The organism is Mycoplasma sp. 1781 (genome assembly GCF_053851675.1).
Window position 1 is genome coordinate 1 of record NZ_JBSQBC010000005.1, and the last position, 57638, is coordinate 57638.

The 57638-nt window shown below is 26.4% G+C and carries 49 protein-coding genes and 9 tRNA genes; 30 read left to right on the forward strand and 28 right to left on the reverse strand.

The genetic code is table 4. The features are described from left to right. Positions 1-774: 774 nt before the first annotated feature. Complete coding sequence (locus tag ACWXVP_RS01135) at positions 775-3744, reverse strand: AAA domain-containing protein (RefSeq protein WP_456012684.1); 2970 nt, start codon at positions 3742-3744, stop codon at positions 775-777. 574 nt (positions 3745-4318) lie between these two features. On the opposite strand from ACWXVP_RS01135, the gene ACWXVP_RS01140 reads away from it, so the two are divergent. From ACWXVP_RS01140 to ACWXVP_RS01150, 3 genes are read left to right on the forward strand one after another with little or no spacing between them, the layout of a single operon-like run. Further along, the gene (locus ACWXVP_RS01140; protein ID WP_456012686.1) at positions 4319-4675 is read left to right on the forward strand and encodes a hypothetical protein; all 357 of its coding nucleotides are present in this window, start codon (positions 4319-4321) and stop codon (positions 4673-4675) included. Then, positions 4638-5921, forward strand: coding sequence for a site-specific DNA-methyltransferase (locus ACWXVP_RS01145; protein WP_456012688.1), 1284 nt, complete (start codon positions 4638-4640; stop codon positions 5919-5921). The genes ACWXVP_RS01140 and ACWXVP_RS01145 overlap by 38 nt, the downstream gene beginning before the upstream one ends. Continuing rightward, positions 5908-8250, forward strand: coding sequence for a DEAD/DEAH box helicase family protein (locus ACWXVP_RS01150; RefSeq protein WP_456012690.1), 2343 nt, complete (start codon positions 5908-5910; stop codon positions 8248-8250). The genes ACWXVP_RS01145 and ACWXVP_RS01150 overlap by 14 nt, the downstream gene beginning before the upstream one ends. 250 nt (positions 8251-8500) lie before the next feature. Here ACWXVP_RS01150 and ACWXVP_RS01155 read toward each other — a convergent pair whose 3' ends face one another. The 3 genes from ACWXVP_RS01155 to ACWXVP_RS01165 all read right to left on the reverse strand — a co-directional run bounded on the left by ACWXVP_RS01155 (position 8501) and on the right by ACWXVP_RS01165 (position 9358). Further along, complete coding sequence (locus tag ACWXVP_RS01155; protein WP_456012692.1) at positions 8501-9100, reverse strand: FMN-dependent NADH-azoreductase; 600 nt, start codon at positions 9098-9100, stop codon at positions 8501-8503. 107 nt (positions 9101-9207) lie between these two features. Continuing rightward, positions 9208-9281, reverse strand: a tRNA-Gly gene (locus ACWXVP_RS01160). A gap of 3 nt (positions 9282-9284) precedes the next feature. Then, positions 9285-9358: transfer RNA gene (locus tag ACWXVP_RS01165), tRNA-Gly, on the reverse strand. A gap of 283 nt (positions 9359-9641) precedes the next feature. On the opposite strand from ACWXVP_RS01165, the gene ACWXVP_RS01170 reads away from it, so the two are divergent. Genes ACWXVP_RS01170 through ACWXVP_RS01190 form a run of 5 tightly spaced genes read left to right on the forward strand, consistent with a single transcriptional unit; the run spans position 9642 to position 14419 of the window. Continuing rightward, on the forward strand, positions 9642-10445 hold the full coding sequence (locus ACWXVP_RS01170; protein WP_444705127.1) for an energy-coupling factor transporter ATPase: 804 nt from the start codon (positions 9642-9644) through the stop codon (positions 10443-10445). Further along, the gene (locus ACWXVP_RS01175; RefSeq protein WP_438340828.1) at positions 10430-11446 is read left to right on the forward strand and encodes an ATP-binding cassette domain-containing protein; all 1017 of its coding nucleotides are present in this window, start codon (positions 10430-10432) and stop codon (positions 11444-11446) included. The genes ACWXVP_RS01170 and ACWXVP_RS01175 overlap by 16 nt, the downstream gene beginning before the upstream one ends. Positions 11447-11461: 15 nt before the next feature. Then, on the forward strand, positions 11462-12412 hold the full coding sequence (locus ACWXVP_RS01180) for an energy-coupling factor transporter transmembrane component T family protein (RefSeq protein ID WP_456012694.1): 951 nt from the start codon (positions 11462-11464) through the stop codon (positions 12410-12412). Position 12413: 1 nt separating this feature from the next. Continuing rightward, positions 12414-14126 carry an NAD-dependent DNA ligase LigA gene (gene ligA, locus ACWXVP_RS01185; protein WP_456012696.1) on the forward strand — a complete coding sequence of 571 codons (1713 nt, stop codon included), beginning with the start codon at positions 12414-12416 and terminating at the stop codon, positions 14124-14126. Next, positions 14096-14419: a BRCT domain-containing protein gene (locus ACWXVP_RS01190; RefSeq protein ID WP_456012698.1), complete on the forward strand. Its 324-nt coding sequence runs from the start codon at positions 14096-14098 to the stop codon at positions 14417-14419. Before ligA ends, ACWXVP_RS01190 begins: the two co-directional genes overlap by 31 nt. Here the strand turns inward: ACWXVP_RS01190 and ACWXVP_RS01195 are convergent. From ACWXVP_RS01195 to ACWXVP_RS01210, 4 genes are all read right to left on the reverse strand, one after another. Beyond that, the gene (locus ACWXVP_RS01195; protein WP_456012736.1) at positions 14405-15139 is read right to left on the reverse strand and encodes an MAG0480 family ComEC-like protein; all 735 of its coding nucleotides are present in this window, start codon (positions 15137-15139) and stop codon (positions 14405-14407) included. The two genes, ACWXVP_RS01190 and ACWXVP_RS01195, sit on opposite strands and share 15 nt — an antisense overlap. Continuing rightward, positions 15070-15456 carry a hypothetical protein gene (locus ACWXVP_RS01200; RefSeq protein WP_456012700.1) on the reverse strand — a complete coding sequence of 129 codons (387 nt, stop codon included), beginning with the start codon at positions 15454-15456 and terminating at the stop codon, positions 15070-15072. The genes ACWXVP_RS01195 and ACWXVP_RS01200 overlap by 70 nt, the downstream gene beginning before the upstream one ends. Before the next feature lie 230 nt (positions 15457-15686). After that, positions 15687-16202: an MAG0490 family ComEA-like DNA-binding protein gene (locus ACWXVP_RS01205; protein WP_444705131.1), complete on the reverse strand. Its 516-nt coding sequence runs from the start codon at positions 16200-16202 to the stop codon at positions 15687-15689. A 572-nt stretch (positions 16203-16774) separates the two neighbouring features. After that, positions 16775-17509, reverse strand: a complete 735-nt coding sequence (locus tag ACWXVP_RS01210) for a YebC/PmpR family DNA-binding transcriptional regulator (protein WP_438340833.1) — start codon at positions 17507-17509, stop codon at positions 16775-16777. Between the two features lie 96 nt (positions 17510-17605). Here ACWXVP_RS01210 and holA point away from each other — a divergent pair, with 96 nt between their 5' ends. The 6 genes from holA (at position 17606) to ACWXVP_RS01240 (ending at position 22965) form a co-directional block, all read left to right on the forward strand. Beyond that, positions 17606-18589, forward strand: a complete 984-nt coding sequence (holA, locus tag ACWXVP_RS01215; protein WP_456012702.1) for a DNA polymerase III subunit delta — start codon at positions 17606-17608, stop codon at positions 18587-18589. Then, the gene (locus ACWXVP_RS01220; protein ID WP_456012704.1) at positions 18589-20097 is read left to right on the forward strand and encodes an alpha-amylase family glycosyl hydrolase; all 1509 of its coding nucleotides are present in this window, start codon (positions 18589-18591) and stop codon (positions 20095-20097) included. The genes holA and ACWXVP_RS01220 overlap by 1 nt, the downstream gene beginning before the upstream one ends. Positions 20098-20160: 63 nt before the next feature. Then, on the forward strand, positions 20161-20682 hold the full coding sequence (locus tag ACWXVP_RS01225) for an MHJ_0274 family protein (RefSeq protein WP_444705134.1): 522 nt from the start codon (positions 20161-20163) through the stop codon (positions 20680-20682). Next, positions 20669-21532, forward strand: coding sequence for a CDP-diacylglycerol--glycerol-3-phosphate 3-phosphatidyltransferase (pgsA, locus tag ACWXVP_RS01230; RefSeq protein ID WP_456012706.1), 864 nt, complete (start codon positions 20669-20671; stop codon positions 21530-21532). Before ACWXVP_RS01225 ends, pgsA begins: the two co-directional genes overlap by 14 nt. A 208-nt stretch (positions 21533-21740) precedes the next feature. Further along, on the forward strand, positions 21741-21893 hold the full coding sequence (gene rpmG, locus ACWXVP_RS01235; protein ID WP_438340838.1) for a 50S ribosomal protein L33: 153 nt from the start codon (positions 21741-21743) through the stop codon (positions 21891-21893). Positions 21894-21912: 19 nt separating this feature from the next. Beyond that, the gene (locus tag ACWXVP_RS01240) at positions 21913-22965 is read left to right on the forward strand and encodes an aminopeptidase P family protein (protein ID WP_456012708.1); all 1053 of its coding nucleotides are present in this window, start codon (positions 21913-21915) and stop codon (positions 22963-22965) included. 74 nt (positions 22966-23039) lie between these two features. Here ACWXVP_RS01240 and ACWXVP_RS01245 read toward each other — a convergent pair whose 3' ends face one another. The 7 genes from ACWXVP_RS01245 to ACWXVP_RS01275 all read right to left on the reverse strand — a co-directional run bounded on the left by ACWXVP_RS01245 (position 23040) and on the right by ACWXVP_RS01275 (position 32103). Then, positions 23040-23819, reverse strand: a complete 780-nt coding sequence (locus ACWXVP_RS01245; protein ID WP_456012710.1) for a hypothetical protein — start codon at positions 23817-23819, stop codon at positions 23040-23042. A 1315-nt stretch (positions 23820-25134) separates the two neighbouring features. Beyond that, positions 25135-25980: a deoxyribonuclease IV gene (locus ACWXVP_RS01250; protein ID WP_456012712.1), complete on the reverse strand. Its 846-nt coding sequence runs from the start codon at positions 25978-25980 to the stop codon at positions 25135-25137. Positions 25981-25993: 13 nt separating this feature from the next. Beyond that, entirely contained in the window at positions 25994-27535 is a 1542-nt protein-coding gene (locus ACWXVP_RS01255; protein WP_438340842.1) for an RNA polymerase sigma factor, read from the reverse strand. Next, a complete protein-coding gene (gene dnaG / locus ACWXVP_RS01260; protein ID WP_456012714.1) occupies positions 27525-29459 on the reverse strand; it encodes a DNA primase in 1935 nt (644 codons plus the stop codon). Before dnaG ends, ACWXVP_RS01255 begins: the two co-directional genes overlap by 11 nt. A gap of 15 nt (positions 29460-29474) precedes the next feature. Continuing rightward, on the reverse strand, positions 29475-30848 hold the full coding sequence (locus tag ACWXVP_RS01265; RefSeq protein WP_456012715.1) for a glycine--tRNA ligase: 1374 nt from the start codon (positions 30846-30848) through the stop codon (positions 29475-29477). A 675-nt stretch (positions 30849-31523) separates the two neighbouring features. Further along, the gene (locus ACWXVP_RS01270) at positions 31524-31760 is read right to left on the reverse strand and encodes a hypothetical protein (protein WP_456012716.1); all 237 of its coding nucleotides are present in this window, start codon (positions 31758-31760) and stop codon (positions 31524-31526) included. After that, positions 31753-32103: a hypothetical protein gene (locus tag ACWXVP_RS01275; RefSeq protein WP_456012718.1), complete on the reverse strand. Its 351-nt coding sequence runs from the start codon at positions 32101-32103 to the stop codon at positions 31753-31755. The genes ACWXVP_RS01270 and ACWXVP_RS01275 overlap by 8 nt, the downstream gene beginning before the upstream one ends. A gap of 368 nt (positions 32104-32471) precedes the next feature. Between ACWXVP_RS01275 and ACWXVP_RS01280 the strand changes: the two genes are divergently transcribed. From ACWXVP_RS01280 to ACWXVP_RS01320, 9 genes are all read left to right on the forward strand, one after another. Further along, positions 32472-33134 carry a 16S rRNA (uracil(1498)-N(3))-methyltransferase gene (locus tag ACWXVP_RS01280; RefSeq protein ID WP_438340846.1) on the forward strand — a complete coding sequence of 221 codons (663 nt, stop codon included), beginning with the start codon at positions 32472-32474 and terminating at the stop codon, positions 33132-33134. A gap of 108 nt (positions 33135-33242) precedes the next feature. Beyond that, complete coding sequence (gene rplM, locus ACWXVP_RS01285) at positions 33243-33677, forward strand: 50S ribosomal protein L13 (protein ID WP_438340847.1); 435 nt, start codon at positions 33243-33245, stop codon at positions 33675-33677. Further along, positions 33677-34075, forward strand: a complete 399-nt coding sequence (gene rpsI, locus ACWXVP_RS01290) for a 30S ribosomal protein S9 (RefSeq protein ID WP_438340848.1) — start codon at positions 33677-33679, stop codon at positions 34073-34075. The genes rplM and rpsI overlap by 1 nt, the downstream gene beginning before the upstream one ends. Positions 34076-34118: 43 nt before the next feature. After that, positions 34119-34195 (forward strand) — tRNA-Ile (locus ACWXVP_RS01295). Positions 34196-34335: 140 nt separating this feature from the next. Then, positions 34336-34602, forward strand: a complete 267-nt coding sequence (gene rpsO, locus ACWXVP_RS01300) for a 30S ribosomal protein S15 (protein ID WP_438340849.1) — start codon at positions 34336-34338, stop codon at positions 34600-34602. A 238-nt stretch (positions 34603-34840) separates the two neighbouring features. Next, on the forward strand, positions 34841-35278 hold the full coding sequence (gene msrB / locus ACWXVP_RS01305) for a peptide-methionine (R)-S-oxide reductase MsrB (RefSeq protein WP_438340850.1): 438 nt from the start codon (positions 34841-34843) through the stop codon (positions 35276-35278). A gap of 161 nt (positions 35279-35439) precedes the next feature. Further along, entirely contained in the window at positions 35440-35967 is a 528-nt protein-coding gene (locus ACWXVP_RS01310) for a TrmH family RNA methyltransferase (RefSeq protein WP_438340851.1), read from the forward strand. A 12-nt stretch (positions 35968-35979) separates the two neighbouring features. Then, positions 35980-36822: a ribosome biogenesis GTPase YlqF gene (gene ylqF, locus ACWXVP_RS01315; RefSeq protein WP_444705141.1), complete on the forward strand. Its 843-nt coding sequence runs from the start codon at positions 35980-35982 to the stop codon at positions 36820-36822. Continuing rightward, complete coding sequence (locus ACWXVP_RS01320; RefSeq protein WP_456012720.1) at positions 36806-38968, forward strand: SGNH/GDSL hydrolase family protein; 2163 nt, start codon at positions 36806-36808, stop codon at positions 38966-38968. The genes ylqF and ACWXVP_RS01320 overlap by 17 nt, the downstream gene beginning before the upstream one ends. 126 nt (positions 38969-39094) lie before the next feature. Here the strand turns inward: ACWXVP_RS01320 and ACWXVP_RS01325 are convergent, their stop codons facing one another. The 10 genes from ACWXVP_RS01325 to ACWXVP_RS01370 all read right to left on the reverse strand — a co-directional run bounded on the left by ACWXVP_RS01325 (position 39095) and on the right by ACWXVP_RS01370 (position 50553). Then, positions 39095-39301, reverse strand: a complete 207-nt coding sequence (locus tag ACWXVP_RS01325; protein ID WP_456012722.1) for a hypothetical protein — start codon at positions 39299-39301, stop codon at positions 39095-39097. Positions 39302-39768: 467 nt separating this feature from the next. Further along, entirely contained in the window at positions 39769-41094 is a 1326-nt protein-coding gene (ffh, locus tag ACWXVP_RS01330) for a signal recognition particle protein (protein WP_438340855.1), read from the reverse strand. A gap of 1159 nt (positions 41095-42253) precedes the next feature. Beyond that, positions 42254-42532 carry a hypothetical protein gene (locus tag ACWXVP_RS01335; protein ID WP_456012723.1) on the reverse strand — a complete coding sequence of 93 codons (279 nt, stop codon included), beginning with the start codon at positions 42530-42532 and terminating at the stop codon, positions 42254-42256. Further along, entirely contained in the window at positions 42533-42835 is a 303-nt protein-coding gene (locus ACWXVP_RS01340; RefSeq protein WP_456012725.1) for a hypothetical protein, read from the reverse strand. A 707-nt stretch (positions 42836-43542) separates the two neighbouring features. Continuing rightward, a complete protein-coding gene (locus ACWXVP_RS01345; RefSeq protein ID WP_456012727.1) occupies positions 43543-45243 on the reverse strand; it encodes a hypothetical protein in 1701 nt (566 codons plus the stop codon). 47 nt (positions 45244-45290) lie between these two features. Continuing rightward, a complete protein-coding gene (locus ACWXVP_RS01350) occupies positions 45291-46673 on the reverse strand; it encodes a hypothetical protein (protein WP_456012729.1) in 1383 nt (460 codons plus the stop codon). Between the two features lie 266 nt (positions 46674-46939). Then, the gene (gene ftsZ / locus ACWXVP_RS01355; protein WP_455966233.1) at positions 46940-48073 is read right to left on the reverse strand and encodes a cell division protein FtsZ; all 1134 of its coding nucleotides are present in this window, start codon (positions 48071-48073) and stop codon (positions 46940-46942) included. A gap of 66 nt (positions 48074-48139) precedes the next feature. After that, the gene (locus ACWXVP_RS01360) at positions 48140-49201 is read right to left on the reverse strand and encodes a hypothetical protein (RefSeq protein ID WP_456012731.1); all 1062 of its coding nucleotides are present in this window, start codon (positions 49199-49201) and stop codon (positions 48140-48142) included. Between the two features lie 3 nt (positions 49202-49204). Further along, a complete protein-coding gene (gene rsmH / locus ACWXVP_RS01365) occupies positions 49205-50119 on the reverse strand; it encodes a 16S rRNA (cytosine(1402)-N(4))-methyltransferase RsmH (protein ID WP_438340912.1) in 915 nt (304 codons plus the stop codon). Next, positions 50113-50553: a division/cell wall cluster transcriptional repressor MraZ gene (locus ACWXVP_RS01370; RefSeq protein WP_438340860.1), complete on the reverse strand. Its 441-nt coding sequence runs from the start codon at positions 50551-50553 to the stop codon at positions 50113-50115. Before ACWXVP_RS01370 ends, rsmH begins: the two co-directional genes overlap by 7 nt. Positions 50554-50724: 171 nt before the next feature. On the opposite strand from ACWXVP_RS01370, the gene ACWXVP_RS01375 reads away from it, so the two are divergent. From ACWXVP_RS01375 to ACWXVP_RS01390, 4 genes are all read left to right on the forward strand, one after another. Next, positions 50725-50800 (forward strand) — tRNA-Thr (locus ACWXVP_RS01375). Between the two features lie 108 nt (positions 50801-50908). After that, positions 50909-50983, forward strand: a tRNA-Asn gene (locus ACWXVP_RS01380). A 4-nt stretch (positions 50984-50987) separates the two neighbouring features. Continuing rightward, a tRNA-Glu gene (locus ACWXVP_RS01385) sits at positions 50988-51063 on the forward strand. A 3-nt stretch (positions 51064-51066) separates the two neighbouring features. Next, a tRNA-Val gene (locus ACWXVP_RS01390) sits at positions 51067-51142 on the forward strand. A gap of 404 nt (positions 51143-51546) precedes the next feature. Here ACWXVP_RS01390 and ACWXVP_RS01395 read toward each other — a convergent pair. After that, positions 51547-51630 (reverse strand) — tRNA-Leu (locus ACWXVP_RS01395). Between the two features lie 5 nt (positions 51631-51635). Continuing rightward, positions 51636-51711: transfer RNA gene (locus tag ACWXVP_RS01400), tRNA-Thr, on the reverse strand. 348 nt (positions 51712-52059) lie between these two features. Here ACWXVP_RS01400 and truB point away from each other — a divergent pair. Genes truB through ACWXVP_RS01415 form a run of 3 tightly spaced genes read left to right on the forward strand, consistent with a single transcriptional unit; the run spans position 52060 to position 54629 of the window. Then, positions 52060-52911, forward strand: coding sequence for a tRNA pseudouridine(55) synthase TruB (gene truB / locus ACWXVP_RS01405; protein ID WP_444705150.1), 852 nt, complete (start codon positions 52060-52062; stop codon positions 52909-52911). Positions 52912-52920: 9 nt separating this feature from the next. After that, positions 52921-53727, forward strand: coding sequence for a YcsE-related riboflavin metabolism phosphatase (locus tag ACWXVP_RS01410; RefSeq protein ID WP_455994175.1), 807 nt, complete (start codon positions 52921-52923; stop codon positions 53725-53727). Between the two features lie 53 nt (positions 53728-53780). Continuing rightward, a complete protein-coding gene (locus tag ACWXVP_RS01415) occupies positions 53781-54629 on the forward strand; it encodes an FAD synthase (RefSeq protein ID WP_456012733.1) in 849 nt (282 codons plus the stop codon). A 316-nt stretch (positions 54630-54945) separates the two neighbouring features. Here the strand turns inward: ACWXVP_RS01415 and ACWXVP_RS01420 are convergent, their stop codons facing one another. After that, on the reverse strand, positions 54946-57582 hold the full coding sequence (locus ACWXVP_RS01420; protein WP_456012734.1) for a DEAD/DEAH box helicase family protein: 2637 nt from the start codon (positions 57580-57582) through the stop codon (positions 54946-54948). Between the last annotated feature and the right edge of the window lie 56 nt (positions 57583-57638).

Below are 57638 nucleotides of genomic sequence, written 5' to 3' on the forward strand. Positions count from 1 at the left end.
TTCCTTATATTTTATTAATTTTAATAAATCAAATTTTTTATTTTTTTTTTTTTTTTTTTTTTTTTGTTTTGGCAAAATTTCATGATTGATGCTCTAATTATTACCAAAATTTTAGACAAAGCCAAGGCATTTATAAAGGCGCTTTTTACTACTTAGTATTATTCTAATTTACGACCTTGATCTAATAAAAATATATTTATTACAAAAATGTCTCTAATATAAATCAAAATTATTTAATCCATTTTTATTTTCCCAATTTTAAGATTAAAAAATCATAAATCCACCTTAAATTAAAATAGATTTATGATTTTTATTTAATTTTTTAATTGCATTTTTTAAAGTCATCATTTGAATTTCGAATACTATGTTTTTAAGCAAATTATCAATTAATTCATCACCATTCACTTGCTTGTATACAAATCGTTTTTATTTTCTATCGAGTCTGTTAAAGGTTTTTCTACTTTTTGGTTATTATTTTTTGTAAAAATTTTTAGCTTTCCCTTTGTTGCTTCTATTACATTTAATTTAATTTTTTTAATTAGTGCTTCAACATTGCTAAAACTAAATTGATTAGTTGGGCTTTTATTAGAGGTGTTTGACTATCTTTTGTATATTTGTAAATCATTCCTTTTGGGCTCTTTATAAAAATTAAAAATAACTAGATTCTTTTTTACAATATCCTTATATTAAAAACCTAGGAAAAATATCGGTTCTTAAATAACTTGATTTGGCATTTAAAACATATATAAATAAACTTAATATTCATATAATTTTTTATTGCTCATTTACAATTTCTAGGTGTTTTAAGCAAGCTTTAATTACATCACTATTGAGTGATTCATATACTTCCTTGTCGCCAATTATATAAAGCTCCTCTTTTGCGCGTGTTACTGCTACGTTCATAATATTTGGATTGTTGCTGCCAACAGCTCATTGAGCAGAATTTATACTATCTTTATCGCAACCTAGCACTAAAAAAACAATTTTAGCTTCTTTTCCTTGGAAAGTATGTACTGTTCCTATATTACTTTTATTAATTAAATCATTGAGATTTCTCTTAAGTTCATTTACTATTGCTTTAAAAGGAGAAATAATAAAGACATCTTTTAAATTTGCATCACGGTTTTTTATTTTAAATAAATATTTTTTTAAAACTTGACATTGTTCTTTTACATAATGTTTGTTTATGGCTTTTCCCTTAACATGAAGTCAAAATCCATTGTAGCTTTTTTGTTTACCGTTTTCTTTTCCTTGGACCATATTTCCTTCATAGGAAATTTCGTTTGAAATATCAAACATTGGACTTAGACATCTTCTATGTACTCAAAGAGGTATGCCAATCCAATCTCCGTTTCTCTTATAAAATCCATATTTGCTATGATTATCAACAATTTCTTGCACCGAGCTATTAAGACCATAAGGCAATTTATATTTTTCTTTTATTCATTTTAAAGTATTTTGGTCTAATACTGAAACTGGTTCAATTTGCGATGGATCACCAACAGCAATAATATTCTTCGTTCTAAAAATTGCACCTACCGCCGCTTGTGGAACGGCTTGGCCCGCCTCATCTATAAACAAAAATCCCATTGATTCTTTTGGAAAATTCTTATACATTGTCCTTATGCTTGCAAAGGTTGAACTAATTGCGGGTACAGCCATATTAATTCAATTTCATGCTTCCACTAAACACTCGCATTTATCAATAGTTTTTCCTTTGATTTTATTATTTCATATTTTGACAGCGCTTTTTAAAGCCTCCCTGTTTTCATATAAAAATTGTCTTCTGACTTTTAGCGCCAAAATAAACAATTTTGATTGTTTGATTCTAAAATTCTTGTTAAATCATGGGTTACTTTTTTGAAATACATTGTTGTCATTAATTGCATTAAATTTATTAATTTTCTTATTGATAAAAAAATCTTCGATTTTATTTTTTTGATCTAGCATTCTGTTGATACTATCGATTTTTTTGCCTATGTTATTCTTTTTAGATTCGAGAGATAATAGTGAGTCGCATATTTTAATGCGTTGGTTTAAATAGGAGTTTAATTTTTCATTAAATTCTTTGTATTTCTTTGTTTTAAATAATTTGCTTATTCAGCTTGGTTTTTGCAGTTTTAAATTTTCGATAGATTTGTTTATATTTTTTAATTCATTTTGGTTATTATTTATTAAGTTTATTATCTCTTTTTGGCTTTCATTAATTGCGTTTTTAATTGATTCTATATTAAGATTTCTATTTTCAAATTTATCGCTAGGTTTATCCTTCATGAAATCGTCAATTAAAGCTTGTATTTCTAATTCTATTTTAGCTAAAAGGTTTATGTGCATTTGTATATCATTTTGTGCTTTTTTAATGTCATTATATAAATTTAAAAAATCTTGATATACATTTGAATTGTTATTTTCTTGCTGGTATATTTCTTTTATGATATTTTCGACAGCTTTTATTATTTCTATAATATTCTTCTTTTTGCCGCCTTCCAATGAAAAAAGACCTCATTTTTCTTTTGAGATTTTATGCTTATTGGAAATACCTTCATTATTATCTTTTTCTTCAGTTATTGCATTAGCAGTTTTGTAAAAATAATCAGCATTCTTTATCTCATTTACTAGATCTTTGTCAACATTTTCCAATAGAGGCAATTCGTTTACTATATTTTGCACAGCCCCATTATTTGAACTTGCTATTAAAATGCTCTTATTTGCAATTTGTGTAGGCAAAATTTTAATTTCTTTATAAAAAACATCCTTAATTATCTTTGAATCTAGCTTGCATATTTCGAGAGATTGTTGAGTAATTAGCTCAGCAAATATATCCTTTAGTAGGGTTGTTTTTCCTGTTCCTGGAGGTCCATTTACACTTTTCATTTTAATATTTTCATAGTTTTTACTTGTCGATAGATTTACTGCAATTTGTTGCATTAATGAAAGCGCATATTCTACATTGCTTGGAAATCTTGAACATGGATAATTCTTAGGATCTAAAATTTCTTTGATTTGTTTAATACCATCAGCTTGTTTATTATCTAAATTTATTTTTATTAATTCATTGCTATTTTCTTCTTTTGATGATGATAAATATTTGTCTAGATTTTGTGTTGATATTCCTTTAGCTTCTATTAAGTCATCAATAAAAAATGAATGCAATAAGGCATCATCTTCATCATCATTTACTATTTTATATCTGGAAAGATTAACATCAATATTGTAATTTTGTATTAATTTTTGAAATGCTTTATTAAAAAATGCTTTTAAATCTTCGGTTTCTTTCTTTTTAAATATATTTTCAATATCATCTGAAAGTTCATGTTCTTTTTCTTTAAATTTAGACATAGAATTAAATTCTAAATCACTCTTGGTCTCTCTAATATATGCACTTCAAGTATAGAAAGTGGATTGTTTTTCTATTTCGAGATTATTATTAAAACGTATAGCAAAACTAAATTTGTTATTTCCTATTGATTCTAATTCATCATCATTAATTTTAGTATTATGTTTTTTGTTTAGAAGATCAATTAGTTCTTTTGAATTAAATGTGTTAAAAATAAAAACTAAATATTTTTCCTTTTTTTGCTTAGTTTCTTGTTTCAAAATCGTATTAAAATAGTCATAATAATTATCGTTTTGTTTATCTAGTTTAATCTCGCGATAATCTTTTTTATTTCAATTACCTTCGCTAAGTTTTTCAATCATTATTCAATACTCAAGAATATTGTCTTTAATACTTTTAGGATTCATTATATCTCCACAATGTAATCATATACAGGTTTAATTTTAATATTGTAAATATGACTCATCTAATCATAATATTTCTCATTATTTAAATAATTTAATATTATTAAATACATTATAGTTGATAAAAAGTTTTATTTAAAAAAGTAGTTATGAAGCAGTATTTATTAGATATCAATTTATTTTGATTTTTTTGATGTATTGATATTTATAGCTCTTATAATTTATTAAATAAGATACCTGTAGAATAATGTCTTAATTTAAATTAAATCATGATATAAGAAAAAGTGCGTTTTTTCATAAAAACATTTCATATTGAAATTTTAAAATCTTTATATAGATTTTGCAAATATAAATATAAATAAAAAATATATATAAGAAAACATTATTTAACTTCCGTTGCATGTATTTTTATAATAAATTAGATCTAATAAGAGAAATATTATTAATTTATGAAAACAAGATTGTATAAAAAAGAACTATTGATTAAATTGTTCAATAAAAACTGTCTTTTAATCTATTTTGATTTCTCTTATTTAGTAAAATTAATTAAATATCATAAGCTATAAGGGGATATTAAATGAGTTTATTAAAAAATTACATTCAGAAAATTGATGATATTTCTTCTAAAGAGTTGAATACAGATCAAAAAAGACTGGCGATAAAAATTTTAGAAAAATTTCAAGACGACAAAAAACAACTACAATATGTTTTCCAATTCATTGCGCAAAGAATTAAAACAGGTTTTAGATTTGATGGGGCACCTGAAAGCGATTGGCAAACAGTTGCGCTATTAGAAAAAGATGAAAAACTTAGCTTTGTTTTAGATGAAAACAAAAGCAAAGATAACACATTAATCATCGGCGAAAACTATGATGCTTTAAAGAATTTGATAGTGATTGAGAGAGAGAGAGAGAGAGCTGCCTTCGCTTGATAAATATGATGTAATTTATATTGATCCTCCTTATAATACTGAATCAACTAAAAAAGATGGTAATAGTATTGCAGATAATAATGAAGATGTTAAGGCAAAAAAATTCATTTATCGTGATAAATATTCTCGAAATGGTTGACTTAATTTAATGAATGAAAGATTACAATTAGCAAAAGAACTTCTGAAAGATGATGGAGTTATTTTTGTTTCTATCGATGATGCCGAACAAGGCTATTTAAAAGTTTTAATGGATGAAATTTTTGGTGAAGAGAATTTTGTTTGTAATTTTATTTGGGAAAAAAATTATTCTCCAAAAAGCAATAATCATTACGTTTCTGTTAATCACGATTATATTCTATGTTATTTAAAAAATAAGCAAATAGTAACTAAATTTAATCGTTTAGAACGAAATGAAAAAAATAATAAAATGTATAAATTTAGTGATGAAAAAGGAAGATATAAAATAGCTGATTTAACAAGAAATTCTAATAATAAATTTGACATTCTCTGAAATAAAAAAGTTTATAAGTGCCCGGAAAATTCTGGGTGATTATTTTCAGAAAAAAAGATTTATGAATTGATAAGAGAAAATAAGATATACCTGCCAGATGATGTCACGAAAAGGCCAGGTTTAAAAAGATATTTATCTGATGTTAGAGATATTATATCTAAGACAATTTTGGGGTATGAAATTGTAGGACATACACAGGATTCAAAAAATGAAATAAGAGATATCCTATATAAAAATGCTTTTGAAACACCTAAACCTATAAAATTAATAAAATATTTGATTAGACTTCATAGTGATAAAAAAAATATTCGTGTCCTTGACTTCTTTGCCGGATCTGGCACCACAGCTCACGCTGTTTTAGAATTAAATCGCGAAGATGGCGGCAATAGAAGCTTCACTCTTATTACAAATAACGAAAATAACATTGGTATAGACGTAAACTATGAAAGACTTTATAGAATAAACCACGGGGTTGGTACTAAAAATGAAGCCTTTGAATGAACAAAGAAAAATGAAGCATATAAGGCAAATTTAAATGTCTTTAACATCAAATACTATGACATAAATCCAACAAACAAAGATATTGAAATTGAAGACTTAGCTAATAAATTAATTGATGTTTTAAAAGAGTTTGGAATAACTTCAATAGATAAAAACAATCAACAGCAATATATTAATTTATTAAATGATTTATCATCTTTAAAACCAGAGAAAAGAGAAGATAATGAATCTAACTAATTCTCAAGAAAAAGTTATTAATACTTTAATTAATAAAACCATAAATAGCTTAGAAGAAAACAAACAAAATTCCGTTTATTTTAAGGCTCCAACTGGCTCTGGTAAAACATTTATGATGATTAACTATATTGATAAATTAATCGAATGAAATAAGTTTAATTTTAATCAAAATTTAGTTTTTGTTATTGCAACATTATCGAGTGCTGAGTTGCCAAAACAAATGGAGGAAAACTTCAATGACTATAAACAATATTTAATAAATAACGATTTAAAAATTACAAGAATTGAAAGTCCTTCAAATATTAATAAAAACTCTAAAGTAGAAAAAAATTATCAGTTTTTTGCTAAACCAAATAATGTTTATATCATGGGTGGAGCATCATTTAAAGCTAACTCAATTTTAAGAGAGCAACATGCAATTGAGGCTTTTTTAGATGAAATAAAACTAAATGACTATAAATTAATTTATATTCGTGATGAAGCCCACATCGGCGCCGACACTTCAAAAAATAAAAAAGATGAAATTTCATTTGAACAAAATATGCAATTAAGGGCTGATTTTGTTATAAAAATGACAGCAACTCCAACTGATTTGAGTTTAGATCTTATTGAGCTAAGCGAAAAAGATTTATTTAACGATAAAATCAGATTATTAAAAAGCAAAAAAATTTTTAATGAAGGTATCGAAGATAATGACGACATTGCTTATATCGATAACGATATTATTCTCGAACAAGCCTGTTTAAAATTTAAAGATATTAAAAGACAATATAATGATGATAAAAATGAACCGGGCTTAGTGGGCATTAATGCCGCCATGTTAATTCAAGTTGATAACGCTAGTAAAGATCCTGAAAAAGAAAAAATCTTCAATAAAACCATTGATTTAATAATAAAAAAATTAGAGAAACATTCTTTATCATGAGTAAAGTATTTTGATCAAAATGATAAAGAATCAAGTCTAAGACAAAAAGATAATTTTTCACTTAGAGATATATCTAAATACAATTCGGACACTGATGTAATAATTTTTAAAGTAGGACCAGCAACAGGCTGAAATATACCGAGAGCATGTATGCTAGTTCAACTTAGAAATGTTTCGTCAAAAACATTAAGTGCACAAACTATTGGAAGAATAAAAAGAAATCCCAATCCTTCACATGATTTTAGTAACAGTTCAATTGCTAATAAATACTACATTTATAGCAATGTTGATAGAGATATAAATGACCAAAGAATGCTGATTTTAAAATCTCAGTTTAAAAAAGAAAAATTTGTGTATGGTTCTCTTGTTAATATCAATAAATCTAATTCTGTTTTTAATTTAGATGATTATGAAAAACAAGTTGCTAATTATTTAAATAATTATTCTATTGAAAACTTTGAAACAAAATACCAAGTATGCAAAGAAGAGTTTTGTGATAACAACTTTATAATTGCTAATCAAAAAAGTTATGGTAATAAAATAGAAATAACATTAAAACTAAAAAATAAAATTGATATGGAATTATTTAATATAAAAACAATTAAAAATAATAAAAAAATATTTACAGAAAATATTAAAAAAGAAATAAATAGCATCTATGAAACAAAATTAAAATCAATAATAGATAAAACATTCTTTTGATTTTTGATAATTAAATATGAAATCGAAAACTTTAATGACTTTTATAAAAAGCATTTGCAAAAACAATTGGATAATCAAGAAATAAGATATGTAATAAATAATTCTAAGTTTTTACCAGATTATTTAATAGAGAGCAAAGATGATGACGATCCAAAAACAGACAATAAATTTGCTTATCAAGAAATAAATAAAGAATTTGCAAATATTTATTTAAAATCAGAGGCTGAAAAAACATTTGTAAATGAGTTTAAGAAATGTGTATCACTGCGGCCTGAAATTAGAATTTGAGCAAAGAATCCAGTACATAGTGGAATTAATTTTGAATATATCAATAATAATTTTGACATAAGTAATAGTTATCCGGATTTTATTGTTATACAACGAAATCATTACATTTATTTGGAAATTAAAACATACAAACATGATATTGATAAAGACAAAACAAAAAAATTAATTGAAGAGTATAGAAAATATATTAATAATATTAATAACATTAATAATAACTTAGAATTTAAACTTACGCTCGCTATCATATTTGTAGATATTAAAGGAAATAATCTCTATGCAAATGGCGCAAGTACAATAACAAATCTCAACGACCTATTTTTAAAACAAAATAATAATTGAGATGAAAATGGGCAATTTTTCATAAAGGATGTAAGCGTACAATTTTTGCAATTATTAACAGAAGACAAGGAATAATAAAAGTTTCATAAAAAATATTTGCTTTAGCTAATTTCTTATTATTTTGCAATAAATTATTAATATTTTTTGTTTTTGATAATTTAGATAAAATATAAATATAAGCTGTGTTGAAGAATGATTGTTCAAAATAACTTAATTTTGTAAAAAATGATGATCTAATTTTTTACCAAAAATTTGGGCTTAAAATAAAAATAAAAAACCAAGCTTTCTCATTATTTTAGAGCTTGGTTTTTAAAATTTTAAATTATTAAAAGTTCATAACCCTTTCTTTAATTTTGTTAATTTTATTTTTAATAATTTGCTCAATTGAATAAGAATTAAATGGTTCTACTTTTGTTGCGTCAATTAAAAGGGTTTCACTAACCTCTGCACCCAAGAAATTTCAGATGCCCTCTAGGTAAGAAATGTGACTTGCTCAAGGATATCAATCACATGGAGCTCCCTGAGAAGCAATTATTTGTACCTTTAAATTAGACAGCAAACCTATTGAACTACCTTTTTTAGCGTATTTATAAGAAAATGTCTTATTAGCAACACAAATTCGGTCGATAAAATTTTTTAACACTGCCGGAACATTAAAATTTATCATTGGGGCTGAAATAATTAATTTGTTGGTTTTTTTTAAAATATCAATATATCTACCTGATAATTCATCATTAAAAAAATCAGAAAAATTATTTGAGTTCATTGGATGTGTTGCCATTTCAAGTTCGTTTAAATCTAACTCCACAATTTCATCATTTTTGTTAATTTTTTTATATTCCTCAACGAAGCTCTTAGTAATAGCACTTGAAACAGACTTCTCTTTTGATATGGGCGAAGAATATAAAACTAATACATTAGCCATAAAACTCCTTTATTATTTATTTTTTAATATTATATAAGTTTTAATTGCCTTATTTTGAATAAATTTAGTTAAATCAAAAAAACTTGGTTTCCCAAGTTTTTTTGAAATGGTGCGGATGAAGGGAATCGGACCCTCGTATTCAGATTGGCAACCTGATGTTCTACCATTGAACTACATCCGCAACTGGTGCAAGTGATGGGAATCGAACCCACGTAGTTAGCTTGGAAGGCTAAAGTTCTACCATTAAACTACACTCGCAATTAGCGTTATATATTATAAACCATAATTTTTGTTTTATCTAAAAATATTTTTTAATTTGTTTGTTTTCAGCCAAACTATATTTTAAAAAAGCAGAATATTTATAAAAAACTATTAGTTATAAGAAACTACGACACTTGGGTTTTTGCATCAAAGGAATTTAAATAATATGTTTATAGTTGTTGATTTATATAGTTTTTTTATATATTTTATTGTATACAATAAAATGTCAATTTAAGCATTTTTGAAAAATAAAATTAATATTATATTTATAATTATCACTATGATTGAAATTAAAAAACTTTGTTATAAATATCCTGGTGCTAAAAAATATGCCTTAGATAATATTAATTTTACAATTGAAGATGGGCAATATGTTGCCATTTTGGGACATAATGGTTCAGGAAAGAGCACTTTTTCAAAACTACTTGCTGCAATTTACAAAGCTTCATCTGGGAAAATTATTATTGATGGTCTAGAAATAAATTCTGAAAATTTGGCGGAAATTAGAAAAAAAATTGGTATTGTTTATCAAAATCCAGATAATCAATTTATAGGTGCTACTGTTGAAGACGATATTGCTTTTGGCTTAGAAAATAAAAAAATGTCATATGATGAAATGAACGTAATTGTAAGAAAATATGCCAATGAAGTAGGAATGGGCAATTTTTTAGATAGGGAACCTCAAAATTTATCGGGAGGTCAAAAGCAAAGAGTAGCCATTGCTTCTACTCTTGCATTAGATCCTAAAATTATTATTTTTGATGAAATAACTTCAATGTTAGACCCTCGAGGCCGCAATGACATTTACAAAATAATTCATGATCTGCATTCCAACACCAATAAAACTTTAATTTCGATCACTCATGATATGGATGAAGCCTTGTTAGCTGATAAGTTAATTGTCTTTTCAGGTGGCCATGTGATAGCTCAAGGAAAACCTATTGAAATTTTAAATAACAAACAAATAATTGAAATTGCAAAAATAGATTCACCTTTTATATACAAACTTAGTGAAATGATTCACGGAATTGAGCCAACATATGACGATAAAAAATTATTGGAGACATTATGCAAATTAAAGTAGACAATATTTCAAAGGAATATAACAAAAAGCTTCCTACATATATTAAGGTGCTAGATGGTGTATCAGTGGAAATTAATGAATCAGAAGCAATTTCAATTATTGGACCAACTGGCTCTGGTAAAACTACATTAATAGAGCATCTTAATGCATTAATATTACCCGATGAAGGTTTACTGCATTTTAGTGATGTCCCTTTGTTTAAGAAAGCCAAAAAGCCATCTAAACCAAAAAAACAAAGTGATGATAATGATGAAACATACCAAGCTAAATTAAATGAATATATAAAGAATTTAGAGAAGTTTCAAAAAACTAAAAAAAGTGATCGTGTTGAAATAGTATATACTGATATTGATATTACCAAAAGTAAAAGAAAAATCAAAAATGTTAAAGCATTAAGAAAGCAAGTTGGAGTTGTATTTCAATTTGCTGAATATCAATTATTTGAATCTACTATTGAAAAAGACATTATTTTTGGGCCTGTTTCAATGGGTATTAAAAAAGACAAAGCTAAGGAATTAGCGGCTAAATATATTGAGATGGTCGGTTTACCAATTGATTATCTTAAAAGAAGCCCCTTTGATTTATCAGGAGGGCAAAAAAGAAGAGTTGCTTTAGCAGGTATTCTTGCTATGGAACCAAGATTTCTTGTTTTAGATGAACCTACTGCTGGTTTGGACCCGCAGGGTGTTGAAGAAATGCTCCAGCTGTTTTATAATTTATATAAGCAAGGCACAACTATTATTATTGTTACACACGATTTAGATAATGCTCTTAAATGAACAAATAGAACCTTATTTGTTAAGGATGGGAAGATTATTAAAGACGGTAATACTTATGATATTCTAAGTGATAATAAACTATTATTAGATAATAATTTAATTCCCACAAAATTATTGTCATATGTAGAAAGGCTAAATAATGCTGGTTTTAATATTGGAAAAGTAACAAATATTGAAGAATTGGCTGATAAAATAAATAACATAATTAAGTGAAAAAAATAAAAAGGAGCTATAAATATGGATAAAACAATTATTGGCAAATATCTCAATATACAGACGCCAATTCATAGACTTGATCCCCGACTGAAATTTTTAGCTAACATACTATTTATAATTTTGTTTTTTATTTCTGAACATTATATTACATTATCGATTTTAGTAATTATTAGTATGGTTTTATATGGTATTTCTACTAAATCAGTAATTTCTATTTTTAAAAAAATTAAGTTTCCTATCTATATTGCTATTTTTCTCCTGATCATTAATATGCTAACTGTTAAGGGTGCGGTAATGTATTACGAAATTGATAAATATGTTCCTCTTTCAACAGAAACAAATGCTGACGCTTTTGTGATTTATCGCGGTAAATTAATAGTTAATGTAGTATATTTTGCTCCTAACAGCGATGTTAATTCGATATTTCAATTGTCATTATTCTCAATTCATCGAACTTTTACAATACTTTTGAGAATTTATGGCGTTGTATTAATAACAACAATTTTGACAGTAACAACAAAACCTGTTTTATTAACAAGAGCAATCAATGATCTGCTATATCCGTTAAAAATATTTAGAGTACCGACTGAAATAATTACGATGATTATATCCATTGCCTTAAGATTTATTCCTACCTTGTTAGAAGAATCAGGAAGAATTATGAAGGCTCAGTCAAGCCGAGGAGTAGATTTTAAAAATGGTAATTTTAAGGATAAAATAAAATCTTTCATTGTCCTAATGGTCCCACTTTTTGTTTCATCCTTTAATAAGGCTAATGATTTAGCTGATGCTATGACTTCAAGAGGATATGAACCATATGCAAAAAGAACCTATTATCGTCAATTAGTTCCTAATTGAAGAGATTTGATTGCTACGCTAATATTAATGACTCTAACTGCATTGGTTGTAATATGTGCTATAGACCATATTGCTTTACCATCATGGTGAATTGCTTCATTTCAAAAGGTTTAATATGAATGAAAAAGATTTTGAAACAAGAAAAAAAATACTAGAATTACAACAAAAAATAAGTCAATGAGATAAATATTATTATGATTTTGATAAACCGTTAGTTTCTGATGAAATTTATGATATTGAATTTAATCAATTAAAAAGATTGGAATTGCAATATAAACATCTTTTTTTAAAAGAAGAATTAGAACAGTCACCAACCAATAAAATTAATGCTAATGTATCTAAAAATTTTGCTAAGGTTAAGCATGATAAATCAATGCTTTCTTTAAATAAGGCATATACCATTGCAGAAATCCAAAAATTTATTGATAATATTAAAAAGGTAACCTCGCATTTTTCTTTTTTTATCGAACCAAAAATTGACGGGCTCTCAATTTCTATTAAATATAATCAAGGCAAGTTAATGCAAGCAGTAACGAGGGGCAATGGGTTAATTGGCGAAGATGTTACCAATAATGTTTTGCAAATAGATAATATTCCAAAAATAATTAATTATAAAAAGCCCCTTGAGGTTAGAGGTGAAATTTTTCTTCCTATTGATGAGTTTAAGAAAATAAACGAAAAATTGCTTAGTGAAAATAAAACGGCTATGGCTAATCCACGCAATGTTGCTGCTGGTACTTTACGCCAATTGGACCCACAAATTGTAAAAGAAAGAAATCTTTCATCATTCTTATATTATGTTGTTGCACCGGAAAAACATAATATTCAAACTATGTATGAATCATTTGAATTTTTAAAAAAGTTGGGTTTTTGTGTTACAGAGCAATCAATCCTTGTTTCTTCTATTAAAGAAATAGAACAATTTATTGAGGAATTCAAGACTAAAAAGTTATTATTTAACTATGAAACTGATGGCATAGTCATAAAACTTAATGAGCTCAAATTTTATGATAAATTAGGTGAAACAGCAAAATTTCCTCATTCAGCAATTGCTTTTAAATATGAGCCTGATGTTGTTTCCACCATATTAAAAGATATTTTTATTACTGTTGGTCGGACTGGCTTAGTTACATATAACGCTTTATTGCAAGAAGTTGAATTGTCAGGAACAAAAGTATGTTTTGCAACTCTTAATAATTATGAATTTATTAAAAATCTAGATATAAATATTGGTGATGAAATATACATAAAAAAATCTGGTGAGATTATTCCATGCGTTATAGGTTTGGCTAATAAACATAATTTAGAGAAACTAGAGCCATTTAAGGTATGCCCATATTGTAATAATGTTTTGCTATTTAATGAAACAGGGTTGGAACAATATTGTTTGAATCAAGATTGCCAAGAAATAAAAGTTAGAAAACTTATTCATTTTGCTTCAAAAGAGGCACTTGATATTAATTCACTTGGTGAAAAAAATATCATATATTTTTACAAAAATGGTTTTATAAATAATATATTGGATATCTTTAATCTTCATAAACATCGTGATGAATTAATTAAATTGGAAAGATTTGGATATTTGTCAATAAACAAAATTTTAAAATCAATTGAGGATATTAAAACTAAACCACTTGAAAATTTGATATTTGGCTTATCAATCCCATTAGTTGGAAAAAGAACTGCGAATATTATTGCTTCAAAAATTCTAAAACTAGAAAATGCCTTAAATTTTAATTTTGAAGTGTTTAAAGATTTTTATGATTTTGGTGATAAGATTACTAAACAATTAATAGAATGATTCTCCAATGAAGAAAACATAGTTTAATTAAAAAATTAATTGAACATGGTATAAATCCATCATATGAACAAAAAGTAATAACCAATATCCTAAATAATAAATCCTTTGTTATAACAGGCAAGCTTACAAAACCTAGAAGTTATTTTGAAAAACTTATTGTGGAAAATGGCGGCGAGGTACTTTCGTCTATTTCTGGTAATATAGCCTACCTATTAATTGGCGAAAAGGCAGGAAGCAAGCTATCCAAGGCGCAAAAACTTGGTATAACAATAATTAATGAAGATGATTTAAAATTAATGCTAAATTTATCAAACTCCTAACCTTAGTTGGCTATGGAGTTTTATTTTATAAGCCTTTAATAAGGCTATACTAAATATAAAGCACATTAATCATGATGTATCAAATTTTATGATTATGTTTGATTCACTAATTATGTCAATGAACGCATCAAATCAAAGGATGGTATTTTCAATAATGATATTTATCCTAAAAAATAGAAGTGTAATAATATAGTTTAAGGAAATAATTGGAATAAACAGAAGTTGAATAAAAAAAGAAAAAATATTATAGTTTTTATTAAAAGTGTGAATTATTAAAGTGGAATAAATATGGGCAATTAAAAATACCGCAATTGTTTTGACAAAATATCCTTGTTTTGTTAAAACAAAAATTGTAATAAATATGGATAGTGTAATCAAAAATGATAAAATGAAAGAGTATGAAAACATTATAAATGGATTGTAAAAAACCATTATTAAACCCGTTATTGCCAATAGCGCAATATTGTTTATTTTTTTGTTAAAAATAATTTTATTTAGATATGCTAATATTAAAAAGATTAAAGACCTTGTTGCACTTACATGAAATTCGATTGATATTAAATAAATAATCAATAGAGGAATAGCGATAAAATCTTCAATAAAATAGCCATTTTTAATTCTTCTAATTATTTTGGATATAAATAGATAAATTAAATTAAAATGAAATCCGCTAATAGTGAAAAAGTGAATAATATTAAGATCACTAAGCTTTTTATATATGTTATTAGAGCTTGATTATAATTGTTGAAAATGATGATATTAAGATAATCTATAACTGTGTGGTTTTTTGTGTTAAAAATTGATAATTTTTCATTTTTTTTAATAAATTCAATATTTGAATTAGTGAGATTAAAAAATAGCCTATTTGCAACTTCAAACGAGCTTAAATTCTTATTTAAAATAAGTGTTCCTTTGATATGAAATGTATACTCATAGTTGTTCATAAAAGTAATATCTATAATGCTTTTGGTCTTAAAAACTTTAAAATAAGCATCCTTATATTTGAATATTAGATAGGCTTTATATTCTTTAATCATATTTAAATCATTATCTAATTTTATCCCGTCAATTTTTGCAAAAATTGACTGGTAAACTACATAGCTTAAAAAAATAATTGAGCTAAAAATGAAAAATGTAATTCAAAATTTAATATTAAAGAAATTAAAAATGCAAATCATTATTAAAGCTAGTGAAATTAAAATAATTTCAATTCTCAATATTAGTATAAATATTAAAAAAGAACTGATGGACGATATTAATAGAATATCTATATATCTATATTTTCTGTTAATATTTGATAAGTTTTTTCACCAATGCCTGGTAGTTGTAATAAATCATCTCAATTCTTAACATTCCTTTCCTTAATGTATTCAAAAACTTTTTTTGCAATGTTTGTTTTAATTCCTAAATTTATTAAAATTTGCAAATCATTGATATCTGTTATCTTTAATTTTTTATTTTTAGTAAAGGGAATAAAAACTCTTTCGTTGTTTTTTAACAACTGTGATTTATTTATCTTTTGTAAATCTGCACCACTTTTTAAAATGCTTTCTCTTATTAGATCAAAATAATTTGCCCCATCCTTTAAAGTATATTCACCCGGATATTCCACTGCGCCTTCAATAAAAACAGTTATATAATTACTTTTAAAAGAAGATTTGTTATGATGTCATTTATCTATAATTTCTGTTTTAACTACAACGCCACTAATAAGTACAACTGATGAAATAATAAAAAATGAGGCAGTTAGAATAAATTTCTTTTTGTTTATTTTTAATTTCATAAATCAAATTTTTAATAATACACAAATGTTTTTATCTAATATGGGAAAAAATAAAGAAAGTATTAAGAAAATAAATCAAATCTCATAATAAACAAGCAATATTTAAAGAGAATAAATTTTGACATCTCGAATATTTTTTCCTTTTTAAATCATGTCTTTAAATTTGTTTTTTTCAAAATGAATTTAAAATAAAAATCTAAAATTTGTTTTTTATTTTTCTAAAAATAAAGTTTTGGAAATAAACAGAAACATAATTAATAGCTTAGATAATAGAGAGATAGGATATTTTTTTCAATATTGAAATCCGAAATTTTTTTAAGTTTCAACAAAAGATCTCGAAAAATGACTTTTTAACGATTTATCAAGAAAATCAAGGAGTTTGTAAATTAATATAATAACGAAGGAATTGCATTATAAAAAAATGCTCATATTAAGATTTTGTCAAGTCAAATTCTTAATATGAGCTAAACTGTCTGAAAAAATTTTACAAGTTTATTTTGTGCATTTTTAAAACCTTTCTCTTGGTGTGAAAAAGGTTTTAAATATTAATAATTATTAAGTAGAACTAATTTTTATTCAATAGTTGTTGCATTATGTCAAACTTCCTGAACATCTTCATCATCTTCAAGTAAGTCGACGAATTTTTCAAGTTGCCCCATTTTTTCTTCATCGATTTCAACCTCGCTATTTGGAATATATGTAACTTCAGCAGTTGAATAGTTATCAATTTTTAGAATCTCATCAAGAGATTGTTTGACTTTTTGAAAATCTGATGGATGGGTAATAATAACATATAAGTCATCTTCAACCTTAAAATCTTCAGCGCCGGCTTCCAAAACGGTAGTCATTACTTCTTCTTCAGAAGCTAATGAAATTGGAAATTCAATTAATCCTTTTTGGTCAAAAACGTACGGAACAGTACCTTGTTTTCCTAGCTGTCCATTATATTTATTAAAATAGTGTTTAATGTTAGATGATAAACGGTTAAAGTTATCGCTTAAACAACTTACTACAAAATTTATACCACCAAAGGCTGTTCCTGAATATAGATATCCTTGAAAGTTAGCGCCTTCCTTTGATCCACCCGAAACTTTTGAGATTGCTTTTTCAATATTTGCTTTGGGCATCGATTTTGCCTTTGCCTTAGCAATTGCTAATTTTAGTGCTGGATTTGAATCTGGATCTGGGCCACCAATTGTTGCTGCTACAATAATTTCTTTAGAAAATTTTTGAAACATTTGTGCTCTCTTTGAATCCATTGCAGCTTTATGATGTTTGGTAGTTGCTCATTTTGAATGTCCTGACATTTCTTTAATGCTCCAATCTTAAATAAATAAATAAATTGTAAATAATATTAGTTTATTATACCAAAAAATGTCCTTATTATAATATAATAAATTAGTATGTACCTAATTAAAGGCAATGAAAATTTTTTGATAAATAAAAAAATTAATGAAATAATAAACAAAGAAAAAACTATTGAAGCAGGTGATATCGAGATAGTTAAATTTTATGATTTTTTTACATTAGAAGAATTATCAGATGCATTAAATAACAATTCCTTTTTTTTAAATAAAAAAATCATTTTATTTAAAAATCCCTTTATATTTAATATAAAAAATAAATATGTTAATGGTTCGTGTATTGATGAGTTTATAAAAATAATTAATGCATCACTAAGTGATGCTAATCTAATTCTTATTTTTACACAGGAAATAAATAAGTATGATAAATCTTTTTTAGCATCAAGAGCTTTTGCATTTATAAATGATAATAGCACTACTATTAATATCGAAAAAATTAGCGATAAAGAATTATTTTCTTTTGTTTATAAAATGATTAAAACAAAAGGTGGAACAATCAAGGATAAGGTCCTTATTGATTTGCTATCAATGTTACCACATAATCTAGAAATAATAGAATCAGAAATTGATAAATTGCTATTAATAAATAAAGATATAAGCGAAAAAATGATTAATGATAATAATTATGCAGTATCTAATAATATCGATTTTGCTCTAAGTGAGGCAATGTTAAAATGTCAAGACACAAAAACTATTATAAAAAAGATAAACGAACAGATTAACTACGGGATTGAGCACAATTATGTGATATCGCAAATATCAGCGATATTGCTTAATGCAAAAACAATTGGAATATTAAAATCAATAAAATTAACTAATGATGAAATAGCAAAAATACTTAATATTCATATATATCGTGTCAAACTTCACTATGACTTTTTTAATAGAATTGACATTAACACATTAAATCAGTTAATCATTGATTTAGCAAATATTGATCTAGATTTTAAAAAAGGAAACATTTTACCAGATACGCTTATTGATTTATTGAGTATAAAATTATTGAGATTAAGGATTTATTAATGGTTAATTTAGGTAAAAAAATCATCTTATATGAGCTAAAAGTTGAAAATTTTGTTGATACCAATGGAAGCAATTTTGGTGATTTTAAAGGGGTTATGAGTAAATTGGAGTATTTCAAAAATTTAAGTGTTAATGTTATATGCTTTGAAGATATTCTAAAACTATATGAAAATAGATTTGATCTTGGACTAATAAAAAAAAGGTATGGTTCAATTAAGGATTTTGCAAGGCTTGTTGAAACATTTAAAAATAATCAAATTGAAGTAGCTCCAATTATAAATTTAAAAGAAGTAAGACAAGCTTTTGTTAACTGAAATAATATGATGAGTTTATATAATTTGAATTATTATGAGTCAAATAGATACTTAACGAAATTAGATACATATTTAATTAATAAAGAATTTGAAAAAACATCATTATATGAGTTATCTGATTTTATTAAATATTTTGAATCAGTTTTAGGTTTCTACTTGCAGCTTAATGTATCAACTGTTATACTTGATAATTTTGAATTTCTTGCTTTTGAAGGCTTAAAGGAGGAAGAAAAATTAAAATTTATTAATGATTTATATAAGATTATCAAGCGTAAAAATAGCAATATTAATGTAATTTTTAAAACTAGTAATAATAACTTCAATCTATATAAAAAGATGCTAATGGTCGACAATAAATGCCTAGATTATTTGTATTTAACTTGAATGTCTGTTATTGGCAATAATGATGCATTAAAAAAACATTTCAAGAATAAAATGAGTTTTAAATCCTTATATAGATTTGTAGCTAATTTTAAAAATCATTCAAATGTGATATTATCATTCGGCTCTGATTTATCAGGTCGTTTCTTTTCTAAATGAGCTAATGAAAAGGCTTACCTAAATGAATCAACAAAAAGTTTCTTTGTATTTTTATATAGTGGCAATCATTCAATAGGTTTTTATTATGGCGATGAAATAGGTGTCTTGCGCGCTAAATTCAACCAACGTTTCACATTTAACAATGAAGATTATAATGAGGAAAAAAGATTTCTCCAATATAAAAATATAAGTTTAAATGAATATCATAAATATAATTGTTATTTCAATAAATGATCGTCTTATATTCAAATGCCTTGAAATGGACAAAAAATAAAAAGCAATGAAAATACTAATATTTTTTACCCAATTAATTTAGAAAGTAACAATGTCGAGGAACAAATCATTAATAAAGATAGCACAATAAACTTTGTTTATTTCTTGAATAAACTCTCTTTAAATTCCAAATTTTCTTCTTATTTCATAAAGGGTGTATGAAATATTAAACAAAGTCATGGTATATTTAAATTTAGCAAAAAACTTAACGAACAGAGGATGGTATTAATTACAAATTTGACATCAAAGCATCAGAAGATAACTCCACTTTATGGTTATAAAATTTTAGCAAGTTCATATGCTAATAAATTCTACTCAGAAATTCCAAAAGAACTCAACCCTTTTGAAGCTTTGATTTTATATAAGACAAAAAACAATTAACATTGTTTTGTAGTTTGGATGATATTAATATATAATTTTTAAAATATAATTAAGGAGAAAAATATGGGTAATGGACAAACTATTGTGTATGTCTTGCTCGCAATTGTTTTAGTACTTATAATTGCTTATATCGCTTGAAAAGTTACGAAAAATAAAAGAGCAAAAAGAAAAGCAGCAAAATTAGAATATAAAAAGAATGCTGAAACTTTGGCGTTATATTATGAATATATTATGACTTATAAATATGTCATTGATTTTAGTATGAAACAGTTAGAAAAATTTGGCACAAATGAATCCCAATTTAAAATGGGGCAAATTAAAAACGGTGTAAAAAAATTGCTAACCAAATTAATTAATAGAGAGGATTTTGCATATTCTTTCCAAAACGATGAGAAGTATACTCTATTTGTAGAACACGCTGAAAAATTAACAATAACTCAACCAAATTTGTGAACTAAAAAAATTAATGATACATTAGATTTTTTTGAAACTCAGTATATTGGCATTCCAGAAGATAAGAAAAATATAGCATTAGAAGAAAAGACAATTAATGCTATTGAGAGTCAATTTTATGAAGAAGATTAAAGATATTAAAAAAAGCAAAAATAATAGCCCACGCATAAAAAAATTTGGTATTGCAAATTGACTAACAGTGTTGAGGATAATATTAATGATTCCTTTTATATTTTTAATGTCGTCCGCTTTCTTTTTAATTATTAAACACAATGGAACATTTTGATATGATGGAATTAAAATTGTTGGTAATCAAAAATACTCGATAACTTTATCAATCATATATTGATTAAATGTCTCAATATTTATTATAGCAATGGTGACTGACTTTATTGACGGACATATAGCCCGAAAAACAAAAACTATTTCGCAATTTGGTAAGATTTTTGATCCAATTGCAGATAAGATTGCGACAATAATGATGTTGTTATTTATTTCAATAATGAACTACTCGTTCTTGCCAATTGTTGTTTTGTTTATCATCCGTGATATTTTGGTTGATGGTGCGAGAGTTTATGCCGTAAAGAAGGACATTAAAGTAGCAGCAAATTGGTGAGGTAAGATTAAAACCATTATTGTCTCACTTGCAATTATTACAATAGCATTTAGTGCACCATGATTTACTAATTTTGATAATGATTTAGGTAAATATGTTTCAAATGATAAATATATTCTTTATGTTAATATCCCTTTAATTGTTGGTCTTATTTTGTCATGAATTAGCGGCATTATATATTTAGTTAAGTATTTGAAGGGAATAACCAAGCAATATCTTGAAGACATTTCGAAAAAAAATAATGACGATATCAAAAATCCTGATATAACAAAAGATAATATTATTATTGAGCCAATCCAAGGTGATAGTATAGAAAATAAAGATATAGAGCAAAAAAATAATTCAGAACAAATATCACATAATTAATCGCTTGTTAATAGTTAGCAATAGCAATAAAAAGTTATGTTATTAAATAATTTTTTAAAAAATAATTAATCATTTTTTTATGTTATCCTTAACATATTAAAAAAAGTAAATTAATAGCAAATTATAATATAATTTATAATTATTTTAAAATACATAATGTTATTTAAAGTATTCAAAAATTAAATATTTTAAAAAAGAAGGAGAAAGTATGCCAAGAGAAGGTTTAACATTAAGATGTGAGTCATGCAAAATGGAAAACTACATCACAAAGAAGAATAAAAAGTTGCATCCAGAAAAAATGGAAGTAACAAAATATTGTCCAAAATGTAATGAACATACAAACCATAAAGAAAAAAAATAAATAGAGTTTAGGAGTTAAAATGCTAAAACAACAAATAACCAAAATTTTCGAAGAATTGAAGCTAGATGCAATTATCTCTGAGGCGCCTCAAACAAGATTATGATATGCTGGTATTCAGACAAGCGATGGTTTTATTGTAATTGAGAAAGAAAAAGCCTTTTTATTTGTAGATGGTAGATATATTGAATATGCAACTAAATTTGCAAAGAATGTTGAAGTTATTTTATTGGAGTCAGGAGAAGAAACACTATCAAATTTTCTAAACAAGAAAAAATATTCTAATGTTGGTATTGAATCAGATTATTTACATGTTCAAACATTTGAATATTTTAAAAAAATGATGCCAAAAGCAAAATTTCATAATGTAAAAGGAAAACAATTTAGAATAATAAAAGACCAAGAAGAATCCGATTACATCCAAGAAGCTTGTTTAATTTCATTGCAAGCATTAGAGGAATTAAAGAAAATTTTAGTTGAAGGCATGACTGAATTAGAAGTATCAAATAAACTTGGATATTTAATGCGCCTTTTTGGTGCTGAAAAAGAAAGCTTTGAAACAATCGTTGCATTTGGTACAAATGCTGCCGAACCTCATCATCATCCAACAAATCGTAAATTGGTTGATGGCGATATTGTTAAAATCGATTTCGGAGCGCAATACAATGGTTGAGCTAGCGATATAACAAGAACATTTTTCTTTGGAAAACCCAAGTCAGCTGAATTAGTTTCGATTCTTGACGTTGTTAGCGAAGCTCAAAAACTTGGCCGCGAATCTGTAAAACCAGGAATTGAAACATCTGAGATTGATAAAATTTGTCGAGAATATATACAATCAAAAGGATATGGTAAATTCTTTACTCATTCAACTGGCCATGGTGTAGGAATCGATGTACACGAACTACCAGGAGTTGGCAGAAGAACGGGCAATGTGGTATTAGAAGAAGGAATGGTTATCACGGTTGAACCCGGGATTTATGTAAAAGATTTGGGCGGGGCTCGTATTGAAGATACAATCCTTGTTACCAAAAATGGTTCTAAGATCTTAAGCCGCCCTGAAAATTACGAAGAATAATTGAAGTAATTTTAAAAGCAAAGGTAACAAACCTTTGCTTTTAAAATTTTTTTATTGAGATTTCTTAAAAGTTATTAAAGTTCAACCTTTTGACCATCAATAATTAATTCTACAAGACGAATTGACTGAATCTTATGGGTAGCTGATTTAATTTCACTATTTAAAGAAAAATCAAAAGTGAATTTATTATTAAACGAATTTATTCTTTTGTTAGTTAAGGTTAATTTCTGTGATGTAAATTTTTGTGACGATGTTTCAAAGGCGTTAACAACAATTGTTATTGTAGCTATTTTATTAAAATATGAATCATTATTTGTTTCAAATTCAATAGTTAATTTATCATTTTTAAATTCTTTTCCACCATAACTATTGAAATCAGTATCTTTTATCTTTAAACCGTTTGTTTGTCTGCTAAATTCTTCCTCACCAATAGTTGCGCTTCCAAAACCCAATAATTCAAATGTTGGCGGTGTTTGGTATTCTTTTGGTACATCAGCCTGCCCGAAAATCTGGCGATTAAAGTCCTCTAATTTAATGTTTTCTTTATCATATCCTAGCAATTCGAAAGAAGATGGAACATCTGAAGATTCATTTTTTTTATGTTCTTCATTCTTTTCTTGTTTTTCTTGTGATTCATTATTTGAATCATCTTTAGTTCCTCCGGTATCGGGAGTTGTTTTATCGGGTTTACTCTTATCAGGCATTTCTTGTTGAGGGGTTTTTGTTTCTGGGTTTTCTGGTTTCTTTGGTTCAGCTGGTTTTTCTGGTTTAGCAGGATTTGCACATGATAGAGCTATAACCGGTGTTGCCAAAGCAGGTAAAAATCCTATAAAAAGTAATTTGCTTTTTTTCATTTTTCTCCTTTAAATACTATTTTGATGTAAATATTTTACATTTTTTTTTTTTTTTTTGATAATTCTCATCAAATCAATTAATGATCAATGGTGTTTGTAAATAACGCATAGGGTATGAATGAGTAAATATGAAAGCTAGCAGAATTAAATAAAAATTGGTATTACAGAACAATAAAATAAATTAAAAACATAAATAGTTTTTTTAAATACAAAAAGTAAAAAAATCCATTCAGCGCGTAAATGATGATTTTGTTAGTAAGAAATTGATACATGCTAAGAAATAAGAATAGGCAGAAATTCTATCTACTAATTAGAATGTAAATGGTTTTAGCTCTGATGTTACTAATTTAATTAATATTTATCTCAATGAAATTCTTTTAAGATAAAAATTAGAAGAAATAGGCGAGGCGCATTGCTATAATGGCGAAGTATAAATTAAATTCTAAAGGTGTTTTCATTGGACTAAGCAATACAAAAGAGAGTTGTTGGTTTTGATTATATTCAAAAAAATTATAAGGGCACATAGATCAAGTGATTTTAAATCTATTATGATTGAAGAAGAATATTCGGCTTTTAAGTGTTTAGAAAATATCTTTAGATAAAAAAGGGGGGTAAATTTGATAAATATATTTTAATCCTTATTAGTCAAAACCGCGAAATATAATAATGCAACTTTGTTGTTAAGCAACTAAAAACTAGCCATAAATAAATTTGTGGCATTTCAAAGAACAGATGTTACTTTATTTTATTGATAATAAAGAATTTAGAAGTTCAATACTAATGTTATTAGATGAGATACTTCATTTTCTAGTTTTCCTAATAAAAAAAATATCTCCCCCTCTGTAAGATTTGATTGAGACAAATTTTTAGATATATTAAAAAGGTAAGATAAAACAATTGTTAATTGCTATTGTCATAGAGATAGATATTGTACATTAAGCGAAGATATGAAAACTAAATTTTATAACAATAGATCTTAAATTTTCTCTTTCAAATAGTTTGTCCGAAGGTTTACATTAGAAAATATTAAAATATGTATGCTCACAAAAATAGAAATGAGATAATTATCAATACTTTAGATAAAATTGAGTTTAATAAAAACTATGCGCCAAGTTTTAGACGCATAGTTATAGAATATGTTATTTTTAAGAAATAACTCAAATACTATATTTCTAACAATGGTGCAATTATTACCTTTTTTAGCAAAAAACTATGAAGAAAAAATTTGAAACTAGATGTTTAAAATAGGATAGAAAAAATTTTAGATTTAGTCAAAGATAATAGACAAATTACAAAAAGCGATCTTAAAGATATTTTAAAATAAACTAGGCTCTGTGTTATCTAATAATAAAGCAATTTCCTCTTTATAAGGCGCTAAGTCGCCAATGTATGGTGTTTCTAAAATAATGGGTATATTATCAAAATCGGGATCATAAACAAATTTTTTTAAAGTTTCTAAACCAATATACCCCTTTCCAATATTATCATGGCGGTCCTTCTTAGAACCTAGCGGATTTTTTGAATCATTTAAGTGAATAATTTTTATATACTTTAAAAAATCGTTGTCTTTTAAATATTTTTTAAAATTATCATAATCCCTAATATCATATCCAGAATCCCATATATGACATGTGTCAAGACATATGGCAATTCTATCAGATTTAATTTTCTCAATTATTTCTTTTAATATTTCAAAATTATTGCAATAATTGCTTCCATTGCCAGCCATAGTTTCTAAGGCGATTGTTACATCATTAGTTTTTGCTAAAACTGTTTTTAATGAATAAATTAAGCTACTTTTAGCTTCTTCTTTGCTAAAAGTAGTATGTGCGCCAGGATGCAAAACAATTATTTTAGCCCCTATAAAATTCATTCTTTTAATTTCAGAGATTAAAAAATCAATCGCAAACTTATTTTTTAGCGGGTTTGAAGGATTAATGATATAGGGTGCATGAACAATAATATCATCGGATTTAATTTTATCTGCATAAAATTTATTGTACTCATCATACTTGTAGTATTTTTCTTCAACGCGATAAGGGGATTGATTTGGCCCGAGATAAATCATCATGCAGTTAGCATTATTATGATGTGATTCACGTGCAGCGCCTAATAGATAGTCCGGTTTTGAAAACGAGACATGACTGCCCAACTTAATCATTTTTCACCTCGATTTAATCTAAATTATAACTTTCATTAGCATAGAACTCTTTTAATTGCTTACGTTTTTGCGGATGTCTTAATTTACGCAAAACCTTCGTTTCAATTTGACGAACTTTTTCTTTACTTACCCCTAATTCTTTAGCAAGTTCATCTAAGGAATGAGGACGATATGATTCTCCGTTTGGGTCAGAAATTCCATATCTTTTTCTTATTAATAATCGATCAGATTCATCTGTTAACGAATTAATCATTTCATTCAAAATAACACTCAATTCTTCTTGACTTGTAAAATTAGTTGGACTAATTACGCTTTCATCCTTAACAAAGTCTGAAAAGCTTGAATTTTCTTCCTTCCCAATATTTTTATCAAGTGAAATAGGGTCAATGTTTATTTTTCTTATATATCTTACCTTATCAGCAGTGAATTCAGGTTCACCAAACTTCTTGGCAATTTCTTCATCTGTAGGAGGATAACCTTGTTCTTGTTGTAATTCTCTCTCAATCTTCAAGACTTTATTGATTGTTTCAACCATATGTACAGGGACCCTTACAGTTCTCGCTTGGTCAGCAACGGCTCTAGTAATTGCTTGTCTAATTCATCAAGTAGCATATGTAGAAAATTTATATCCCTTAGTATGTAAATATTTATCAGCTGCTTTCATGATTCCAGAATTACCCTCTGAAATTAAATCAATAAAGCTCAAACCTCTATTCTTATATTTTTTAGCATTATTGATAACTAGTCTTAAATTTCTTTTAATTAACAAATCGCGTGCTTTTTTATATGCTCATTTGTCACCATTCTCTCTAGCCTTAGCCATTTTTTCAGCTGTTTCTAATTCTTCCTTTGGTGTTAAAAGCTTACCATACTTGCCTATTCATCTCATGTATCACTTAACAATGTCATTTGTTTCAGTTAATCTGTTTGACAAATTACTATTCTCAGAATTTTTTCTAGCTGAACCAATTTTTATTTCTTCACTATCATAGTTTTTTAATAGTTTTGATGCATCAAATTCATCATTAGATCTTCTGCTTTTTCAATTAACTTCACTATAATCATCATATTCGTTAAGATCATAGTCATATTCTTCATCTTCTTCATCATACGTTTCACTAATTTTGCTTGAAATATATTCATCATCTTCACTAAAGGTTTGATCTTCTTCTACAGCAGAATTGATGCTATCATTTGGTACCAAGGTGCTATCATCATATTCAAAGTCATAGTCAATATCTTCGTTTTCAGCATCCTCGTCATCAATATCTTTTAACATACTTTCGTTAAATTCTGCGTCTTGAACAAAATTTTCAACATCATCGTTATCGCCTTCATCAACACTATTAGAAATAAGATTTTTTTCAAACAATTTAAGCAATAATAAATCTGCTTCTTCATCATCAACATAAAGTTTTTTCTTATAAAGAATATCAAAAACTTCCTCTTGAGATAGGGTTTTAAATTTTTTATCTTTATTTTTCCTTTTAACTACCTCATTTTCAATTACTGAAATAACATAATCTATTGATTTTTCTAAATTATTACTTGTCATCCTGTGCTCCTTTGGTATACATTAAAATCTGCTTTTTTGGTTTCTTTCGATTCTCAACAAATTCATCTACACGATCATATAGATTTTTGATATCTTTTTTCAAATCATTACTTGTGAGAGTTAAATTTTTTATCTGAATTGCCTGTTCTAGATATGATTTATATTCATTTATTAAATCAATGTTATTTGATATTTTTGCTTTATTAAGGTCGGATTCAATTACCGAAACAAGATTGGATTGACTTAGTTCTAAACCTTCCTTGTTCTTTTTGATAATATAACTAATTAATTTTCTTAATATCTTTTGTGAATCATCATCTAAATTAAGATCGTGAAATCCATCATTTTTTCATTGTTTGGCAATAAAAGGTTGATTTAATACTAGCAACAAAATTTCCTTTAATAGCATATAATGCCTACTTATTTCTTGTTTTAATATTGTTCTAGCATTAATGAATTTTTTATTTTTTTTATTAATACTTGGCGAATTTGCTTGCTTCGAAACTTCTGGTTGAAGGCTTGCAATATCATTTTTGATAAAAAAGTTATTATCATAATTTTCATTTGTATAAATACTTGGGTGATTTGTGCTATGTTTTTTTTCATTAATTTTATTTTTAAATAATGGATCTGATAAGAAAAGGGGATTAGAATTTTTATAGTAGTTTTCAAATAAATCGGCAGTTAAAATGTTTTCATTAATAAATCTTTCTTTGAGCATTAAAACTAATGAATTATCAATATAATAAACATATTCAAATATCTGCTTAAATATTTCGTTTCTCTCAAATGATTGTTTATTGTTTAAAATATTTTGCTTGGCCAGTATTAATAAATATTCGACAATATCAACCTTGTTTTCACACATTTTTTTTAAAGTTAAACCATTATCCAGATTATAAAGTTCATCTGCATCTTTATTTAATGTATTTATAACAAATTTAACATTTAAATTGTATTTTTTTGAATAGTACAATATCATCCTTAAATTCTTTAGTGTTGCATTTTGCCCTGCACTGTCATTATCAAAAAATAATGTAATAGTTTTATTATTTAATAGTTTTAGATGGGCTGGTGATAATGAAGTACCCATAATTGCTACGGCATTTTTGAATCCAGCTTTAAACATGGCTATGCAATCAAATTGCCCCTCTACTAAGTAAACTTCTCTTTTATTATTTATTTCATCTTTTGCATGAAAATAATTAAAAATTACTTCATTTTTTCGAAAAACAATAGTCTCAGAACTATTTAAATATTTAGGGTTTTGTAATCCAGTAATGTCTCTACCTGAAAAAGCAATAATATTGCCTAATTCATCGCATATTGGAAACATTAGACGATCATTAAAAAAATTTTTATTTTCAATAGAAGATAATAATGATGAATTGGATATTTCAAACGAATCAAATTTATGTTCGATAAGAGTTTCGTAAATTGACTTGTTTTTTGATGAAAAACCAATTTGAAATTCTTTAATTAAATTATCATTTAGGTTTCTTTTGTGCAGATACTTTATTAATTCGGCGCTTTTTTCAAAAGTAATTTGATATCTAAAAAAATTAAGTGCTACCTTATTGACTTCAAGAATTTTAGAATGTTCAGTTGTGATAGCGGAATCATTCATAAAATTGCCGAATTTGGAAATATCTAGGTTTTGTTTATTGACTAAAAATTTTAGTGCCTCAAAGGATGTTAAATTTTCCTTATATTGAATAAATTTAATTACATCTCCGCCTTTTCCGCATCCAAAACATTTAAATATTCCTTGCTCTGGGCTAACAACAAAAGATGGCGTTTTTTCGCCATGAAAAGGACAACAAGCCTTATAATTCTTCCCTTGCTTCATTAAAGTCAGATATTGCCTAATAATGCTAACAATATCACTTTTAGAAATTACATATTCTCAAACACTTTCTTGCAAAATTAATTCCTTTTATTATCTGTTTTCTAATAAATAACTTGTAATTTCACTAATTGGTATTACATCTTGCTTCATTGTGTCTCTATTTCTAATAGTTACAGTATTATTTTTGGTTGTATCAAAATCAACAGTTATACAAAATGGTGTTCCAATTGCGTCTTGTCGACGGTATCTTCTACCAATAGAGCCAGCTTCATCATATGCTATTCTAATATTAGTATTTTCCAATAAATTGTTATAAATTTCCTTGGCTTCCAATGACTGCTTTTTCATTAAAGGTAATATAGCAACTTGATAGGGTGAAATTTTTTTACTTAATTTTAAAATCACTCTTTCTTCTTTATCATCAATTTTTTCGACTGTATAAGCATCAATAATCAATGCAAAAAGCAATCTATCTAATCCAATTGAAGGTTCAATAACATACGGAATTATTTTGGTCCCATCGTCTTTTAAGTATTCAAGAGATTCACCAGAAAATTTCATATGTTGACTTAAATCATAATTGCCGCGATTAGCAATTCCTAATAACTCGCCTCATCCAAAAGGAAATAAGTATTCAATATCGCTTGTTCCTTTTGAATAGTGACTTAATTCTTCTGATTCATGTGGTCTTATACGTATATTTTCTTCCTTAAGACCTAATAATAAAACGAGTTTTTTACATTTTTCAATTCAATACTGATAAAAATTATTGCTATCTTTTTCTTCGCAAAAAAATTCTAATTCCATTTGCTCAAATTCTCTTGTTCTAAAAATAAAGTCACGTGGGGTTATTTCATTGCGAAAACTTTTACCTATTTGGCCAATTCCAAAAGGCAATTTAGCTCTTGATGTTCTAGTCAAGTTCTTAAAATTCACAAATATACCTTGTGCGGTTTCAGGTCTTAAAAAGGTTTCAGAAGAACTGTTATCAATTGCTCCCATTTGCGTCTTAAACATCAAATTAAATGGTCTAATTTCTCCTCATTCTGCACTTACGCCATCATATTTTTTAACATTTTTTTTAATGATTTTCTCTAATTCATCAAATGTACATTTTTCGACATTAATTTCAGGAAATAGATCTTTAATAATATGGTCAGCACGGTATCTTTTATTATTAACTTTATTTTCAATTAGAAAATCAGAAAAATTATCGATATGACCACTAGCTTTTCAAACATTCTTATTCATAATAATTTTAGAATCAATTTGATAATTTTTTTCTTTTCTTATAAATTCATTAATTCATATATTTTTGATTTGAGTCATCATAGCAGTTGCTAATGGACCATAATCTCATGTATTCACAACACCACCGTATATTTCTGAATTTTGATAAACAAAACCCATATTTTTTAAATGAGCGATAACATCATGAATATTTTTTTTAGTATTATTTGGCATTGTAACCTCATTACATTTTTTATATATTTATATAAAATTAATATACAAATTGTATCATAAAACATAATGAATTAAGTTAAGTTGGCATTTAAATTTTGGACACAGCTATTTTTTGGATTTGCTTATTTCTTCTTTTATTCATTCTAATATTTCGCTATTGATATAACTTATATTTTTATAAATGACAATATTATTAACTTTTCTTTTAATATAGACTGTTTTTTTAAAAAAATATTTCCTAAAATGCTTATAAAACTTGTTATACCAAATTTATAAAATGCTTTGATTCCTAAATAAAATTTGTATAAAAGCAAAAACATATAGACAATGTTCCTTATGAAAAAATATGTAAATATTACAAAATTATTATTAATTTAATTTCTAGCATCGTAACATAATAATCAAAAAATCAAAAAAAGACCCCGCAAGCAATAAAAAACAATAAAAGATATAAAGGGATATTTATTTTATGCTTAGCCACCGTGTGCAAATGGGCATATTTTTTATCCATAAATGTAAAGCATTCGGCTTTTTATTTTAAGTTTTTTATCAAAAGTAATAATAATAAAATGAGCGCAACATAATGGCGCAAGTAAGAACAAAAAAATATTTCTATTTTTTAAGTAATCCTAATCCATAATGTTGATTGCTCTTTATAATTTTTTTCTTAATTTATTAGTTTGGTAGAAATGATGGAAAAATGTCGTTGTTATTATCAATATGTGTTTGATTGAAAACAATTCTTTCAGTTCCATCTTTTTTTCAAAAAACAAATGTGTAATACTTTCCTGTACCTAACTTGTTTTCTGGCTTATCAAATTTAAATCTTAAAGGATATTCAACACCAGCTCCTTCATCGGCTTGCGTCGATGCAATTTTTATATTCAAAGGATCTACTAATGTATTATCCATTTCTTCCTTTAACTTCTGTGGCAAAGGCTAATCATTCGCCTTTAACACCTTCCACTGGCCGGTGGTGTAATCTGAATGAAAATACACCATCCTTATCTAGAAAATTTTCACTTGTTGCCGCCGCAAATAATAATGTTCTGGTTTTTACTTGACCATTAAATTTTTTAACACCAAAATTAGTAAAATCTAATGTTTGATTTGTTTTTCTATTTTCATTAATTTTAGGCCCAGCGTCTGGAACTGTATGTTCGCTGTTATTTGTTGGTGCACATGCAACTAATGTTGCAGTGGGTAATATCGGCAACAAAAATAGTGATGCTTTTAGGAATTTATTTTTAATCATATATTCTCCTTTATTGTTTTTTATTTGCTATTAGTTTAATATAAAAAAGTTAGATTTTTTCATTTTTTTACAAAAATAACAATAAAAATATAAATACAGTTATTTAATTTATGTTAAATATTTCGAATTTCCGTTATATTTTTTTATTTTTTATGTTGCATTTATAATTTGGATCATATAAAAGGCCGCAATTGGATTAATTATTTAATTACATGTTTTTTTAGAAAAATAAGTGCTTATATTATTTATTGTTTATTAAGTGTTTATTAAAAAAATAAAACTTATTATCTTTCTATCTCTAAAACTTTTATTTATGATTTAAGGATTAAGTATTAGATATTTATAAAAAATTTTATAATTTAATAATTATGTATAAATTTTTTAGCAGTTCTAAAAGTGAAAATTATTTCTTTTTAGATGAAGATACACAAAAACATTTAAAAGTAATCCGGATTAAAAATCAAGATTTTTTAATAAACTTTAATAATGAGTTTTACTTATGTTATTTTGAGTTTCCTAATAAGGCCATAATTAAGAAAAAGTTAAATATAGATAATGAATTAGAAGATGATCTAATAGTAGCAATCCCACTTATAAAACAAAATAATTTTGAGATTGCTTTACAAAAAAGCGTTGAATTAGGAGTAACAAAAATTATTCCTTTTATTTCAGAATACACAGATAAAACCAATATGCAAATAGAAAGCAAAATAAAGAGATTTAAAAAAATAATCCTTGAAGCATCACAACAATCTTTTCGAAATACAATGCCAATATTCGAAAGAGTTATGACCTATGATGAGATTATTAAACTAGATGTTAAAAACAAAATTTTAGCTTATGAAAATGAAAAAGATAAAAAGATAACCAAACGAAAAGGAGATACTCTTCTAATTGTCGGGCCAGAAGGTGGGTTTTCGTTAAATGAAATAGAATTGGCAAAAAAAGAAAATGTCGAAATCGTTTCATTAACCAAGACAATTTTGCGAGCAGAAACAGCATTAATATATATGATTGCAAAAATGAACTAATGAAATTTTTTTTGCTATAATAGTTTAGTGAAATTTATTTATATTAAGTTATGTATATAAATAATGATCATTAATTTTTAAATATATTTAAAACATGAAAGAGAAAGTATGCGTCAAACAACAATTATTAGAAAAGAAATAGTTGATAAAAAATGATACATCATCGATGCAGCCAACGTACCTTTAGGTAGACTTTCAACTCTTGTTGCTTCAATTCTTCGTGGAAAAAATAAACCAACATTTACTCCAAATGTTGACATGGGCGACAATGTAGTTGTTATTAATGCAAAAGATGTTCTTTTAACAGCTAAAAAAGATGAAAAGAAAATTTACTATCACCACACTGGATATCCTGGTGGTTTAAAACAAATTACTGCTGCAGATTTAAGAGCTAAAAAACCAATTGCTCTAGTTGAAAAAGCAGTTAGAGGTATGTTGCCTCATACAAAATTAGGCCGCAAACAATTTAAAAATCTTTATGTTTATGCAAATGCAGAACATAAGCAAGTATCACAACAACCAACACAAATAGAGGTTAAATAATGGCAGATAAAATTAGATACTATGGCCTAGGGCGTCGTAAATCTTCCATTGCTAGAGTTTACTTAATTCCTGGAAAAGGCAATTTTGTAATTAATGGAAAAGAAGCGAAACAATATTTAAATTCAGAAATTTTATTAATGGATGCCTTAAGTCCATTTGGTGTTACCGAAACAACAAATCAATTTGATGTTTTTGCCAATGTAAATGGTGGTGGTTTAACCGGTCAAGCAGGAGCCATTAGATTAGGTATTGCAAGAGCATTATTAGAAGCATCAAATAATGAATATCGTAACAAATTAAAAGATGCTGGATTCTTAACAAGAGACGCTCGTGTTAAGGAACGTAAGAAATTTGGATTGAGAAAAGCAAGAAGAGCAAGACAATTTTCAAAACGTTAATTTTTTTGTGATATACTTATATGGGTTTATCCCATGTTTTTATGCGAGCATAGCTCAGTTGGTTAGAGCACACGACTGATAATCGTGAGGTCGATGGTTCAAGTCCATTTGTTCGCACCATTTCAAGAAATTGACCATAACACGCTAGTCGTGTTTTTATTTTTTTATGATATAATAAAAGCGAATGCCTTATATTGAGGTATTCGTTATTTATTCCTTGGTAGTAATTAAGATTATTGCTAGGTTATGAAAGGAAAAAGATGGTTTCTAAAATTAGAAAAAGCGAATTGGTAAAGCAATTTGGAAGAAATGAAAAAGACACAGGTTACTTGCCTGTACAAATAGCAATATTAACTGAAGATATTGAATCATTAAAAAAACACTTTGCTATTAATAAAAAAGATTTGCACTCAATGCGTGGATTTATGAGAAAAGTTAATCACCGTAAAGCATTGCTAAATCACTTAAAAAACGAAGATTATACATTATACCAATCAACCATTAAATCACTAAATATTAGAAAATAAATTTTTTCTATATTACTTTTTAAGTAAAAAATAGTGTTAAAACACCACAGATCTATGTATTTGTGGTGTTTTTTTTAAAATATTAATATGAGCATATTTAATATTAAGTTCATCAAACTCATATTAAGTTAGAAAATTCCTAATTTACAAATTCTAAAATAATTTAAATTATGCATAAAATCATATAAAATCTTTATATACTTACTCAATATAAAATTATAAAATATAAGGAGGGTTTATGAATCCCCAAGAAAAAGAAAAACGTTTAGCACAACTAAGTGAACTTGAGTACAATGTAACGCAAAAAGCATTTACTGAGAGACCTTATATGAATAAATATAATAACCATTATGAAAAAGGCATCTATGTTGATATTGTTGATGGTACAGCATTATTTATATCAGATGATAAATTTAATTCTGGTTGCGGTTGACCAGCATTTTCTAAGCCGATAGATAATAGTCTATTAGTTGAATTAACAGATACTTCACATGGAATGATTAGAACAGAAGTAAAATCAAAAAACGCCGATTCACATCTAGGTCATGTCTTCAGTGATGGCCCAAGAGATAAAGGTGGATTAAGATACTGCATTAATTCCGCATCTCTTAGTTTTATCCCTTATGAAGAACTTGATGAAAAAGGATATGGTCAATATAAAAAATTATTTAAATAGTTTTTTAATATCGTAGTTTATATTTATAGATTTATAAAAAGTTTGTTTATTTCTAAACCAAACTTTTTTTATTTACCAACATATCATAAAGATTGGATTAAATGTTTGTTTAGTGAGTTTTATATTTGCTAATTTTTGCTATATATAGTAAAATTTTTACTATGATTAATATTATTCTATATCAACCTGAAATAAATGCTAATACAGCAAACATAATCCGTACATGTTTCGCTGCTAAAGCCAAGCTTCATATTATAAAACCAATAGCTTTTGACTTACACCCTCATTGATTAAAAAGAAAAGCAGCCGGGCACTTTCTTAGCGAAATTCAACATGAGGTTCATCAATCATATGATGATTTTATTAAAAAATATCCTAGCAAAAATATTTTTTACATAACACGTTATGGTTTAAAAAATTATATCGATATTAAATATGATGAACTGGCACAGAAAGAAGGTGAAATATGAGTCATGTTTGGCACAGAGAGTACAGGGATACCAAAGACAATTATGCAAACTAACATCGATAATTGTTTAAGAATTCCTATGAATTCTAATTGTCGCAGTTTAAATTTAGCTAATTCAGTAGCTATTGTTTTATATGAAATTTTACGACAAACAAACTTTAATGATCTGTCAATTTATGAAGTCCAAAAAGGCAAGGATTTTATATTAAAAAAAGAATAGAAAGGAAATAATATGATCCATTGATTTCCTGGCCATATGGCCAAACAATTTAGACTATTGCAAGAAAAACAAAAATTATTTGATTTATTTATTATTGTAATGGATGCTAGATTACCTCGAAGTTCTTTTAATGATGAAATTTTCAAAATAATTAATAACAAACCAGTTTTATTTGTTTTTAATAAGGCGGATAAAACTAATCTCGAAAAACTCAAACCTTTTCTTGAAGATTATAAAAAACGTGGTCAAGTAGTTGTTACCAACCTAAAAGCACAAAACACATATGCAAAAATTAATATTGCTCTAAATAAAGAGTTCCTAAAATTTAAGGCCAAAAATGATCAAAAGCAAAAACTTACTCCAAGCCTTAAATGTGTTGTTTTAGGTGTGCCAAATGTCGGTAAATCAACATTTATTAATATGATGTCAAAATCGAGAGCAACTAAGGTCGGGTCTATACCTGGTATTACGAGATCGGAACAATGAATTAATTGCAAAAATTATCTTTTGTTAGATACTCCTGGTTTATTGATGCCTAAAATCGAAAATAATGAAATTGGAGCAAAATTAGCCATTGTTGGATCAATTAGACAAGAGGCCATTGATCAAAACGAATTAATTGTTTCTCTTTATCAATTAATGTCTAAATATTATCCTGAGAAACTAAAAGAAATTAATTTAAATCCTACTTTTGATTTAGAGGATATTTTTGCAAATATTTCTAAATATGCAATGCAAAACAATTTATTACTAAAAAACGGTGTTTATGACATTAAAAAAGGCATCAATATGTTAATTAATCATTTCAAAAATTTAAATAATGTTATTTTTGATGCATATGAAGGCGGAAAATAGAATGGATGAGAATACAAAAAAACCCATTATCATAAAATATGTTGCCCTAGGCGACGCATTTTCAGCAGGTTATAATTCAAAGATTGGTTTTCCGACTAATGGTTATATGGATAAAAATGGCGAAATCAAAGGTTTATGCTTCCCATCGATGTTAGCAAATTTTCTAAATGATACGTCTAATTTACAAGTTGAAAGTTTTTACAATTTTGCTATATGTAATGCCTCATGTGAATTTTTGGAAGCATTTTATAGCAACAATAAAAAGGTCCTTAAAAAAATGGGGAGCAAATTAGACTTAATCCAGTCAATAGATTGATCCTCAAATAATCCATTTAATAACTTTTTTTCACCATTTTTGAAGGATTGAAATATTAGAAATAATGATTTCCAATATATCAATGAAAAAATTGCGGAAGCCAATTTAATTACTTTAACTATTGGCTTTAATGATTTTTTTTCCAATTTACCATTTCAAAAAATATTTCTTTTGACTAAATTAAATGGTGAAGCTAGAGATAGACAAATTTCCGTAATCAAAAAAGATATTGAAAATTTAAGCATTGTTATCGAAAATAAAATAATAAGTCTAATTTCAACCATCAGAAAAATTAATAACAAAGCAAAAATAATAATCACTAGCTACTCACCATTATTATTGAATTTAAGAAATACTATTTCATCTTTTTTAAACACTCAATTAAGCGACCAATTTGAAATTTTTGATTACCTACAAATTAATCTAAATAAAACAATTGCGGAATCTGCTAAAAAATGCCGAATTGATTTTATTAATATAAACGACACAAAATATTGGGAAGAAAATAAAAAATATTTATTTGAAAATATTTTTTCAATTTATCCAACTGAACGCGGCTATAAAAAAATAGCAATGGATATTTATGTTAAGCTTTTTCTAAATTTCAAAATGCTTAAAAATGATCTTAATAATCATAGTTTTACTAATGAATATATTTCCGACACCAAATATTGAGAAGACAACATCTATTCATATAATCCAATATCACAATGTAGTGAAAATTTAAGTTTATTTAAAATGATTTATGGAAAAAATAAAAATGAAATTCTCTTCAGACAAAATAAATCACAAAGATATTTTAACAATCTTTTACATAATAGAAATCGTATAACTGATTTTTGTTCAATATTCATAAGATATAGCAAGTTGCCAATAAGCGAAATGATCAAAAAAATTATTAGTCAGAAATTTATTTATGCTCCAGAACAATATGAGAGCATTGCTAAAATTCTTAATTTTTTAACAAATGAACGAAGATCAAAAGAAGCTATTCTAATACTCTTAAAGGATCATAAGGTTGATGACATAGTTTATATTATTGAATGTATTTTGCAAAAAAAGGCATTATCAAAAAAAATTATTAACTACAAACTAATAAAACAAGAATTAAACAACTTTTTCAAAAATGAGCAAAATATGGTTTATGATGTTTTAAAATATCTTTTTAATTCCGGTTTAATAAATGATTCAAAAAAGGAATTCAAAGACATAATCCATTCCTTAATAAAAGATTCCTTAAATACTAGCTTTTTAACATATTTATTTAACATCAAAAATAATCAAAAATTTAATAAGGTAAAAGAATATTTATCTAGCCTAAATTCATTTTCAGAATTTACTGATTTTTTCGTTGAATCTCTTATTAATTATTCTGATGTTTATGTTAAATTAAGAAATTTTGATGAATTATGAAAACATTTTATTATAAAAAATAAATATAATTTATTGTTTATATTCGACAAAATGTTAGTAGAAATTACAAATGAAGAGAATATAGACCATACTGCTAACTTTTTTATTGATGCAATTAAAAGCTCACTTCGCGTAGAGCTTGATGCAAAAGATTATAAAGTGTTAAAAAATGCAATTAACAATATTTTAAATATATGTAAAAATAGTCCTAAATATTTAAACAATGTGTTCTTGAAATTTCTTGATAATATTAGAAATCTTTCCTTATATAAACTTATTCTACACTCAAAAACTAATAGCAAAAAAACTTTTAAACTGTCTAATTTATTTTCTTTAAACATCTTCTTAGTAAGCTCAATTAAACTATTAAGAAATCTATTTATAATAAAGAAAATTGTTAATAAAAATAAAATATAAGATAAGGGGTATGAGGAAACATAGATAATTTTAAGTAAATCTTTAAAGTCTTCCTCGGGGTCATGACCAATTGTTGAAGCTTTTATTTCATCAAAAACTGTAGTTAATATTTCATTAAGTTTTTCATTATCTTTGCTGCTTCTTAAGATATTTATAAAAAGATGAAAAAGGTTTGATAAAGAAACCTTTTTCATCTTTTAATTGTTCTTTAATTTCATCATCAATTTGATCATCAAAAATATCAGCATAATTAAATAAAGAGTCTGGATTAGCAGCATTTTCTGCATCATTAAAATATTTGGTAATGTTCTCAGATGTGTATCTATAAAACAATGTAATTAAAATGTATTGCTTAAAGTCTCAAGCATCAACGCTTCCCCTTAAATCTTCAGCAACTCTTCAAATTGCACTATAAAGTTTTTTTCTTTCTTATTCTCTTTTGTTATTTTTTTATTTAATTGCTTCATTCATCAATTAATTTAGTAACATATCAATTGTTTCTTTTAAAAAATCTTAACTAAATAAGAACTCACAGTAGCCAAATTAACACCTGCTTCAAAGCATTTATTAATATTAAAATCTTTTAAAAAAGGTAATATTTTGCCATCGTTTTTGGCAGGATTAAAAGCCTAACCGGCTTTTACATTTTATTTTTAGTTTTTTAAATTTTGCCAATGCAGTAGGTTAAGCATTCGTAACTAAATTGTTTACTAATAATTTATGCATTTATAAACATATACAAAAAATCTGAGCACATTTTATCTGGATTTTTTGTCCATGTTTTAATATGCCCATCTTTTTTATCCTAAAATACCATTTTTGATCTGTGGATTATTACCTAATTCCTTCATTTGTTTAGACATTCTCTCAAAATCATTTAATAACATGTTATACTCACGAGCACTTCTACCCGAGCCTTTAAGAATTCTTTCTTTTCGAGACGAATTCTTTAATAATTTAGGCATCTTTTTTTCTTGTTCAGTCATTGAATTAATTAGATATGTATAAATTTTAAACTTGTTTTCAGCTTCCTCTATTTTTTCATCGCTTACTCTGTCAGCCATTCCGGGAATTAATTTAAGAATTGCCTTCATCTTACCGAGTTTTTTAATTTGCGCAAGAGAATTCATTAGATCATTAAGATCAAACTTTCCGCTGATCATTTTATAGCCTATTTTTTTCATCATTTTTTCATCAACTTCTTCTGATGCTTTCTCAATAAGCGAAAGAACATCACCCATTCCCAAAATTCTATCTGCCATTCTATCTGGATAAAATAATTCTAGGCCAGCTATCTTTTCGCTAATCCCAATAAAGGCAATAGGAATTTGAAGAAGATGCGTTATTGATAGTGCTGCACCACCTCTTGCATCTGAATCTAATTTAGTTATGATGGTTCCATTTAAATTTAATTTTTCATGAAAAGCCTTCGCTGTATTAATAACATCTTGACCGCTCATTGAATCAATAACTAAAAATATGTAATCTGGTTTAATATTTTTTTTAATTTGTTCTAATTCATTCATTAACTCTTCATCAATTGCCAAACGTCCTGCAGTATCAACAATAACTAGGTCATTTTTATATTGTTCAGCTACTTCAATCGCTTGCTTTGCAATCAATAAGGCATCATTTTCTTTCTTTGTAAAAAAGTCGGTTTGAGTTTGCTTTGCAAGCTGTTCTAGTTGATCTCTAGCAGCGGGGCGATATATATCATCACCAACTAATAGTGGTTTTTTGAATATCCCTTTTTTTCGAAGATAAAATGATAATTTAGCGGATGTTGTAGTTTTACCCGATCCTTGTAGTCCTACCATCATAATTTTTGTTGGTATTGCCTTTGGTTTAATTTCAATAGAATTGCTACCTAATATTTTGGTTAATTCATCCTTAAAAATCTTTAAGACAGTTTGCTGCTGATTTAATTTACCTATAATTTGGCTATTTAATGCCTTCTCTTTTACTTGTTTTATAAATGATTTAACAACTTCTAAATTAACATCAGCTTCTAATAAAGCTAACTTAACTTCTCTTAAAATTTCTAAAATATCTTCTTCATTAATTGACAATTTTTTATTAATTTTATCAATTGATTTTTGTATTCTTTTTTGTATAAAATCTAGCATGTATTTATTATATTATAATAAGTTGATATAGACAAAATAAAAATACTAATACGAGATTTTTACTTATACTATCGAGTTAAATTACAATAATATTTTATTTTTTTATCTATTACATCTAAATTTAATTTTGAAAATAACAAAAAACATTTCAGCTGTTATATATCCTTATAAAAGCTAATGTTTTTAAAAATTTAAACTGTGCCACAAAAAACTGAATGGGCAGTTGAATGTAACTATTCAAATTTGTATTTTGCCACAATCTATCATTGCCCAATAACTTCATTGGTAATTCACCTAATTTATGTCAAACAATAATTAATCACACGTTGCCCTCATACAAGCAAAGGGCGCACCAATTAATTATTTCGTATTTCATAAGTGTAGCAAATTCATAATAAGCGATTTTGTAAAAATTAAGATATTCAAATTTTAAATTTTTATTGAATAACCATTTTATGGTTTTATTTTTTGCTTTTATTAAACCATTTTCTCATTATATCAAACGAAGTTATTGAAGTATCTATCTTTCATTTTCATAGCAGCATCTTAAAGATGCTTTTCTTTAGTAGCACGCTTTTTATTACTACTGAATTATGCTTTGCTAAAATCATGGGAAATTATAAATGGTGGCCTTGTTTGCTTTTTATTACTACTGAATTATGCTTTGCTAAAATGTCTTCTATGATTTGTCAATAATTAGACCGCTTGTTATTTTCTTTGCAATTTAAAAAGAAATTCCTAATGGTTTTATCTATTTTGCACATTTTTTATGGTCTGAAACGCAAATATTTAACTATTTCTCTCTTCCTAATTTCTTTATTTTATCTCATTAAGAGCAAAAAATCTAGACACAAATGCATCTAGATTTTTATATATTTTTTAACAAACCCAAACTCGTTATTATAAAAATTTAAGAACCGCCGGCAAATTTAAATAAAACCGATATAAATTTGATTGTTTTAAAATATTCCTTGCAAAGTTAAAAGAATTAAATATTTCTAATTTCTCTTTAGAAGTTTATTTAAAACAAGTCATATCCTTATTTTTAAAAAACCGATAGTTATCATCGTGATATAGGTAGCTTAAATAGAATGCAAGCTTAAAGTTTTGGCACTTTTAAGTCATCTAGTTTTTTGATAGAGATGGTTATTATTCCTTATTAACTATTTTTTTCCTTAGATTCAGGAGTACTTTGTTTATTTGCTTCAGGAGTAGTTTTTGGTGTATCTGCTTCAGGACTCTTTTGTTGTTCTTTAGATTCAGGAGTCTTTTGTTTATCCATAAGGGCTTTAAGAGATTTTAGCACATCTTCCAAATCCTCTTTTTTAATTTTTTCAATCTCAGCTAAGCTATTTTTAAATGAGTTTAATTTTAAAATTTCTTTTAGTTTCTCATTAAACATTTCTTCTAGTTCTTCATCTGTTAAGTTGCTTAGCAACTAATCTTCTTTAGGGTCTGGTTTGACTTCTGGAAGAGATGGTGATACAAGAGTGTCTTTAGTGTCCTCATCTTCTGTTCTGCCTTCTGGAAGGGTTTTTCCTAAATGTTTAATTTCTGGTTTCTTTTCTTGTTCTTTGCCTTCTTCATTCTTTTTAGAATCTTCTGGTTTCTTTTGATCATCTATTTTAGGATCACTAGGTTTTTTATCATTATTTGAACTGCAAGAAATAACAGTTGCAGCTGTTATAAAAGGTATTGAAATACTTGCTAATGTTAATAAAATTTTGTTAGATTTCTTCATGATATCTCCTTAGATAAAATTTTTATATACAAAACAAAATTATAGTTTTTTTTTTTTTTTTGCAAAATTTGGTAGCAAAATAGCAAAAATTTGTTTTTTTGTATGCCATAACATATTATTTTAACTTTACTACGAATTTGCTATTATCAAAAACATATGCAAAAATAAAGGTATCATTATCATTAACTTGTTCGTCAAATAATTATATTTATGAGAATTTTACAATTAAAATTAACTTAAAAAATGAGATAATGTTGTTTCCAATTTAAGGCATCTCTTTAATCAGACTCAGTTTCTCAGTAGACACAAATGATAAATAACAAAAAAATAACCAAACATCAGATACAAAAATTTTTTCAATTATTTTGTTGTTTGGTTATTTTTATATAATAAATTTAAATTTGCGTAATTACCATTCTCAAATCTCTTAATAAAAAGTAGGCTAGAAATTAATTTACACAAAAAATTCTTACACTTCCTTACTAAAAATATTTAAATTATGTTCCTTATTTTTATACTTAAATAGAGGGCATAGGAAAGCAAGATTACTTATGATACCTTTTTTATTTTTTTAAAAAATCAAGCTTTAAGTTAAAGTTTATTTATTTTTTTAAGCTAAACGATATCTCTTAACTTCTGAAAAAATTATTAATCTAATAGCATTTCAGCATTCCCTTAGTGAATTTATGAAATGTTTATGCATTATTTTATTCCTTCTTTGTTTTTTGGAGTTCTTTTTCTTTAACAGATACATTCTCTTCATCTGATTTTAATTCTTTTTCATTTTTTAGAATTTGTTTTTTTATATTATCACTTTCACTAAGAATATTTTTAATACTTAAATCAGCATCGTTTATTGTTTTAATTATTTCTTGATTAAGACTATAAATATCATTAAATTTATTTTTTGCTTTCTCTAATTTTTGCTGTTTTAGATTAATTTCAATAGCTATTTTTTCTAATTCATTTTGTGCTTCTTTGAGTTTATATTTTTCATTATTTAGTTTCAGTAAAGCAGCGTCATTTTTTTGCTTAGCATTTTCATATTCTTTTTGTTTTTTATTTGTTAAATTATTATTATTATTATTATTTGTTTTATTGATAGCTTTTTCAATATCTTGAAGTTTTTTTATTATTCGCTCTACTTCCTTAGTTTTTTGGCCTACATTTTCAAATAAACTTTGAACTTTATGATTAGCACTATTTAATTCATGTTGAACTTTTTGCAATTCTATATTATTCTTGTTAGCTTTTTGCACAGATGCATTTTTATTAGCAGCTAGCAGTTCACGTCTTTTATTTAAATCACTTAATTCGTTACTTTTTTGATTTAACACATCAGTTTTTAAAGAAATATCATTGTTAATACTTTCAAGCGCCTTCATTAATCTCTTATTATTCATAAAAGAATTTTGCTTTTGCACTTCAACATTACTTTTACTTTTCTCATTTTTAGCTACTTCTTTTTGCTTTTCATCCACAATTTTTTTTACGTCCCTTAGGCTTTGTTCCAATGCAGCTAAAATATCATTAGAACTATTTAATGCATTATTGGCATCTTGAATCTCTTGATTTTTTGTTATTCATTTTTCCTTAGTTAATCTTAAATTGTTTTCTGCATCTTTTCTGCGTTTTTTAGCTTCAGTGGCTTCTGCTCTTGCCAATTGTAATAATTCAAACTTATCATTCTTTTGCTTCTCTTTGATTGCTACATTAGCATCAGCTTCTTTTAGTTTCTTTTCAGATTGGGCTTTTCTTTCAATATTTTCGTCTTTTTCTTTAGTTAACTCCAACAGTCTTTTCTCTGCTTGTAATATTTTTCCATCAAAATCTCGATATTCCTTTACTACTGGCACAATTTCCTTTTCGAGTTTTTTCTTTTTTTCTTCCCATTCTGCCAATTCTTTTTGTGCCCTTTCATAATCTTTCTCAATACTACTCTTTTCGGATTGAAGTCGATCAATTATCTCTCAAATTCTATCCTCCGCCGCAACTCCTCCATCACCAATACCAGTATCAGATCCATTGGCCTCAGCAATTCTATCTAATGTTTCATGATAATCACTTATATTTTTATTATATGAATCAATTAGTTTCTTATTTTTTTCAACCAATTCAGATAATTCTCCGATCTTGATTCTCATAGATGTACGATTATTTCCTAGTTCAACTAGGTTATTTTCTAATAATTTTTTTTGATTAGTAAATTCAGCTATATCTAATTTTTTTTGTTTTATTTCTTCTAAATTTTGCTTAATTCTTTTTTCGATATTTATAGAACTTTCAGCAGCACCATCTTTAAGATCATTTGCGAGTTTTAAATTTTGTTTCAAAATTTCATATTCAATGTTTAACTGGTTAGCATAACGATCTTTATCGATTTCATCATTTTTAATATCAGCAATCAATTTTTCTATTTTCTTAATGGTTCCATCAACTAATTTTATTTCATTACCTAGTTTATTAATCTCTTCATTTTTTGCTTTTTATTTTTTTTAATTTCATCTAATTGTGTTTGTAAGTTATTTTGTGTATCTTGAGCTTGTTTCAATAATCTTTTTGATTCTTCCAATTCATTATTTATTTGATTAAAATTTTGCTCTTTTTCTTGATATTCGCGTTTAGAATTTTCAATTTGTTTTAAGATGTTTTTTTGATTGTCCTTTGCTTTTACTAGATTATTATTTGCTTTCTCTAATTCTTTAAAAATACGACCTGCGTCAATGGAAATTTCTTCTTCAAGTCTACTTGCTTCTTGAACTTGATTGTTTAATTCAATATTTGTAGAAATAAGACTATTCAGTTTTTGAGTTGTCTCACTTACTTCCTGTTTTGCATCATTAAGTTGTTTATTTGCTTGATCTAGTTGTTTTTGAGCATTATTTAATTCATTATTTATTCTATTTTTATCACTATTAAGAGCAATTATAGTATTATTAGCTTTTTCTGATTCTTTTTTAGCTTCTTCTAATTCCTTAGTTTTCTTTGCTAAATCATTATCTATATCAATAGCGTTAGAAGTTGAGGATTCAACGCTTTCTTGAGCATTTTTAACCTTATTTTTAGCTTTTTCTAGTTTTCTATTTGCTTCATTTAATTCTTTGGTTAGTTTATCTAACTCATTATTCGCATAAATAACGCTATTTTCTAATTCTTGTTTATTTTGCTCAGCATCTTTTTTTGATTTTTCAAGCGCTTTTATTTTTTCTTTAATAAGTTGAAGTTGTTTTTCCAAAGCTTCCTTATTTTTCCTGGTTTTATTTAGTTTTTCATTAGCCTTGTTTAATTCTTCTGTCTTAGAAATTACATCCCTGTTTTTTAATAAATCATTTTGCTTTGCTTTCTCTAGTTCGCTGTTTGTTTTATCTAATTCATCTTGTGAATATTTTTGCTCAGCTTTTAAGGTTTTAAATTGATGAATAAAAACAATTTTATTATTATAAACCATCTGAAATTCATAATCAGTATTAGGAGATAACGGTTTCTCATTATTTATCCCAAAATGCATATTTTCGCTATTTTTTCCGACTGTGTGAGACTTTCTAACTATTTCATATGGTGTTTTTTTGGCATAAAATAAAACTAAAAATGTTCTATCCATATTATCATTTTCATCAATATTTTTCAAATTAAACACTGCTGAGTTTGAAGCAATTTTCTGGTCCATTATTTTTAAACCTTTAATATCATTTGTGCTATTAACTCCATTTTTATTGGCATTTAAGAAATAATAAGCAACCAAAGCGCCTGTTGCAACAATTGATAGTGAAAGGGATAAAGCTAAAATAATGTTGCCACGTCTTTTCTTTTTTTGTTTGTTTTCGCTGGTGTTTTCCATAAATTTATACTCTTTCTTTTTTTAAGCTATCATTTTCAAATATTTTTCAATTTTTATAGGTTATATGTTACATTTTTTTTTTTTTTTTCGCAAAGTTGCTTATTTTGTAAGGCTATCATTATTTATAATAATGATAAAATTTGTATATGTTTTAGCTTATTTATCCAATATATTCATGCTTTTTAACCCTGGGTAATAAAAAAGAGGCAACTGCCTCTCTCTAAAATAATTTACTTTTAAAACAGGAATTCTTACATCTTCTTACTTTAAAATTTATTGTAAATAATTTCATTGCTTTCATCATCATTTGAATATTTATTATTCAAATGGGATTTAGATTTAGATGAATCAAAACCTGAAATTGTCAAATATTCTTGTGTATCATCATCTGTATGATTTTCGATTTCACTATTTGTGAGTTTAAAATCATTTTCTTCTTTATTGTTGGTTCTATTTATTCCTGTAGCAATTACAGATACATAAATTTCACCAAGTTTTTCTGCTTCTTCATTAGCAGGAGAACCAACGCCAAATATAACATCAATATTTTCGCCAGCAACATTCTTTAAAACATCAATTGCGGCCTCAAAATCATTGATAGTACTATTTCTTGATGACGAAAAATAAACTATTGCTTTAGTGATACCTTTTATATTACTTTCCAAAATAGGACTACTTATCGCATTATGCATTGCTTTCTGCGCCGCATTTTCACCAGTTGATTGTCCGATTCCTACAATGGTTTCACCACTGTTTTTAATTAACGTTTCTAGGTCGGCTAAGTCTAAATTAATCAAACCAGGTACAGCTATAATATCGACAACAGTTCTAATAAATTGCTTAACAATATTATCTGCAACCTTAAAAGCATCCTTAAAAGAAATTTCGCCAAAAGATTCTTTCAATTTATCATTTGAAATAATAATATAAGAATCTACATTTTTCTTTAATTCTTCAATCCCTTGGAGTGCAATCTGACTTCGCTTTTTTCCTTCAAATGAAAAGGGTGTAGTTACAATTGCTATTACCAAAGAATTTTGTTCTTTAGCTAATTTGGCAATCACAGGAGCTGCTCCAGTACCGGTGCCGCCACCCATCCCAGCAGTAATAACTACTAGGCTAGCATTTTTTATCTTTTCCTTTATTTCATGTGTTGAATGCTCGGCAGCTTGTCTTCCAATTTCTGGATTAGCACCAGCCCCGATACCTTTTTTATCACCTAATTGTAGTGTTAGTGATTTATCAAATTTATCTAGAATTTGTCTATCTGTATTTGCAACAACAAATTCTAATCCATCAATTTTTGTATCAAGAAGACTTTGAATACTATTATTTCCACCACCACCAACACCGATAACCTTAATATTAGCAACGGAATTGAAATTTTCAAATTCTGGCATGGCAGTACTCCTTACTTTTTTCTACTTTATCTTTAATTTAACTAAATTATATAAATAAAATTGAGTTTATTTTTTGTAATTAAAAGAATATCCTTTTTCCTCTCGTTTATTTACGTCTAAAATAAATAATTCAGAGGTTATAGTCATTTCTTTAATAGTATTTTGTCTTTTGTTAACAAGATTAATAATTCCCATCATTTCATAACTAATAACATCAATTGCGCAATAAGCTTTGTCTGATAAATAACTTAAAATTTTAAGGTTTTTAAACGCTTTTATGGTTTCTAGGAATTTGCTATTACTTACATTAAAATTAACTTTTATATTAATATCTTTTATATTTTTTAAAAAAGATTCAACATAATCATTAATTTTTTTTAAATAATATCCAAGAACTTTTTTAAATAATAAATTATTGCCAGAATTTAAGTTACATTGCCATAAATTAAATTTAGTATAAGCTATTTTTTTGGTAGTTTTCAATTGTTTAGCAATGAATTCAATTAAATAATCTATTCCTAAATTAACATTTTTTTTAATTATAACTACATCATTTTTTAAAACATTTAATTTCAAGCTGTAATCATCTAAATAAATTTGGGTAGCTATTCCAGAATCTCTTTGTTGATTAAAATAAATATTTTTAAGAAATTCATAGTCATAAATTTTTAAAATATTTAGGTTATTTTTCTTAAATAGATTAAAAATGTTTTTAGCAACATTTCATTCTAAAAGATTAAGACTTATTAATTGATTGTTATTATCATTATTTAGATATGAGTAATCAAATAAGTAATTACTATTTGATTTTTCTAAGTAGTATAGTTTCTTAGCTAATTCATAATTAGTTAGCTTTTGATTACTTTTATTAGAAATTATTTTCTTATTAATTTTCAAAAAAGGTGAATCTTGAATAATTACAACAACATTTTTTATTGTCAAAGATATGGTTGCTTCAATTTCTTTTTTAGTTTTACAAATAAATGAATCTAACTCAAATAGGTTAAAAATTGTGCTACTAATGCTTCTTTTATAAATCAAAATATTTCCAAAAGAATTTTGCTCTATAACCTCAACAGAAAAACTGCTGACCTCAAATTTGTATGCTATAATAACACTTTTCTTCATAAATTAACCTATTTTTGTTATCACTCTCATTTTTGCGCTACGTGATCTCTTATTATTCTCAAATTCGCTTTGAGAAGGAAAAATAATTTTTTGTTTTCACTTTAATTCAGTCTGAACTGGCAATCTTTTTAATTTAGGATCTACATAATTTAAATTTTGAAAGAATCTTTTGACTTTTGCATCTTCCTTGCTATGAAAGGTTATAATAGCTAACTTGCCGTTAACATTTAATAAATCTATAACCTGATTTAGCAAATCATCTAATGCATTTAATTCATCATTAACCGCAATCCTTAAGGCTTGAAATACAGCCTTCGATGGATTCTTTTGTCTAACAATTTTGGCTGGTAATGCTTTTTTAATAATTTCATTTAATTCAAAAGAAGTACTAATTGGTCTATTTTTAACAATTGATTTCGCAACTATTCTTGCTAGCTTTACATCACCATAATCGTATAAAATTTGTGCAATTTTATCTTCTTCTCACTCATTGACTATTATATGTGCATTAAGTTCTGCATCCAAATCCATTCTCATATCCAGTTTTGTATCCTGTGAATATGAAAAACCTCTTCTAGCATCATCTAGTTGTGGACTAGATACACCTAGATCAACTAAGATTCCATCAACTTTTTCAATATTAAGTTTCGCTAATTCTTCTTTCAAGAATCTAAAATCACTCTTAACTAATATAAAAAGGTCACTCACTAATTTTAATTTTTGTTCGGAATCACGTATTGCTTCAATATCTTTATCAAAGCAAATAAGTCTCCCGTTACCTTGGTCTTTTATTTTTTTTAAAATTTCAACACTATGTCCAGCTCTTCCTAAAGTTAAATCAAGATAAATCCCATTTGGCTTAATGTCTAATGAGTTAACTACTTCATTTAGCAAAACAGGAATATGTTTTTCTATAATTTAACCCCTTGTTCAAATAATTTCTGAGCTAGATTATTAATGTCAATTTCATCTTCGAAATATCTTTCTTTTGCATCATAAACTTCTTTTGCAAAAAGTTCACAGGTGTTTCCTGATCCGATGAAGACAACATCCTTTTTGATAGTGGTTTTAAAAGCTAAATGTTTCGGAATAATAATACGATTTGACTTATCTGGCACAACTAATTCTGTATTTGCAAAGATAAATCTACTTAATTCTCTCAAATCTCTATTAAGCAAATTATTATCCTCAAGTTTAGATTTTAGTTTTTCAAACTCAACCTTATCTCTCAAAACTAATTGTTTGTCAAAACCAATTGTGATAAAAAATTCTTTTCCTAAATCATTAAGTATTTTAGGCGGAATGACAACTCTTAACTTGTCATCTAAGCTTCGCTCGTATTTACCATACATTTCCACTTCCTCCCACTATCAACCAAATTTTACTATTTTTATAAACTATTTTTTGAAAAAAGTATTTTTTTAATAAAAAGCGACAAGTTTATATTTTTTAAAATTAACAAATGAATAATTAATAATTTAGAAAATTACTTTTTTACTAAAATTTGCTAAAATAATTTACATGCTGGTTTAGCTCAGATGGTAGAGCAACTGATTCGTAATCAGTGGGTCGGGGGTTCGATACCTCTAACCAGCACCATAATTGCCGATAATACGAGATATGATGGTGCTTATATAAATAAATTAAAAATTTTTATTAAGAAATATTTTTTTAGGTTATAATAATTAAGCATTTACTTATATGAGTGCCGACTTAGCTCAGCGGTAGAGCAGCTGGCTGTTAACCAGTTGGTCGTTGGTTCAATCCCAATAGTCGGCGCCAGTATGGCCCTATGGTGAAGTGGTTAACACATATGGTTTTCATCCATACATGCGTGGGTTCGAGTCCCGCTAGGGTCACCATTTGGAGAATTAGCTCAGTTGGGAGAGCATCGCCCTTACAAGGCGAGGGTCGTGGGTTCGAGCCCCTCATTCTCCACCATTTGTAAATCACCAATAAAAAATGCCTTCACGGCATTTTTTTTATGCTTTATTTGTTATCCACTAATTTAAGCGCATAACAAATAAACCAACATAATAAGATTTTTAACTATAAAAAAAGTAATTCCAATTACCGCAATGAATTATCATATATGAAATAATTGCATCAATATAAAAATCACAAGCACCCAAACTAACTGCTTTAAAATTCAATTTATGCTCTAAATTCTTAAGGGTTTTATATTGGCTGCCAATGCCTGAAAACATTTCAAATAATTTTATTTTCCTCATAACATATTAAGTTTAGCGCGCAATTTGAATTATATTAATTATTTTTTCATTATAAAATTTAAAATAAAAAAAGAAAGGCATTTATAACCTTTCTAAACAACATATTTAATGATATGGTGCGCGAGGAGGGACTTGAACCCTCACGCCGGAAGCATTAGTGCCTAAAACTAACGTGTCTGCCAATTTCACCACTCGCGCATATATGGTGCCGTTTATAGGACTTGAACCTACGACCTACTGATTACAAGTCAGTTGCTCTGCCAACTGAGCTAAAACGGCTTACTTATTTAATGCTATATTATTATATATAATTTTTTTGTTATTTAATAAAAAAAGTAGCATATATTTTAATTTTTTGAAATATGATTCAAAACACCTATTTTTATTTTATACACTTTTATAAATTAGTAAATTAGTGTTTTTTATAAAATAAAGAGATATTTTTTAACTAGCAAATCAAGTAAAACTTGTCTCATGATAAATATGGTAATCTTCGTTAATACATAAATCCAACACTTAATTTAAAAACTAAGAAGATAAAGCTTTTGATATTCAGTTATCTCATCAATAACCCCTTCAATTGATTAAATAATTTAAAAATGATATAATAAATTACATTGAGGAAAAATGTTTTTTAAGATTAATAAAAAAAGAGGAGAATCAAGTTTTTTTGCAATTAAAAAATTTGCAAAAGAACATAATATTAAAAAGATTGGTCATAGCGGTACTCTTGATCCGTTAGCCCAAGGTCTTTTAATAGTTGCTAGTGATGATGATACAAAAGTTTTGCCATGACTTATTAATGATACAAAACAGTATTTTGTTGAAGCTTCACTTCATTGCTCTTCTAAAAGTTATGATGAAGGTGAAGAAGTTATTTTTTTAAAAAATAAAAAAATGATTACCAAGGAGCAATTAGAAAATGCGCTAAAACATTTTAAAAATCAAACCAAACAAATTCCTCCAGTTTTTTCGGCCAAAAAAATAAATGGACAAAGAAGTTATGATTTAGCTAGAAAAAACATAGATTTTTCATTAGCAGAATGTAATATTAAAATACACAACTTGGAGTTAATAGATTTTAACTATCAAAAACAATCATTCATCATTAGGACAAAAGTATCAAAAGGAACTTACATAAGGTCATTAATTCATGATATTGGAACATATCTTGAAACGGATGCTGTTGTAAATATTTTAAAGCGAGAGAAAATTGGGAATATCAAATTAAATGAAAGTCTCGATTTTGAGCAAATCAATAACATAAACTCTCTTTTTAGAGTAAAATTATATACACTTACACATTTTGAAGTGAAATTAATAAAGTCAAAATCGGTTTTTTTCGATAGATTTAAAAACTTTAACGGAAAAGGCCTTTTTACATTTAATAATCAAATAATTGGTTGAGGACAAATAAATAACGGTTTCATAACCTTCGACAAGGTTTTATTCAACCGTATATTTTCATTGCCTAGTTAAGAGGTTAAAATGAATAACAAGTACAAGATGGTTGTGTTTGATATAGACGGTACATTGCTACCATTCGGCATAGATGAACTTTCTCTAAGAATGAAAGAAATGTTTCGCAAATTAAAAGATGCAGGTTATATTAATGTGCTTTGTTCAGGACGTGATATTTTTACAGTCGGAAAACAAATACATAATCCATATGTTGATTATTTTATTGGTGCAAATGGAACATTTATTTTAGATTTAAAAACTAATGAATACATATTTGAACAAACTATTGATTATAATGATTTTGTAAAGTTCAGATTATTTGCTAATGAAAGAAAGATACCATTTTCATTTGTAGGATATAAATGGGGCTATTATAATGATTTATTTAATCTAAATCACTGATTCTATCTACCTTATAAAGATAAATTTATATCAGAAAAAGAATTCGAAACAAAAAATGATAAAAACTATCTAATCACTGTTAGCACAAATAATCCCGAATATTGATCTAAGCAACTTAATATTTTATTCGAACACCATAATATGAATATGTGAGTTTTAGCAACATGACCTGGGGGAATATTTCTTTCAGCTAAAGGCATTACCAAGGCCGTGGGTCTAGAAGTATTGGGCAAACTGCTGGATATTAAGCCAAGTGAAATGGTTGCATTTGGTGATTCTGAAAATGACATTGAGATGCTAAAACTAGTTGGTTTAGGAATAGCTATGGGAAATGGAGAAGATACCACTAAAAATGTTGCTAATGAAATATGTTTACCTGTTACCGAAGATGGACCATATTTCAAACTAAAAGAAAAAGGATTTTACGAGTAATCGTAAAATTTTTATTTATTTTTAAAATTATTAATTAAAGTAAAATTATTAATATGAAAATTTTTGAATGAAATTTTAAACAAATTTTTGAAATAAATAATGACTTAATTATGGTTTTAGGCAGTTTTGAAACTCTTCATCTAGGACACTATGAATTAATCAAAATTGCAAAGGACCTAAAAAATTCAGGGGCAAATTACAAATTAGCAATTATGCTATTTAACCAACCATATAAAAAGTCGAAAATACATGAAAGCAAGGCCTTCCAAGTCCAAACAAGACTATATACATTATTTAATTTAGGATTCGATTTCGTATTTTTAGTTGATGTTAATGAAGATACAATGAATGTTTCACATTATGACTTTTGCAATAATTTAAAAAATAATAACGTTAAATATGTTGTATGCGGTAATGATTTTTATTTTGGCTTTCGTAGAAGTGGCGATGTTAATTACCTTAAAAAAAATTTTGAAGTCTATACAGCAAACGAACGAAAGATTAATAAAAGAAAAATTTCCTCAACATTAATAAATGAATTAATTGATGAAGGCAACATTTCGGCAATAAATAATCTACTTATTGAAAAATATGCCTTTATTACTAATTTTGAGAAATTTCATTTTAAATATCCTGAAAATATCAAAAAAATTAAATCAGGAATTTATATTACAAACGTTGTAATTAATGATATAGAATATCACGGTTTAGTTAAAATTGGTATAAAAAATGATGAAGGTTTTGATAACGTTGCCTATCTTTTAGATCTTGATATAATTCCAAGCAAGTATCAAGAAATATTTGTCGAGTTTGAAGCATTAATAAGATATATCAGTCTTAATCATGAAAATAAAATTCAAGACAGCGATATACAAATTGCCAAAAAATGATTTGCTAAATAAATTAAATTTGGATACTGTGGATAATTTTGTATAAATCAGTCTCAAACTTATTTTGAAGGTAATATAGAAAATTTTGTGTAAATTTATCTCTGGCTTACTTTTTATAGTAAGAGATTTTTGAGATTAGCAATTACGAAAATCTAAATTTATTATGCAAAAAACAACCAAACAACATGACAAAATTGGAGAATTTTTCTTCCAAATATGTTGTTTGGTGGTACTGTAGATAATTTGGTGTAAAAATCTTCTGTTAAATATTTGCTATTTAGTGATCTCTACACAAAATTATCTACGATAGCATTTTAAAGCACGAGTGCTATAGACTTTCAATAAAATCATCAAATTTTTGACTAAATTCGGTGGTTTTTAATTTATTGAAAAAAGGCATACCAATAACTCTTCAATTACCATTATTTGGCATAAGATTGATGCCGCTGTTTATCAAGCTCAATAAATTCGCTTTCCAATTATCATGTTCGATTAGATGTGTACCTTTAGGTTCGACAAATACTTGCGAACTTATTTTATTGGTTTTGAAATAAAGAAGAAAATCAGGTTCAAAACGATCACCACTATCAAAATCATAAAGTGCAAGATCACTAAAACGTTCATTTCTAACTAAATAGAATTCAATATTTTTGTTTTCGAGTCGCTTTGCATAGTTATCACTAAATCATTTGACAAATTCTTTTTCTTCACTTGTTCCATAATTTTCATTAAAAACATATCATTTTTTAGAACTAAGATCCATTCTAAGTTTTTCGCTTGCTTTACTTTGAGGGTTACCATTTCCGTCTTCATCCTCAACATTAGCAACATATATTAATTTATCTTCAATAACATCTTTAAGATATTTAGGACGTAGAACTTTTTCACCTACACTTGCATCTTTGAGCGAATAAAGATAATTTTCAATTTGTTTAAATGCATCCATAACAGCACTAAAAATATCTCTTCCACTTATTTTTGCTTTCGAGTCATTAGACTTAAAGATAATTTTAACATTTGAACCTAGATAATCAGATGAAGTTAAAAATTCTTGAAGTGATTTAAGATTAGAAAACTTAGATTTTAGAAAATCAAACTTCAGTGTTTCAAAATAAAGCGCACAGCCCTCAAGAATGTGATATTCAACATCTTGAAGATTAAGTTGTTGAACAATTTTAAGTTCTTCTATTTCATTATCTGATTGTGTGTCTAAATCAAAAAGTTTTTCCTCATTAGCCTTAATTTGTTTAACTTTAAAATCAATAGTTTTAGTAAAATTAACTTTATCTTGCTCGCTTGGCATACTATTTTGTTTTGGAACTCTTTTGTTAGTTCAAACTAAAGCATTTTGAAAAAATTCTGAATTTTTAAATTCTTCTTTAAGTTTAATTTCAACTACTTTACCATTATCATCATCAATAAGACCAGTTTGTTTAAGTGTATTTTGAAGGTCATTGATATAGCGTGAATCGTTTTTGCAGTGGTAATAAAGAGTTTCTAGAACACGATATTTATTGCTTAAGTCTGCATCGAATTTTCGTTTGTTTCGATTTTGTTCATCATTGTTATACACAAAAGGACAATAACGGGCTCCACGTCCAATTAATTGAGCTTCTTTAATTGTATACTTGTTGGTTTTTACACGTGTATTTTCTTGACGTTCATCATGCAGTCTAACAATGTCAAAAAGGTTAAGTACATCTCAACCCTCATTTAGTTGATCAACTACAAAAATACCTCGCAAGACATTGTCTTTATCTTCCAACGTATTGAGTAACATTTGCATTTGTGCATCAATTGCGCTTTCAGCGGATGAGTTAATAATGACTAGTGTTTGCTCACGAAAACTTTCTTTAAGTAGATTAACTAATAATTGATAGTCTTGATGTCCTAAATTTTTAAAGTAACTAAGACTTTGCTTCATAATCGGAATATCAATAGTTTCAAGAGCCAATATGTCTTCAATGCTTAGTTTTTGAATTTTTTGCTTAAACTCTTCAAAAAACTTTTTACTTTCTACAATTGTTTTTGACTTAAATAAAACCACAGGTTTTATTTCTAAGCCTAAATCATTAAAAAGCATATGACGATATTCACTAATAATTAATGCTATAAGCGATCTTTGTCAATATGTTGTCTCAGAACTTATGTTTTGAAAGTTTTTGGTTCATTTTTCGTCTCTAAAAGTTTTGAGAGGATAGTCAAAAATCAGTTTATCAGCGTATTTTTTATTAATATCTTCATTATTAAGACCTGCAGTTGCACTAAATTCAAGTAAAAGCGATTCGGGATGTTTATTATATAAACTAATTACAGTGTTTTCCCAAGAAGGTTCTTCAAATATCTCGGGTTTTTGTACTTTACTTTTGGCTTTTGTGCTTGCATTTAGATGATGAGATTCATCGCTAATAAATACTACTTTATGATTGCTAAAATCATATTCACTCATAGCATTTTCGCGTGGACTAATAATGTCATTATGTAATTTTTGAATGGTTGTAAAACATATATTAATTAAGTCTTTATCAATGTTTGAAGCTTGAAAATTATCAACAATATTGATTTTTATTGTTTTATTGAAGCATTTTAAAGGCGAAGCAAATAAATATTTTGAACTTGCTGGATTTGCAAAGTTTTCTTTAGTTTTTTCAAGAATATTGGTTTGTGATACAAAGAAAATAAAGTTTCTATAACCTTGTTGATATAAAAATAGAATTAAAGCAGCCATTATTACTGTCTTTCCACTCCCTGTTGCCATTTGGAATAGGTTGTGTATTTTATCTTGAGTACGTAATTTTGTATTACCTTCATCAAGATAATACAAAATAAATGACTGAATTGCTCTAGTTTGGTAATCTCTCAATTTAATTTTAGGATTTAGTCCATTTACAATAAATGTGTCAAGGTCTTTAGGTGGAAAATAATCTAATATATTTTTTAATTTATCAGCTAAATTATTATTCATTCTCTACCTCATAAAATGATTTACTAAATTGTTTGTCATCTTCACTAATTCCATAT